The sequence below is a fragment of the Campylobacter sp. RM16190 genome (assembly GCF_012978835.1).
Lineage (GTDB): Bacteria > Campylobacterota > Campylobacteria > Campylobacterales > Campylobacteraceae > Campylobacter_A.
Window position 1 is genome coordinate 1 of the sequence record NZ_LIWS01000002.1, and the last position, 56,566, is coordinate 56,566.

General features: G+C 39.4%; 59 protein-coding genes, 6 tRNA genes and 2 pseudogenes (1 of these 67 cut by a window edge). 29 read left to right on the top strand and 38 right to left on the bottom strand.

Annotation, left to right across the window (positions count from 1 at the left end):
- Positions 1–28: 28 nt before the first annotated feature.
- From CDOM16190_RS01980 to CDOM16190_RS02010, 7 genes are all read right to left on the bottom strand, one after another.
- Positions 29–988, bottom strand: coding sequence for a WYL domain-containing protein (locus tag CDOM16190_RS01980; protein ID WP_170018675.1), 960 nt, complete (start codon positions 986–988; stop codon positions 29–31).
- A gap of 163 nt (positions 989–1,151) precedes the next feature.
- Positions 1,152–1,595, bottom strand: a complete 444-nt coding sequence (locus CDOM16190_RS01985; RefSeq protein ID WP_170018676.1) for a hypothetical protein — start codon at positions 1,593–1,595, stop codon at positions 1,152–1,154.
- A 156-nt stretch (positions 1,596–1,751) separates the two neighbouring features.
- Positions 1,752–1,841, bottom strand: a tRNA-Ser gene (locus CDOM16190_RS01990).
- A gap of 46 nt (positions 1,842–1,887) precedes the next feature.
- Positions 1,888–2,043: a hypothetical protein gene (locus CDOM16190_RS01995; protein ID WP_169975297.1), complete on the bottom strand. Its 156-nt coding sequence runs from the start codon at positions 2,041–2,043 to the stop codon at positions 1,888–1,890.
- Between the two features lie 19 nt (positions 2,044–2,062).
- Positions 2,063–2,136 (bottom strand) — tRNA-Cys (locus CDOM16190_RS02000).
- A gap of 9 nt (positions 2,137–2,145) precedes the next feature.
- Positions 2,146–2,232 (bottom strand) — tRNA-Leu (locus CDOM16190_RS02005).
- A gap of 19 nt (positions 2,233–2,251) precedes the next feature.
- Positions 2,252–2,326, bottom strand: a tRNA-Gly gene (locus CDOM16190_RS02010).
- Between the two features lie 109 nt (positions 2,327–2,435).
- Between CDOM16190_RS02010 and CDOM16190_RS02015 the strand changes: the two genes are divergently transcribed.
- Positions 2,436–2,511, top strand: a tRNA-Ala gene (locus CDOM16190_RS02015).
- Positions 2,512–2,531: 20 nt separating this feature from the next.
- On the opposite strand, the gene CDOM16190_RS02020 is transcribed toward CDOM16190_RS02015, so the two are convergent.
- The 11 genes from CDOM16190_RS02020 to rsmA form a co-directional block, all read right to left on the bottom strand.
- On the bottom strand, positions 2,532–3,149 hold the full coding sequence (locus CDOM16190_RS02020; protein ID WP_170018677.1) for an ABC transporter ATP-binding protein: 618 nt from the start codon (positions 3,147–3,149) through the stop codon (positions 2,532–2,534).
- Entirely contained in the window at positions 3,140–3,652 is a 513-nt protein-coding gene (locus CDOM16190_RS02025; RefSeq protein WP_170018945.1) for an ABC transporter transmembrane domain-containing protein, read from the bottom strand. The genes CDOM16190_RS02020 and CDOM16190_RS02025 overlap by 10 nt, the downstream gene beginning before the upstream one ends.
- Positions 3,624–4,028 (bottom strand): ABC transporter transmembrane domain-containing protein, encoded by a 405-nt coding sequence (locus CDOM16190_RS02030; RefSeq protein WP_170018678.1) that lies wholly within the window; start codon positions 4,026–4,028, stop codon positions 3,624–3,626. Before CDOM16190_RS02030 ends, CDOM16190_RS02025 begins: the two co-directional genes overlap by 29 nt.
- Positions 3,985–4,194, bottom strand: a complete 210-nt coding sequence (locus tag CDOM16190_RS02035) for a hypothetical protein (protein WP_170018679.1) — start codon at positions 4,192–4,194, stop codon at positions 3,985–3,987. Before CDOM16190_RS02035 ends, CDOM16190_RS02030 begins: the two co-directional genes overlap by 44 nt.
- A gap of 125 nt (positions 4,195–4,319) precedes the next feature.
- The gene (locus CDOM16190_RS02040; RefSeq protein WP_170018680.1) at positions 4,320–6,437 is read right to left on the bottom strand and encodes a heavy metal translocating P-type ATPase; all 2,118 of its coding nucleotides are present in this window, start codon (positions 6,435–6,437) and stop codon (positions 4,320–4,322) included.
- A gap of 1 nt (position 6,438) precedes the next feature.
- Positions 6,439–6,816 (bottom strand): ArsR/SmtB family transcription factor, encoded by a 378-nt coding sequence (locus CDOM16190_RS02045; RefSeq protein ID WP_170000989.1) that lies wholly within the window; start codon positions 6,814–6,816, stop codon positions 6,439–6,441.
- Between the two features lie 154 nt (positions 6,817–6,970).
- The gene (locus CDOM16190_RS02050; protein ID WP_170018681.1) at positions 6,971–7,414 is read right to left on the bottom strand and encodes a DUF417 family protein; all 444 of its coding nucleotides are present in this window, start codon (positions 7,412–7,414) and stop codon (positions 6,971–6,973) included.
- Positions 7,415–7,508: 94 nt separating this feature from the next.
- Positions 7,509–8,273 carry a pseudouridine synthase gene (locus CDOM16190_RS02055; RefSeq protein ID WP_170018946.1) on the bottom strand — a complete coding sequence of 255 codons (765 nt, stop codon included), beginning with the start codon at positions 8,271–8,273 and terminating at the stop codon, positions 7,509–7,511.
- A 14-nt stretch (positions 8,274–8,287) separates the two neighbouring features.
- On the bottom strand, positions 8,288–9,250 hold the full coding sequence (locus CDOM16190_RS02060) for a KpsF/GutQ family sugar-phosphate isomerase (protein WP_170018682.1): 963 nt from the start codon (positions 9,248–9,250) through the stop codon (positions 8,288–8,290).
- A gap of 8 nt (positions 9,251–9,258) precedes the next feature.
- On the bottom strand, positions 9,259–11,406 hold the full coding sequence (locus CDOM16190_RS02065) for a ribonuclease J (RefSeq protein WP_170018683.1): 2,148 nt from the start codon (positions 11,404–11,406) through the stop codon (positions 9,259–9,261).
- On the bottom strand, positions 11,363–12,214 hold the full coding sequence (gene rsmA / locus CDOM16190_RS02070; RefSeq protein ID WP_170018684.1) for a 16S rRNA (adenine(1518)-N(6)/adenine(1519)-N(6))-dimethyltransferase RsmA: 852 nt from the start codon (positions 12,212–12,214) through the stop codon (positions 11,363–11,365). The genes CDOM16190_RS02065 and rsmA overlap by 44 nt, the downstream gene beginning before the upstream one ends.
- 195 nt (positions 12,215–12,409) lie before the next feature.
- Between rsmA and CDOM16190_RS02075 the strand changes: the two genes are divergently transcribed.
- From CDOM16190_RS02075 to rlmN, 6 genes are all read left to right on the top strand, one after another.
- A complete protein-coding gene (locus CDOM16190_RS02075; protein WP_170018685.1) occupies positions 12,410–13,243 on the top strand; it encodes an ABC transporter ATP-binding protein in 834 nt (277 codons plus the stop codon).
- Between the two features lie 12 nt (positions 13,244–13,255).
- Positions 13,256–14,851 carry a DUF4857 domain-containing protein gene (locus CDOM16190_RS02080; RefSeq protein ID WP_170018686.1) on the top strand — a complete coding sequence of 532 codons (1,596 nt, stop codon included), beginning with the start codon at positions 13,256–13,258 and terminating at the stop codon, positions 14,849–14,851.
- 180 nt (positions 14,852–15,031) lie between these two features.
- Entirely contained in the window at positions 15,032–15,403 is a 372-nt protein-coding gene (locus CDOM16190_RS10895; protein ID WP_211437388.1) for a cupin domain-containing protein, read from the top strand.
- Between the two features lie 122 nt (positions 15,404–15,525).
- A complete protein-coding gene (gene hisF / locus CDOM16190_RS02090) occupies positions 15,526–16,281 on the top strand; it encodes an imidazole glycerol phosphate synthase subunit HisF (RefSeq protein ID WP_170018687.1) in 756 nt (251 codons plus the stop codon).
- A 76-nt stretch (positions 16,282–16,357) separates the two neighbouring features.
- Complete coding sequence (locus tag CDOM16190_RS02095; protein WP_170018688.1) at positions 16,358–16,924, top strand: phosphorylase family protein; 567 nt, start codon at positions 16,358–16,360, stop codon at positions 16,922–16,924.
- The gene (gene rlmN, locus CDOM16190_RS02100) at positions 16,921–17,982 is read left to right on the top strand and encodes a dual-specificity RNA methyltransferase RlmN (RefSeq protein ID WP_170018689.1); all 1,062 of its coding nucleotides are present in this window, start codon (positions 16,921–16,923) and stop codon (positions 17,980–17,982) included. Before CDOM16190_RS02095 ends, rlmN begins: the two co-directional genes overlap by 4 nt.
- Positions 17,983–18,139: 157 nt before the next feature.
- Here rlmN and CDOM16190_RS02105 read toward each other — a convergent pair whose 3' ends face one another.
- Positions 18,140–19,063 carry a pseudouridine synthase family protein gene (locus tag CDOM16190_RS02105; protein WP_170018690.1) on the bottom strand — a complete coding sequence of 308 codons (924 nt, stop codon included), beginning with the start codon at positions 19,061–19,063 and terminating at the stop codon, positions 18,140–18,142.
- A 55-nt stretch (positions 19,064–19,118) separates the two neighbouring features.
- On the opposite strand from CDOM16190_RS02105, the gene purB reads away from it, so the two are divergent.
- From purB to CDOM16190_RS02125, 4 genes are all read left to right on the top strand, one after another.
- Positions 19,119–20,450 carry an adenylosuccinate lyase gene (purB, locus tag CDOM16190_RS02110; RefSeq protein ID WP_170018691.1) on the top strand — a complete coding sequence of 444 codons (1,332 nt, stop codon included), beginning with the start codon at positions 19,119–19,121 and terminating at the stop codon, positions 20,448–20,450.
- 5 nt (positions 20,451–20,455) lie between these two features.
- A complete protein-coding gene (locus CDOM16190_RS02115) occupies positions 20,456–21,010 on the top strand; it encodes a hypothetical protein (protein ID WP_170018692.1) in 555 nt (184 codons plus the stop codon).
- A gap of 36 nt (positions 21,011–21,046) precedes the next feature.
- Positions 21,047–23,419, top strand: coding sequence for a ribonucleoside-diphosphate reductase subunit alpha (locus tag CDOM16190_RS02120; RefSeq protein ID WP_170018693.1), 2,373 nt, complete (start codon positions 21,047–21,049; stop codon positions 23,417–23,419).
- Between the two features lie 77 nt (positions 23,420–23,496).
- The gene (locus CDOM16190_RS02125; protein ID WP_170018694.1) at positions 23,497–24,447 is read left to right on the top strand and encodes a coiled-coil domain-containing protein; all 951 of its coding nucleotides are present in this window, start codon (positions 23,497–23,499) and stop codon (positions 24,445–24,447) included.
- 243 nt (positions 24,448–24,690) lie between these two features.
- Here the strand turns inward: CDOM16190_RS02125 and aroC are convergent, their stop codons facing one another.
- From aroC to CDOM16190_RS02145, 4 genes are read right to left on the bottom strand one after another with little or no spacing between them, the layout of a single operon-like run.
- Positions 24,691–25,767: a chorismate synthase gene (gene aroC, locus CDOM16190_RS02130; RefSeq protein ID WP_170018695.1), complete on the bottom strand. Its 1,077-nt coding sequence runs from the start codon at positions 25,765–25,767 to the stop codon at positions 24,691–24,693.
- On the bottom strand, positions 25,764–26,441 hold the full coding sequence (gene rnc, locus CDOM16190_RS02135) for a ribonuclease III (RefSeq protein ID WP_170018696.1): 678 nt from the start codon (positions 26,439–26,441) through the stop codon (positions 25,764–25,766). Before rnc ends, aroC begins: the two co-directional genes overlap by 4 nt.
- Positions 26,442–26,443: 2 nt before the next feature.
- Complete coding sequence (rnhA, locus tag CDOM16190_RS02140) at positions 26,444–26,878, bottom strand: ribonuclease HI (protein ID WP_170018697.1); 435 nt, start codon at positions 26,876–26,878, stop codon at positions 26,444–26,446.
- Positions 26,856–27,881 carry a hypothetical protein gene (locus tag CDOM16190_RS02145; RefSeq protein WP_249934091.1) on the bottom strand — a complete coding sequence of 342 codons (1,026 nt, stop codon included), beginning with the start codon at positions 27,879–27,881 and terminating at the stop codon, positions 26,856–26,858. Before CDOM16190_RS02145 ends, rnhA begins: the two co-directional genes overlap by 23 nt.
- 60 nt (positions 27,882–27,941) lie before the next feature.
- Here CDOM16190_RS02145 and dnaG point away from each other — a divergent pair, with 60 nt between their 5' ends.
- The 3 genes from dnaG to CDOM16190_RS10900 are packed head-to-tail and all read left to right on the top strand — an operon-like array spanning position 27,942 to position 31,539.
- A complete protein-coding gene (gene dnaG / locus CDOM16190_RS02150) occupies positions 27,942–29,627 on the top strand; it encodes a DNA primase (protein WP_170018698.1) in 1,686 nt (561 codons plus the stop codon).
- Entirely contained in the window at positions 29,624–30,610 is a 987-nt protein-coding gene (locus CDOM16190_RS02155) for an argininosuccinate synthase domain-containing protein (RefSeq protein WP_170018699.1), read from the top strand. Before dnaG ends, CDOM16190_RS02155 begins: the two co-directional genes overlap by 4 nt.
- Positions 30,595–31,539, top strand: coding sequence for a restriction endonuclease (locus tag CDOM16190_RS10900; protein ID WP_349644371.1), 945 nt, complete (start codon positions 30,595–30,597; stop codon positions 31,537–31,539). The genes CDOM16190_RS02155 and CDOM16190_RS10900 overlap by 16 nt, the downstream gene beginning before the upstream one ends.
- Here CDOM16190_RS10900 and CDOM16190_RS02165 read toward each other — a convergent pair whose 3' ends face one another.
- The 3 genes from CDOM16190_RS02165 to CDOM16190_RS02175 are packed head-to-tail and all read right to left on the bottom strand — an operon-like array spanning position 31,540 to position 33,862.
- Positions 31,540–32,094, bottom strand: coding sequence for a flavin reductase family protein (locus CDOM16190_RS02165; protein WP_170018700.1), 555 nt, complete (start codon positions 32,092–32,094; stop codon positions 31,540–31,542). It abuts the gene before it with no gap.
- A 41-nt stretch (positions 32,095–32,135) separates the two neighbouring features.
- Positions 32,136–33,281 (bottom strand): iron-containing alcohol dehydrogenase, encoded by a 1,146-nt coding sequence (locus tag CDOM16190_RS02170; RefSeq protein WP_170018701.1) that lies wholly within the window; start codon positions 33,279–33,281, stop codon positions 32,136–32,138.
- 26 nt (positions 33,282–33,307) lie between these two features.
- Positions 33,308–33,862, bottom strand: a complete 555-nt coding sequence (locus CDOM16190_RS02175) for a YbaK/EbsC family protein (RefSeq protein WP_170018702.1) — start codon at positions 33,860–33,862, stop codon at positions 33,308–33,310.
- 103 nt (positions 33,863–33,965) lie between these two features.
- On the opposite strand from CDOM16190_RS02175, the gene CDOM16190_RS10660 reads away from it, so the two are divergent.
- The 6 genes and pseudogenes from CDOM16190_RS10660 (at position 33,966) to CDOM16190_RS02200 (ending at position 38,763) form a co-directional block, all read left to right on the top strand.
- Positions 33,966–34,097 carry a DUF2625 domain-containing protein gene (locus tag CDOM16190_RS10660; RefSeq protein ID WP_249934092.1) on the top strand — a complete coding sequence of 44 codons (132 nt, stop codon included), beginning with the start codon at positions 33,966–33,968 and terminating at the stop codon, positions 34,095–34,097.
- 2 nt (positions 34,098–34,099) lie between these two features.
- Positions 34,100–34,635, top strand: a pseudogene (locus tag CDOM16190_RS02180) (DUF2625 family protein).
- A gap of 2 nt (positions 34,636–34,637) precedes the next feature.
- A complete protein-coding gene (ung, locus tag CDOM16190_RS02185) occupies positions 34,638–35,339 on the top strand; it encodes a uracil-DNA glycosylase (protein WP_170018703.1) in 702 nt (233 codons plus the stop codon).
- A gap of 49 nt (positions 35,340–35,388) precedes the next feature.
- Positions 35,389–35,901: a pyridoxamine 5'-phosphate oxidase family protein gene (locus CDOM16190_RS02190; RefSeq protein WP_170018704.1), complete on the top strand. Its 513-nt coding sequence runs from the start codon at positions 35,389–35,391 to the stop codon at positions 35,899–35,901.
- 153 nt (positions 35,902–36,054) lie between these two features.
- The gene (locus CDOM16190_RS02195; RefSeq protein WP_170018705.1) at positions 36,055–38,172 is read left to right on the top strand and encodes a TonB-dependent receptor domain-containing protein; all 2,118 of its coding nucleotides are present in this window, start codon (positions 36,055–36,057) and stop codon (positions 38,170–38,172) included.
- A gap of 117 nt (positions 38,173–38,289) precedes the next feature.
- Positions 38,290–38,763, top strand: coding sequence for a GNAT family N-acetyltransferase (locus CDOM16190_RS02200; RefSeq protein WP_170018706.1), 474 nt, complete (start codon positions 38,290–38,292; stop codon positions 38,761–38,763).
- A gap of 19 nt (positions 38,764–38,782) precedes the next feature.
- Here CDOM16190_RS02200 and CDOM16190_RS10665 read toward each other — a convergent pair whose 3' ends face one another.
- Positions 38,783–39,400, bottom strand: coding sequence for a tellurite resistance TerB family protein (locus CDOM16190_RS10665; RefSeq protein ID WP_170018707.1), 618 nt, complete (start codon positions 39,398–39,400; stop codon positions 38,783–38,785).
- 27 nt (positions 39,401–39,427) lie between these two features.
- Positions 39,428–39,832, bottom strand: a complete 405-nt coding sequence (locus tag CDOM16190_RS02210; protein WP_170018708.1) for a hypothetical protein — start codon at positions 39,830–39,832, stop codon at positions 39,428–39,430.
- Positions 39,833–39,953: 121 nt separating this feature from the next.
- Here CDOM16190_RS02210 and CDOM16190_RS02215 point away from each other — a divergent pair, with 121 nt between their 5' ends.
- Entirely contained in the window at positions 39,954–41,141 is a 1,188-nt protein-coding gene (locus tag CDOM16190_RS02215; RefSeq protein ID WP_170018709.1) for a replication-associated recombination protein A, read from the top strand.
- A 127-nt stretch (positions 41,142–41,268) separates the two neighbouring features.
- Positions 41,269–42,672: an alanine/glycine:cation symporter family protein gene (locus tag CDOM16190_RS02220; RefSeq protein ID WP_211437389.1), complete on the top strand. Its 1,404-nt coding sequence runs from the start codon at positions 41,269–41,271 to the stop codon at positions 42,670–42,672.
- A 28-nt stretch (positions 42,673–42,700) separates the two neighbouring features.
- Here CDOM16190_RS02220 and purM read toward each other — a convergent pair whose 3' ends face one another.
- Positions 42,701–43,684 (bottom strand): phosphoribosylformylglycinamidine cyclo-ligase, encoded by a 984-nt coding sequence (purM, locus tag CDOM16190_RS02225; RefSeq protein WP_170018711.1) that lies wholly within the window; start codon positions 43,682–43,684, stop codon positions 42,701–42,703.
- A gap of 73 nt (positions 43,685–43,757) precedes the next feature.
- Between purM and coaE the strand changes: the two genes are divergently transcribed.
- From coaE to CDOM16190_RS02240, 3 genes are all read left to right on the top strand, one after another.
- Complete coding sequence (coaE, locus tag CDOM16190_RS02230) at positions 43,758–44,369, top strand: dephospho-CoA kinase (RefSeq protein WP_170018712.1); 612 nt, start codon at positions 43,758–43,760, stop codon at positions 44,367–44,369.
- Complete coding sequence (gene dapF / locus CDOM16190_RS02235) at positions 44,350–45,093, top strand: diaminopimelate epimerase (protein ID WP_170018713.1); 744 nt, start codon at positions 44,350–44,352, stop codon at positions 45,091–45,093. Before coaE ends, dapF begins: the two co-directional genes overlap by 20 nt.
- A gap of 95 nt (positions 45,094–45,188) precedes the next feature.
- Complete coding sequence (locus CDOM16190_RS02240) at positions 45,189–45,785, top strand: glucosaminidase domain-containing protein (RefSeq protein ID WP_170018714.1); 597 nt, start codon at positions 45,189–45,191, stop codon at positions 45,783–45,785.
- A 314-nt stretch (positions 45,786–46,099) separates the two neighbouring features.
- Here CDOM16190_RS02240 and rplT read toward each other — a convergent pair whose 3' ends face one another.
- Positions 46,100–46,456 (bottom strand): 50S ribosomal protein L20, encoded by a 357-nt coding sequence (rplT, locus tag CDOM16190_RS02245; RefSeq protein WP_169975410.1) that lies wholly within the window; start codon positions 46,454–46,456, stop codon positions 46,100–46,102.
- Between the two features lie 90 nt (positions 46,457–46,546).
- On the bottom strand, positions 46,547–46,738 hold the full coding sequence (rpmI, locus tag CDOM16190_RS02250; RefSeq protein WP_169975412.1) for a 50S ribosomal protein L35: 192 nt from the start codon (positions 46,736–46,738) through the stop codon (positions 46,547–46,549).
- A gap of 542 nt (positions 46,739–47,280) precedes the next feature.
- Here rpmI and CDOM16190_RS02255 point away from each other — a divergent pair.
- The 4 genes and pseudogenes from CDOM16190_RS02255 to CDOM16190_RS02265 form a co-directional block, all read left to right on the top strand.
- A pseudogene (locus tag CDOM16190_RS02255) lies at positions 47,281–49,290 on the top strand (5-methyltetrahydropteroyltriglutamate--homocysteine S-methyltransferase); the annotation flags it as partial.
- A 13-nt stretch (positions 49,291–49,303) separates the two neighbouring features.
- Entirely contained in the window at positions 49,304–49,957 is a 654-nt protein-coding gene (locus CDOM16190_RS02260; protein WP_249934094.1) for a hypothetical protein, read from the top strand.
- Between the two features lie 19 nt (positions 49,958–49,976).
- A complete protein-coding gene (locus CDOM16190_RS10670; RefSeq protein WP_249934095.1) occupies positions 49,977–50,234 on the top strand; it encodes a hypothetical protein in 258 nt (85 codons plus the stop codon).
- 91 nt (positions 50,235–50,325) lie between these two features.
- Positions 50,326–50,856 carry an isoprenylcysteine carboxyl methyltransferase family protein gene (locus CDOM16190_RS02265; protein WP_170018715.1) on the top strand — a complete coding sequence of 177 codons (531 nt, stop codon included), beginning with the start codon at positions 50,326–50,328 and terminating at the stop codon, positions 50,854–50,856.
- A 98-nt stretch (positions 50,857–50,954) separates the two neighbouring features.
- On the opposite strand, the gene infC is transcribed toward CDOM16190_RS02265, so the two are convergent.
- The 7 genes from infC to CDOM16190_RS02300 form a co-directional block, all read right to left on the bottom strand.
- Positions 50,955–51,470 (bottom strand): translation initiation factor IF-3, encoded by a 516-nt coding sequence (gene infC, locus CDOM16190_RS02270; RefSeq protein ID WP_170018716.1) that lies wholly within the window; start codon positions 51,468–51,470, stop codon positions 50,955–50,957.
- Positions 51,467–53,287, bottom strand: a complete 1,821-nt coding sequence (gene thrS / locus CDOM16190_RS02275; protein ID WP_170018717.1) for a threonine--tRNA ligase — start codon at positions 53,285–53,287, stop codon at positions 51,467–51,469. The genes infC and thrS overlap by 4 nt, the downstream gene beginning before the upstream one ends.
- 471 nt (positions 53,288–53,758) lie before the next feature.
- Positions 53,759–53,834, bottom strand: a tRNA-Val gene (locus CDOM16190_RS02280).
- 238 nt (positions 53,835–54,072) lie between these two features.
- Positions 54,073–54,495, bottom strand: coding sequence for a 2-thiouracil desulfurase family protein (locus CDOM16190_RS02285; protein WP_170018718.1), 423 nt, complete (start codon positions 54,493–54,495; stop codon positions 54,073–54,075).
- Between the two features lie 48 nt (positions 54,496–54,543).
- Positions 54,544–55,317, bottom strand: coding sequence for an ABC transporter ATP-binding protein (locus CDOM16190_RS02290; RefSeq protein WP_211437390.1), 774 nt, complete (start codon positions 55,315–55,317; stop codon positions 54,544–54,546).
- On the bottom strand, positions 55,314–56,354 hold the full coding sequence (locus CDOM16190_RS02295) for a FecCD family ABC transporter permease (protein ID WP_170018719.1): 1,041 nt from the start codon (positions 56,352–56,354) through the stop codon (positions 55,314–55,316). Before CDOM16190_RS02295 ends, CDOM16190_RS02290 begins: the two co-directional genes overlap by 4 nt.
- Positions 56,344–56,566 carry the 3' end of an ABC transporter substrate-binding protein gene (locus CDOM16190_RS02300; protein WP_170018720.1) on the bottom strand. Its footprint extends 932 nt past the window's final position, so 223 of the gene's 1,155 nt are visible here — the last part of the coding sequence; its start codon lies beyond the right edge, outside the window; it ends in the stop codon at positions 56,344–56,346. Before CDOM16190_RS02300 ends, CDOM16190_RS02295 begins: the two co-directional genes overlap by 11 nt.

The window sequence follows — 56,566 nt, forward strand, 5'->3', positions numbered from 1 at the left end:
CCTATGAGTAGTTTTAAACACATTACTCTCATAAAATATTCTTGATTTGATACTCTTTAATGTCCTTTAAAATTTGTTCTCTTAACTCTTTTGGCTCAATAACCTCTATATGTGGAATCCATTTTTTAATAAATGGCATTATCTCTTTAAAATTTGTTATTTCATACGTTGCTATTTTTTCTCCACTTTCTAAATTCTCTATCCTTTGACTATCAAAAAATTTCTTTTTATGTGTAAAATATCTGGCAACTTTTTCAGAAATTTTAAGTTTTACAGTTATGACATTATTTTTTATAAAACTATTGTAGTCGCTAAATGATGTTTGTAAACCGTTCTCTATAAAATTATCAACTTTACTCTTTATATATTGAAACTTGTTTTCTTCCTTAAGATTTTTTATAAAAGATATTCTAAGCATATTAAATTCACCATTGCATAAGCAAGCCAAATAAAAATTCTCATCTATAAAAATTATCTTATATGGCCTAACCGTCTTATTTTCTTTTGCTAATGTATTGTCATAAGCGAGTGTTATCTCTAACTTATTTTTAATACACTCTTCTATTTTTTTCATAATTTCAGTGTCTATATTTTCAAACGGTCTAGTGATAAACCTATAACACTGATTTATCTCTTTCATCTCTTTTCTTATCACTTTTTTGGATTCGTTTTCTAATGTGCTAAAAATTCTATTAATCTCTTTTTTGGGCATTAGACTATAAGTTATGGCTGTCATTGCTAAAGAAGATGGATTAAGTTTTATAAAGTCGCTATGATTGGGCTTATAATAAATTCCTTTTTCATCTTTTCCTTTCGTAAATAATTTTGGAAAAACTGACTCTATAGTATCAAAATACCTAACTATATTTCTTTCGCTCATATTCCAATTCATCTCTTCATTTAATCTTTTTACGTAAATAGTTTGGTTTTCATTTAGTTTTTTAAAAATATAGAGAATATTTTCTGCAGAAAGTATTTTACTAGACATTAAAATTTCCTTTGTCATAATTCTATCATATTATGACATAATATGTCTGTAGAATAGCTATTTTGAATCAACAAATGCATAAAATTTCATATATAAAGACTTTTCAAAAATCAAAATGCATCCGCAACACTACACACTTATAGTGCCTGCCATTTTTAGTATTTTACTTCTTTGTTTCATTTTGTATATATCTAATTGCTATTTCCTTGAAGTTTGGTTCTTTTATGTATAAAGCTTTAGCCTCTTCTTTTTGTTTAGGCTCAATATATATTTGTTCTTTATTTGCTTCTTCAAGTGAATAAAAATTTCTAATAACTCTTTCAAATAGTTCCCTGTATTCAGTTATATAAAGAGTCTTTGTACCTTTGATACTTCTTTGCCTATTACGCATTTGGCTTCTTATTGCCCCATTATGATTATTATTAATTTTACAACCACGCTTTTTGCCTGCTTGACTTTTTAGTTTTATGGCGATAGTTCTGGCTATATTGTCATCCTCTGTAAATAAACAGTATTTAACAGTTATTTTTTGGTCATCTTTTAATGCTGTATCAAAGCAGTAATAGTTTGGTCTATTTTTAATTTTAGTTATGAGTTTAGAATTCATAATGAACTCCTGATCCCAACTCAAGTTTATGTAGCAAAATAGCTGTTTTTATGTAACAATTTTAAATTGTCCAAATTTTTAGGCGAATTTTTTAAATTGTAATAAAAAACAAAGTATTGAAAAATGGAGTATTTATTAAGTTTTTGTAGTAGTATATGGCCGGGAGATAGGGATTCGAACCCCAGGAGGCTTTCACACCTCAACGGTTTTCAAGACCGCCGCTTTCGACCGCTCAGCCATCTCCCGAAAATTAGATTGTAATTATAGCTAATTTTTCTTAAAATCGCTATAGTTATTCAGTTTTTTCCTTGACGTAAGTAGCACCTTCGTTTACTTTTTCTTTTGACCACTCCACTGCATTGTTTGTGTCTTGTTTAACGCCACTCCATGTGTTTGAGCAACCAGCCATCAAAAATACTGCAGATAAAAGAACTAAAAGATAACGCATATTTTCTCCTTATGTCGTTTGGAGGCGACACCCGGATTCGAACCGGGGGTAAAAGCTTTGCAGGCTTCTGCCTTACCACTTGGCCATGTCGCCCTTAGCTTATGGTGCCCGGGACCGGACTTGAACCGGTACAGTAAAAATTACCGAGGGATTTTAAGTCCCTTGCGTCTACCATTCCGCCACCCGGGCATAAATTTTAAAAAATTGATGGAGCGGGAAACGAGATTCGAACTCGCGACCCCAACCTTGGCAAGGTTGTGCTCTACCCCTGAGCTATTCCCGCATTTTAAAAGTGTAATTCTATCCCAACTATGCTTAAAAAAATATTTTATTTTGTTAAAAAAATTAAATTTATTGTAAGTAAAATGTGTATATAATCTCAAAACACTTTTGGGGTTATAGCTCAGCTGGGAGAGCGCTTGAATGGCATTCAAGAGGTCGGCGGTTCGATCCCGCTTAACTCCACCATTTTTAAATTATAATCAACACTAATCTATACACACCACTTTATCTGCTATATTGATCAGTTCTTCGTTATTGCTATGCGTGCAAAATATAATAGCCCAGCCATCTTGTTTAAGCTCTTGTAATAGATCAATTACGATATTTTCATTATCTTTGTCTAGTGCCGAAGTAGCTTTGTCTAAGAATAAAATTTTAGAGTTTTTCATAACGGCTCTTAGAAATGCCACTCTTGATTTCTCTCCGCCTGAGAGTTTATTGCCATCATCTCCTATCGTTTCGTCGATGTTTAAGTGCTTCAAATTTAATTTCTCCAAATAAGCCAAAATGCCGTTTAAATCGCGACTTGAATTTGGATATAAGATATTATTAATAATCGTATCATCATGCAAAAATGTCCTTTGACCGCAATAAGATATAGCCGCTCTTAGCTCTTTATTAGAGTAAGAATTTATGTCTATTCCGTTAATATAAATCATACCATTTGAGACTTTATAAAGCCCCACAAATGCCCTAATGATCGATGTTTTACCGCTTCCGCTACGGCCCTTTATCAGGATCAACTCATTTTTATGGCATTTAAACGAAATTTCTTTTACTAACTCTACTTCATCCAAATAAATTTTTAAATTATTTACCACCACAGGGACATCTTTATATTTTTAAGTGAGCCGGTTTGTGCCTCTTCTTTTATGGTTAAAAATTCTATTATTTTGCCTATCGAAACAAGTGCTTTTTGAATGACTTGCAAATAATTAGAGATGTTTCTAATTGGTTGATAAAATTTGCGTGAATAGTCGGCTATAACAACTATCATACCGACTGCAAGAGCATGATTACTAACTTGATACACGGCATATAAAAGCACTAAGGCGATTCCTATAGTGCTTAAAGTCCCTTCAATAGGCATAAATATAGAAAGGCTTTTGGTTCCTGCTTTTCTATTTTTGTATGACTCATCGGATAGTTTGTTGAAGCGTTCTTGCTCTTTAGCTTCGGCATTAAATGACTTGATAGTTTCATATCCGCTAAGAAGCTGCTCTATACTAACGGTTATTTTAGAATCCGCTTTTTGAGTGTTGGCCGATGTTTGTTTTTGGATCTTAGCTGTCTTGATACTAAAAATATATATAAAAGGCGTTGTGATAAGTTAGGATCAGTAAGACTACAGACTCAATGTATAGCAAAAATCCTACTACGAAAATAAAATCAAAAATATCACTAAAAATCGTATAAAACGGTCTTTCAAAGATGTATTCAAGCCTTTGAGTATCATTCATCAAAGTGTAGATCACATCTCCTTTTGACATCTTAAAGATCTCTTTAAAATCGATATTGGTTAGCTTGATAAACAGCTTTTTTCTAACGTTTATTATGATTTTTTGCGCGATGATAACTACTATATAGCAGAAAAAATTTCTAAATAAAATATATACGATTGATGAAGCAAAAAATAAAACAATGCCCGCAATTGCTAGATTATAGCTGCTTGGCTCTAAATTTGTGGTTTGTGATGAGATCATATATCAAGCCATTATTTGCGCCATTAGATATCGCGCTTATTGCAAAGCCGAAAAATTGAGCCAGAATGACGGCAAAAAACGATGATACGATAGCCATTAAAAAGCATATTATTACGATCGGCTTTGGAATTTCTGCGATTTTAATTATCTCTAGTATGGACTTCAATCTCTTGCCTTGGTTAAATTTAACAAAGCCTTATCTTTAAACAGCTTCTTAAATTTATCTAATTATATTTTAGAGATTTTAGGATGAAAAATCTTAAAGCAAGATATATGAGATAAAATTTTATTTCACCTCATCGCCCTAACGGAATTTAGTATCGCTATAAGCGCCACGCCTACATCGCCAAACACGGCTTCCCACATCGTTGCGTATCCTAAGGCTCCCATTATCATGATGGCGGCTTTTACGCCGAGTGCGAAGATGATGTTTTGCCAAACGATCGCACGTGTTTTTTTGGCGATTTTAAGCGCGGTTGCTATCTTTGAAGGCTCATCGTTCATTATGACGATATCGGCAGCCTCTATCGCCGCATCGCTTCCGACTCCACCCATAGCTACGCCCACGTCGGCTCTTGCAAGCACCGGCGCATCGTTTATGCCATCTCCTACGAACATCACTTTGCCCTGCCCTGCTTTTTGGGCTAAAATTTCTTCTAGTTTTTCGACTTTTTGTGTCGGCAAAAGCTCTGCAAAAACTTGTGTAATGCCAAGTTTATCCGCGACATCTTGTGCGATCTCCTTGCTGTCTCCTGTTAGTATTACGGTGTCTTTTATGCCCTCATTTTTGATCTTTAAAATCGCCTCTTTGGCATCTGTTTTTAACTCATCGGTTATTATAAATTTGCCTGCAAATTCGCCGTTTATAGCCATGTAAACCACTGTACCAAGCTCATTTGAAGCCTCAAATTTAACTCCTTGAAGAGTCATAAATTTGGCATTGCCAGCAATTATATCCTTGCCGTTTATGCTTGCTTTTATGCCCTGCCCTGCTACTTCTTCAAATTTTAAGATATCTAATTCGTTGATTTTGCCTCCCCTGCTCTCGTATTCTTTTATGATAGAATTTGCGATCGGATGAGTAGAGAAAAACTCCGCATGGGCTGCTAGCCTTAGTAGCTCTTCTTTGCTTTTTATTTGTGAATTTTTGCTGCATAGCTTTATTTCGCTTACTTTAAAAACTCCTTTTGTAAGCGTTCCTGTCTTATCAAAAACGACCGTATCAACGCTGTTTAATGCCTCCAGATAGTTTGCGCCCTTGATGAGTATGCAGTGCTTTGAAGCGCCACCGATACCGCCAAAAAACCCAAGCGGGATGGAGACAACTAGCGCGCAGGGGCATGAGATAACTAAAAATACAAGCGCCTTATAGACCCAGGCTGATAGCTCTTCGCTAAAGATAATCGGCGGGATAAATGCAAGCATGAACGCGACGAGAACGACTGCTGGAGTGTAATACCTTGCAAATTTTGTGATGAAATTTTCCGTTTTTGACTTTTTGGAGCTTGCATTTTGCACGAGATCAAGTATCTTTGAGACCGTTGATTCGGCGAAAATTTTGCTTACTTTTATCGTTACTAGCGCGCTTTTGTTTATGTAGCCGCTTAGCGCATTTTCGCCTATACCGATCTCTTTTGGAAGTGATTCTCCTGTAAGAGCCGAGGTGTCAAAAGTAGAAAATCCTTCTATGATCTCTCCGTCAAGCGGCACCTTTTCGCCCGGTTTTACGACGATGAGATCGCCCACTTTAACGCTTTCGGGCGAGACTTTTTGTATCTGTGCACCAAGCTTTAAATTTGCAAAATCAGGTCTTATATCCATAAGTGAGGCGATCGATTTGCGCGATTTGTTTACCGCCATCTCCTGAAAGAGCTCGCCTATCTGATAAAAGAGCATAACGGCAACGGCTTCGGGATACTCTTTGATGGCAAAAGCTCCAAGCGTGGCTATGCCCATGAGGAAATTTTCATCAAACACTCGTCCTTTTACGATGTTTTTAGCAGCACTTGCAAGCACACTCCAGCCGATGATCAAGTAGTTTGCTAAAAATAGCGCAAATTTAAGCGTTTCGCTAGTAGGAGCCGTAAGCGCTATAACAAAGAGCACTCCGCCTATGACAATTTTTGTGATTATATTTTTTACATTGTTATTTTCGTGATCATGCGAAGTGTTTTTTTGTTTATATTGAGTGACGATAACGCCGTCTTCTATGCTGTCGACAAGGGCTTGAATTTCTTTGACAAACTTGTCTGCCTGCAAGCTTTTGCCACTTTTTATAAAAATTTTTTGCCCCAAGAAGTCTAAATTTGCCTCTTTTATATCAGGCATTTTTGCTATCTTTGCCTCGATCTTCGCCGCACAGTTCGCGCAGGTTAGATTTCCAAGCGATAGGGTTATCTCACTACTCATTTTATCTCTCCATGATGTGCGTAAGTCCTTGTTCGATGATGCTTTTTACGTGCTCGTCGTCAAGTGAATAATAAACCACCTTGCCCTGCTTTTTGTGTTTAACCAGTCTTCCTTGCTTAAGCACTCTAAGTTGATGTGAGATGGCCGAGTGGCTCATGCCAAAAAGTGCCGCGATATCGCAGACACACATTTGCGATTTGGATAGTGCGCTTAAAATTTTTATCCTTGTCGTGTCGCCTAAAATTTTAAAAAAATCGCCAAGATCGTATAAGATCTCTTCGCTTTTCAGCTCGTTTCTTACTTTTTCTATCACATCTTGATGTATGATCGTGCTTTCACAAACGGCTTGTAAATCGTTGTTTTGTATATTTTCTTGCATTTTTTGCCTTTATATATGAACAATTATTCATTTGAGCAAGTATATAACTTTAAAAATATTTTGTCAAGTATGAAATTTGCTGAAATTAAAAGCCAAATTTGGTTTATTAACCCGCACGGCTTTTATTTATCGTGCGAGTTTGAAAGTGTAAAATTTAGACTAGCAAGGCTTTGTTGCGAGCTTTTTGTATTCTGATTAGATCGTGTTTTAGGATTATAAAGCCAAGTGCGACCATGAAAATATCTTTTAGTATGAAGCTATCTGGCTTGCCAAGTTGTGGCATAAGGCTAAGTGTGGTAAAACCCGTCATGATAACGATAAGTGAACCCAAAATTCCAGCTTTTGGCTTTTTATATCCAACCGCAAGTGCGATATATCCGATACTTTCAATAACTCCTAGAAAATAGCTTGCTCCGTGAAAGCCGAAAATAGTATAGAGAAAATTTAGCCAAGTGCCCGAGATGATCGGCTTTAAAAGCTCTACTTCAAACTCAAACCATTTGTAGTTGCCAAATAAAAACAGCACTAAGATGAGCGCAAATCTTGCGAATTTGATCTCGAATTCCGAATTTATAAATTTATGAATTAGATTTTGCATTTTTGTCCTATTTTTTAAAATTTGCAAAATTGTAATAAAAGAAGTGTTATGTAGTGTGAAATTTAAGAATTTAGCCGAAGAGGGTCGGCTAAATTTAGTAGCGAATTTTGTTGGTTTTTAAAAAATCCCTTAAGTCTTCGTATTCGCTGTTTTCAAAGTAGCGCCATTTGCCAGGCTTTAGCATACCAAGATCAACTCGACCGAAACTCACTCGCTTCAGATCCATAACTTCAAGATCAAAATATCCAAAAAATCTTCTTAGCTCTCGATTTTTACCCTCGTTTATGATGACTTTTAGCTTTGTGTATCCTCCGCTTGAGCCAAAAATTTTATACGCCAAAAAGGGCTTAAATTCCATTGATTTAATCTCGGTTTTAGCATGCGCGCCTTTGGTTGCGTCTGCAGCGAAAAAGCCCTCTTGCATCGCGGTTATCACATCCTGCCCTACTTCGCCTTTCACTTTTAGATAGTACATTCTTTCTATGTCGCTTTCCATGAGCGCAGTTGCGATTGTAGGTGCGTCAGTTAGCAGCAAAAGCCCTTCGCTCGCATAATCAAGCCTTCCAACGCTTACAAATTTAGCAAAATTTCGCGGCAAGCTATCGTATATCGTCTTTCGTCCGCGATCATCTTTTTTGCTGACCAGCTCGCCTTTTTGTTTATGATAGACGATGACTGTAAAATCCTTTTTAAGCTTTACCAAACGACCGTTTATCTTAACCTTATCTTCATCGCTAACGCTTGTGGCAAGCTCGCTAACAACTCGGTTATTTACGCTAACTTTGCCGTTTTTGATTAGCTCGTCAGCCTCTCGGCGCGAGTAGCTTGTGTTGTGCGAGATAAATTTATTTAGTCTCATTTTTGAATTTTCCATCATAGCCCCAAGCTCGATAAATCGTGTATGTGCAGCACTCCGATCGGTCTTTCGCCCTCGTCAAGCACTACTAAAATTTGGATCTTATACTCTTCAATAAGCCTTAGCGAATCTATCGCTAACATCTCTTTGTTTGTTAGTGTTTTTGGTGTTTTAGTTGCGTAAGTTATCGCTTTTTCGTTGATGTCAAAGCTCTCGCTCATGAGCGCTCTACGCAAGTCCCCGTCGCTTAAAACGGCTTTTAATTTGCCCTCGCTATCAACCAGCAGTACATTGCCAAGCTTGCCGTGAGTCATCGCGTCAATCGCGGTTTTTAAACTAACATTATCTTTTATAATCGGTAAATTTTGCGTTTTCATCACGTCTTTTACTTTGACAAATAACCTTTTGCCAAGGCTTCCGCCCGGGTGGAAATTTGCAAAATCCTCTTGCCTAAATTCTCTTTTTCTCATCAAGCAAACCGCAAGCGCGTCGCCAAGTGCTAAAGTTAGCGTGGTTGATGTTGTCGGAGCGATATTTAGCGGGCAGGCCTCTTTGATGATGTCTAAATTTAAAAGCGCGTCGCTAAATTTGCCAAGGCTACTTTCCTTGCTCTTTGCCATGCCGATTATCTTGATACCAAATCGCTTGATATGCGGCAAAATTCGCACGAGCTCATCGCTCTCGCCGCTAAAGCTTATCGCCAAAACAACGTCATTTTCATCTATCATGCCAAGGTCGCCGTGCATCGCTTCGGTTGGGTGTATAAAAAAGCTTGGCGTGCCCGTGCTTGCAAGCGTGGCAGCTATCTTAGCGCCGATATGACCGCTTTTGCCGACTCCAGTTACGATAACCTTGCCTTTGGCGTTATACATCAAATTTACCGCCTCATCTATCTCGCTTCCAAGCTTGTTAGCCTGACGAATGAGCTCGGTGGCCTCTTCTTTCAGCACCTCGCTTGCTATTTGTATCATATCTTGCATTTTAAACCTTACATCAAATAAATTATCGGAACGATAGTCGGGTATTTTTTCACTTTTCTAAATATATGCTTTCTTATCACTTGGCGCACTTGGCTTTCAAGCATGCGGCTATCTTTAAGAAGCTCTTCTTTTACGTTGCTTAAAAACTGAACGAGCACCTCTTCCATCTCTTTGCTAAACTCCGCGTCTTGTTTGTCTGCAACAAGACCGTAGCTAACTACGCGCGGTTTGTTTATGAGCTTTTGGCTGTGGCGTGAAATTTGAGCGATGATCATGACTACGCCCGCTTCTGCCAAATTTTGACGGTCGATAACGACATCGTCTGAAATTTGCTTGTTGATTTGATTATCTATAAAGACTTTGCCCGTTTTAACGGTTTTTGCTCTTTTCATGTATTTTTGGCAAATTTCAACCTGATCGCCGTCGCTCATAAGATATATGTTTCTTTCGTCCACTCCGCAGCTTATAGCTGTCTCTTTATGCTTTGCGATGTGGTTGTATTCGCCGTGAACAGGAAGGAAGAATTTCGGCTTCGTTAGGCGGATCATGAGCTTTTGCTCCTCTTGTGCAGCGTGTCCGCTTACGTGAATTTCGCTAAAATCTTGATACGCTACGCTTGCGCCTGATTTGATGAGGAAATTTAGCACTGTCGATACGCTTCCTTCATTTCCCGGGATCGCTTTAGAGCTTATTATGATCTGATCGGTCGGTTTGATTTTTATATATTTGTGCTCGTCCGTTGCCATGCGATATAGCGCGCTCATCGTCTCGCCTTGGCTGCCTGTGGTTACGATTAGTACCTCGTTATCTTTAAATTTGCCGACTTCGTTTGCGTCTATGAAAATTTTCTTATCAAGCTTTACGTAGCCTAGCTCCATCGCAGTGTAGAGGTTTCGCTCCATGCTTCTGCCGATGACACAGACCTTGCGGTTGTATTTGAGTCCCCATTCGATAGCTTGATAGACGCGGTGGATGTTTGAGCTAAATGTGCTCATTATCACGCGTCCTTTGGCTTTGGCAAATATCGCGTCAAAGGTCTTTCCTACGCTGCTTTCGCTCTTTGTGATACCCTCTTTGTAGCTGTTTGTGCTATCACTCATCAAGCACAGCACGCCCCTTTCTCCGTAGTATGCGATACGTCCCAAGTCTGTCGGATAGCCGTCAATAGGCGTGTGGTCTATCTTAAAGTCGCCCGTGTGCAAGATCGTGCCGGCTTTTGTCGTGATGGCAAGCGCGGATGAGTCGATAATAGAGTGAGTTATATGTATCCACTCGACTTCAAAATCGCCGATCAGATAAGGCTTGCGCTTTTCAACCGAGCGAAACAGCGATCGCTCTTGCTTTAGTCCGTGCTCTTCAAATTTGTTGTTTATCATTCCAAGTGGAAGCGGTGTAGCGTAGATCGGGAATTTAAACTCTTTGTAAAAATACGGCACCGCACCGATATGATCTTCATGAGCATGAGTTATGATAACGCCTTTTATCTTGTCTTTTATCTTTCGCACGTAGTCAAAGTCAGGTATGAGTATATCAACTCCATGCATACTCTCGCTTGGGAAGCTCATGCCGATATCTACGATTATCGCGCTTGTTTCGGTCTCAAATACCGTCATATTTCCGCCGATCTCGCCAAGTCCGCCAAGCGGAGTCACGCGGATCTTATGCTCGCTTGAATTTAGGTATTTAAGCGGCTCAAGACGAAGCTCATGAGTGGCTTTGTTCGCCTCTATCGCGCTTGCGATGTCTTGTTGCCATTGCTCGTTACCGTTTAGTTTGGCGGGCAAATTTTTTTTCGGTTTTTTACTCTTTTTTGGCTTTTGTGCATCCTCTTTTGAGGCAGGTTTTAAATTTTGTTGAGCGTTTTGCTCTTTTTCTTTTTGTTCACTGTTTTTATCCTGCTTTTTATTTTGAGAATTTGCGTTTTTATGGTGTTTTTTGCTAGCTTTTTGGCTGTTTTGTTTGTTAGTGTTAGTTTGGCTTTTGCTAGATTCATCCTCAAACGGAATAGCAAAAAAATTATCTATGACCTCTTTACTTGCCTTTTGCTCGCCGCTAACTTGAGCACTTACTTCGCCTTCTTTGTTCTTGTTTTTTGGGCGAAATCTTCGCTTTTTATTGCTCTTTCCCTTTGAGACTACAACTTTGTCTTCGTTCATCGTTTACCTTTAGTTTTTTAAATATTTTTAGATAAACATTGGCGTCGATCTCGTGAGGACGTAAATTTTGGCTCAAATTTAGCTCACCGTAAATTTCGGCTAGCAAGCATTTATCGAAATTTGCCGATAAATTTTTGCTAAGCGTCTTTCTCGGTGCGCTAAAAGCGGTTTTTAATAAATTTTTAAATTTTTCATACTCGAATTCGGTATTAAAAACAGCATTTTCGCCTATCAAATTTTTGCTTTTTTGGATCTTTATAACAGATGAGGTTACCTTTGGAGGCGGGTTAAAACACTCGCTTGGCACGTCAAAAAGTAGCTCGCAGCCACCTTGAAGCGATGCTAAAATCGCCAGCGCGCTAAATTCGCTCTCACCGCCTTTGGCGCTAAATTTGACCGCGACCTCTTTTTGTATCATCACAACAAGCCCGCGACATCTCTCATCTTCGATAGCGTTTAAAATCATCTTGGTGGCGACGTAGTAGGGCAAATTTGCCGTTAAAAAGTAGTCTGTCTCACTCAAACCACTTTCGTCCCACCGACTTAACGCATCTACGCAAAAAAGTCTTAATCGTCCGTCTTTGATCTCTTTTGCAAACTTTTTTTCAAGCAGTTCGTAAAGCTCGCTATCTATCTCGTAGCTCGTAACCGAATCTGAAATTTGCAAAATTTTTGACGTCAAATCACCTAAGCCAGGCCCAATTTCTACTATATTTTGCATATCTTTGGGAATCGATTGGATGATTTTGTTCAGCACATTTTGATCGTGTAAAAAATTTTGTCCAAAATGTTTCTTTGCCTTGATCATTTGGCAAATTTATCCAAACTTTGCTTATAAAAAGTTTATTTTGAAAAATAAATATCATTACGGCTTTGTTTTTTATCGAAAATTTGGACGAAATTTTAGCTCTGAATTTTTAGCATATTTATGATAATAACTCTTAAGATTCTCCTTATAAATAATGTAATAGAATTTTCAGTAATATTTTATATAAGGCTTTTTATGAACGCTATTGAAGTAAAGGACGTCACGCATTTTTACGGCAAAAAGCTGATTTACGAAAATTTGAGTTTTAACGTAAAGCATGGTAGCATATTTGGGATTTTGGGCAGAAACGGCGTGGGTAAGAGCACGCTTATAAATATCCTAATGGGCTACATCCGTCCAAAAAGTGGCGAGTGCAGGGTGCTTGGCAAAAATAGCTTCAGTCTTGATAGCGAGGCCAAGCGCGATATCGCCTTACTATTTGAGGGATTTACGAGCTTTGATCATCTAAGTATCGCGCAGTATGAGGAGTTTTTATCCGCGTTTTATCCGCGCTGGGACAGCAAAATTTATAACGATTTAGCAAAGCTTTTAAAATTAAACAAAGACCAAAAACTTAACTCAATGTCTTTTGGGCAAAAGTCTCAGGTTATCCTTGCCTCGCTCTTTGCTCAAGATGCCAAGGTGCTTATCTTTGATGATTATTCTATGGGACTTGATGCAGGATATAGGCGGCTTTTTGGCGATTATCTGAAGGACTATCTTGACGGTAAAGACAAGACCGTAATCGTCACAAGCCACGTGATGAGCGATCTTGAAAATTTGATCGATGAGTTTTTGATTGTCGAGCGAGGAGGGCGAATTTTTCAAAGCAAGATGAGTGAATTTATGCGCGAATTTAAGGTCTATAAACTGCCAAAAGAGCTTGATGTGAGCAAAGAAAATTTTAAAAACATAGATGAGTTTAAACACCATAAAATGGCTTACGGATTTGCTCAGATAGAGGGCTTTAAAGCGCAAAATGCAAGCTTTGAAGATAAGTTTTTGGGCTTTGTGGGCAGATACGAGTAGGGGGAGGGTGAAATGAGGTCGATATTTTTAAAAGAGATTACTAGGCTCGGGCTGTTTTTTGGATTTTTGATTTTGGTTTTGGCTCTGTTTTTTGCTTGGTTTAGCTTTGATCTTAGCTACAAATTCGGAGCCATTCACCCAGAATCAGTCATCTGGTACGGCTATGTGTTTTTTGATAACGAGCCCGAATTTGTAACTTTTGCCGCTATTTCGGCAAGCTTTGTCTGTGTAGCTTTGGCGCAATTTTTGCCGCAACGAAGCCGTATAAAGTGCCTGCTTCATCTGCCTGTGCTAAGCTTTCAAATTTTGATTTGGCACTATATTTTTGCCGCCTTGTTTTTTGTGGTTATTTGGGCTGTTTTTGGGGCTTGGCTTGTGTTTTTAGCAAGCAAATTTTACCCTATCGTCATCACAAAAGAGGTTTTTATAAACTGGTGCTATTTTTGCTTAAGCGCGGCGGTTTTTTACATATTTACAAGCTCGGTTTTGATCGATAAAAGAAGCCTTAGAGCGGCTATCTCAAGCGTGATTTTTGTTGTGGTTTGCTTTGTGGTTGCATTTTACGTTAAGAGCTTTGCCCTACTTCTTGTCTTACTTTTGATCTCTATCTTGCTTGGATTTAATGCATTCATCTCGCATAAAGAAACTTCGATAAATTTAGCCTTTTTGCTAGTGATTTACGCTGGAATTTTAGTAGTGGCTGGAGTAGGCGGATATAAATTTTACGAGCAAAAATTTGCGAATAAATCCGAAAGATACTATATATTTTACTCGCCAAGCCTTAAAGAATTTGTCTTTCAGGAGAATTTGGGCGGGCATTATTTCGCCTACAGAAGCGCTAGCGGCAGAGTTTTTAAAAATGAAACAGAGTATAAAAACGAGCTTGCCTTTAACTACTATATGGATTTAAAGCAGCAGGGCAAAATGCCTGTGAGGATCGGTGATGAGGTATTTGACGAGGCGGATATAAGGCAGGCTAGGATGTCAATGACCTATGCAACAAAGGACGTCGTGCCGCCTAAAATTCCTTTCTATCCGCTATTTAATCCTGATCCGAAAATTTCAGCCATACCTTTTAGTGAAGATATGATTTATTTTGACGCGGATAAATTTCGTGTTTTTCATCATGAAGGCGAAGAAGAGGGCGAATTTAGCCAAATTTTAAATAAAGATGCTAAAAATTTGGGCGTAAAATTTCCGATTCAGGCTGTTTTTGGAAGATTTACTAACCTAAAGCCTTTTGATGCGGGAGTGTTTTTTAAGGATAATTCGGGCGAGTTTTTTAATATCAAAATTTATGATAACAATGTAAGTTTTGAAGCGGTTAAGAGCCTTAAAAATTTTGAGTATCTGCATATAAACGAGAGTAAAAATAGCGAATTTATGGGGCTTGCATTTAATGAAGGCAAGATTTATCTGTTTAGCAAAGAGTATGAGCTAAAAGAGCTTGAAACGACCCAATTTGATCCGGATACAATGCGTCTTAGGGTTAGCTTTGATCCTAAATATTTGCAGGTTAGATTTGATGATGGCAAGGATTATAGAGCCTATGCATTTGATAAAAATAGTTTTGAAAAAATCGATGAAATTCATCTAAAAGCGAAGTAAATTCTTTTCGCCTTGAAAGTGGGCTTGATAGTTATAAATTTTAGCTAAAATTTAAATAGCCAAAATTTTATCCAAGGAGAGATTTATGAAAAATTTAGTCTTGCTCTTTACTTCATTGTGCTAGGATTTGGCTTTTTAAACGCTCATCCGCTCATTCCTCAAACCGACAGAAAAGTTCAGGTGTATAAAAAAGACACTCTTGTGCCTTGGAACCGCGAAAATGCAGGTGGTGGTGTGGGGCCTTTGCTTGGGGATTTTGCCTATAACCGCCATCAGACAGGCGATCAAGACGCTTTTAGAGAGATAGGGTGGCTGATCTTGCCAAAGGGCGCTTCCATAGGGCTTCATAAACATATCGATAACGAAGATGTCTATATCATCATTTCGGGCAAAGGGGTGTTTACCGACTCTCACGGCAAGCAGACCGAAGTGAGTGCAGGTGACGTAACTATCGCTCGTCCCGGACAAAGCCATGCTTTAGCAAACACGGGCGAAGAGCCGCTTGTGTTTATAAATGTGGTTGCAAAAACGCAAATTCCAGATAAAAAATAAAATTTTTAGAGCAAGCTTTTTAAATTCGGCTTGCTCTTATCTGCTTTTTCTTGCTTTGATCTTCTGGCGGTTATTAAGTAAATTTTTGATAAAATCGGCAAAAATCACTTAAAGGGTAAGCCGTGAATAAATTTGCCAAACGCATAATCCCATGCCTTGACGTTAAAGACGGTCGTGTCGTCAAGGGCGTAAATTTCGTGGGTCTTGTAGATGCCGGAGATCCTGTGGAAATAGCCAAAAGATACAACGAAGAGGGTGCCGATGAGCTAACGTTTCTTGACATCACGGCGACTCACTTGGGGCGAGACACCATCGTGGACGTGGTAGAAAAAGTGGCTCGCGAGCTTTTTATCCCGCTAACGGTGGGCGGAGGTATCAAGACTCTTGATGATATTTCACGGCTTTTAAACGTGGGATGCGATAAGATAAGTCTAAACTCGGCAGCCATTCATAATCCGAATTTGATAGACGAAGCCGCGAAGAAATTCGGCTCTCAGTGCGTCGTAATAGCCATTGACGCGAAGAGTTTTGATGACGATTATCACGTCTTTATAAACGGCGGCAGGATAGATACGGGCAAGGACGCTCTTGCTTGGGCGAAAGAGGCTAAAGATCGTGGCGCAGGTGAAATTTTACTAACCACGATGGATAAAGACGGCACTAAAAGCGGTTATGATTTGCGTATTACTAAGCTTTTTAGCAAGCTTGGCATACCTGTAATAGCAAGTGGCGGAGCGGGCAATATGCAGCATTTTAAAGAGGCGTTTTTAGCCGGTGCCGATGCTTGTTTAGCCGCTTCGATTTTTCACTTTAGGGAAGTAGAAATAAAAAAACTTAAAGAGTATCTGCGTGAAAACGGGATTGAAGTTAGGCTGTGATGGCTAAATTTGCTTTTTATAGTTTTAATTTTATGAATTTGAAATTTTCAAGCTTTAGTCTTGAGGGACTTAAAAAATGATAATCTCCGCCGGTCAAAATGAAATTTTTGATTTTGCTTTGCCGATGGGAGTAGGACTTGTCGATATGAGCATAAATTTGACAAAATTTTTATGTGAAAATCAGCGAAATTTGCCTGATCAGATTTTATTTGTAGGTTCGGCAGGCATTTATAAAAATGGAAAAATTTTTGGAATTTATGAGAGTGCGGTTGGTGCAAACATTGAAATTTCAAGCTTGGAAGATAAAAGCTATACTCCATGTAAGAAAGAAATTTCATCAATACAAATTTGTGACAAAAATTTAAATACCAAAGTTTCACATGAAACTATCCGAGTAAATTCTTCAAACTTTATCACAACTGATGTAAATTTGGCATATAGACTCGCTGAGCTTGGCTATGCTTTGGAAAATATGGAATTTTTTGCGGTTTTAAAAGTTGCGACAAAATTTAAAATTCCTGCCAGAGGTATCTTCGTCGCAACAAATTTTTGCAACCAAAATGCACACGAGGACTTTGTAAAAAATCACCAAAAAGCCAAAGAGATACTTATAAATTCACTTAAAGAGAGAAATTTGATATGAAAAATCTGCTTGATTATACACTTGATGAGCTTGAGAGTGAATTTAGCCCCAAATTTCGTGCCAAACAAATTTATGAGTGGATTTATAAGAAAAATGCAAATTCGTTTGACGAGATGTTAAATTTGCCTAAAGCTATGCGAGAGCAGCTTAGAGGAGAGTTTTATTTCGACCCACTTAAATGTGTAAAAGCCGAACAGAGCAGTGACGGTTCTATAAAATATCTTTTTGAACTAAAAGACGGATACCGAATCGAAAGTGTTCTTTTGCCCATGAAAGAGGAGCAAAGCGATGAAGACGGCAAGCTAACACGGCATGCTCGCTATACTATATGTGTTAGTTCGCAGGTTGGCTGTAGAATGGGATGTTCGTTTTGTCTGACCGCTAAAGGCGGACTAACGCGCAATCTAACGCCTGGAGAGATCGTAGGTCAAATTTTGTGGATAAAAAAAGCTAACAATATACCTTATGAGAGGCGAATAAATATCGTTTATATGGGCATGGGTGAACCTCTTGATAATCTTACTAACGTTAGTAAAGCGATAAAAATTCTTATGGAAAATGACGGACTTGCTATAGGCGCAAGACGTCAGACCGTTTCAACCAGCGGGCTTGGTTCACAGATAAAAAAGCTTGGTGAGATGAATTTAGGTGTGTTGTTAGCCATATCGCTCCATGCCGTTACCGACGAGCTTAGAACGAAACTAATGCCTATAAATAAAGCTTACAATATCGAATCGGTTATGCAGGCTGTTAGAGAATTTCCCATCGATATGCGCAAACGGGTTATGTTTGAGTATCTTGTTATCAAGGATATGAATGACAGCATTAAGGATGCCAAAAAGCTTGTCAAGCTACTTCACGGCATCAAAGCAAAAGTAAATTTGATATATTTTAATCCCCACGAAGGAAGTTTGTATAAACGACCAGAGCTTGAGGATATGCTTAAATTTCAAGAGTATCTTAGGGAGCATGGTGTAACTTGCACTATTCGCCAAAGCAAAGGGCTTGATATTTCTGCTGCTTGCGGACAACTCAAAGAGAGAAATGAGAGCATATGACGGCTCTTGATATCGCTCAGATTGTTTTTGTATCTATTGTTGTTGTTTTGGGACTTTCACTTATGATAAAAGTTATGTTTTTTGAAGATAGGGATCAAAAATAATACTAACTTTTAATTTTGTTAGTTAAATTTAACTAACAAAATTTAGCTTTTTACTAAGCTCGGTGAGCAAATTTCTCTTTCGCAAGATTATAAAATTCTCTTTTTGCATCAAATTTTGTCTTGATATCATAAATTTGATCTTCTAACTCAAATGAAATTCTATCTGCATGAAGTAAAAGCCTTGGAGCGCCTGTTAAATTTATGCGCTCGATCCCACTCATATCTTTATCTAAAATTTTGATTATCTGCTCTTTTTGTAATCCGTAAAGCGGTTCACCTAAAATTTTTCGTTCTACGTGAAACAAATGCAAGCGAATTTGGTGTTGCCTTCCCGTAAGCGGAATGGCTCTAATAAAAGTCGCGTCAATATCTTCAAAGTATTCTAGCGGTGAAATTTCAGTGATCGCCTCTTTGCCGTTTTCGCAAATTTGCATTCTCATCTTTACATCGTCGTAATCATTTGCTAGATCCATCTTGGCGTTTATGGTTAAATTTGTAGAAATTTTGCCTGAGACCATCGCGACATAGCTTTTTGCAACTTTTCTATTCTCAAAGAGCTTTTTTAATTGAATTTGCGAAATTTTATCTCGCGCTACTACGATTAACCCGCTCGTCTCGAAATCCAAGCGATGTGCTACACTTGCCTCACGCCCGTATAAGTACCAAATTTCATCGTTTAGTGAGTATTCGCAGTTTCTACCGTTTGGATGGCTTAAAACTCCGCTTGGTTTATCAAAGACGGCAAACTGCTCGCACTCAAATATCGGCTCAAGTCCGCGCGGGTTCGTTTCGTAGTCAATCAGGCAAATTTCACCGTTTAAAACAGCGTTTTTTTCATTCACCACAACACCATCGCAAAGAAGCCTTCCTCTATCTATAAGTCGCTGCGCTTCTCTCATTTTAAAGCCTGAATTTATCAGCACTTCATAAGCTTTTTGAGAATTGGCAATGGTAATAAATTTATTTATATAAGGCAATTTTTACTCGTTTTTGGATAAAATCTATCCTTTATTATAACACAAAGGTGATTTTATGGTAGAGAGATACTCGCGCAAGGAGATGGCTGAAAAATGGAGCATGCAAGCAAAGTATGACGCATGGCTTAAGGTCGAGATCGCTGCGGTTAAAGCATGGAATAAGCTTGGGTTTATCAGTGATGAGGACTGCAAAAAGATAGCAAATAACGCCAAATTTGATATCGCTCGCATCGACGAGATAGAAAAGACGACCAAGCACGACGTGATCGCATTTTTAAAAAGCGTGAGCGAAAGCCTTGGTGAGGAGAGCCGCTTCGTGCATTTTGGTATGACAAGCTCTGATTGTATTGATACTGCCGTTGCTTTGCAGATTAAAGAGAGCCTCGAACTTATCATAAAAGATGTTGAGAATTTGATGAGTGCAATTAAAAGGCGCGCTTATGAGCACAAAGATACTCTTATGGTTGGTCGCAGCCACGGAATTCACGGCGAGCCGATAACTTTTGGGCTTGTACTTGCGATCTGGTATGACGAGATAAACCGCGCTTTAGAGCTTATTAAGAGCGCTAAAAAAGTGATAAGCTATGGCAAAATTTCAGGCGCGATGGGAAATTTTGCGCATGCACCACTTGAGCTTGAAGAGCTAACTTGCGCTGAGCTGGGACTTACTCCTGCGCCTGCGTCAAATCAAGTGATCCAGCGCGACCGCTACGCACATGTGATAAATGCTATAGCTATACTTGCTGCAAGTTGCGAGAAGATAGCTGTAGCAGTTCGCCACTATCAGCGTACGGAAGTTTATGAGTGCGAGGAGTATTTCAGTGCCGGACAAAAAGGCTCAAGTGCGATGCCGCATAAGCGAAATCCGGTTCTAAGCGAAAATATCACAGGTCTTTGCCGTGTGCTTCGCTCGTATGTGACGCCTATGCTTGAAAACGTAGCGCTTTGGCATGAACGCGATATCAGCCATAGCTCGGTCGAAAGATTTGTGCTGCCAGATGCATTTGTAACGGCTGATTTTATGCTGGTTCGCCTTAGTAATTTGATAGAAAATTTGGTTGTTTATCCTGAAAATATGATGAAAAATTTAAACCTTACAGGCGGGCTTGTCTTTTCTCAACGCGTGCTTCTAGAGCTTCCAAAACGTGGAATTTCTCGTGAGGACGCATATAAGATCGTACAAAGAAACGCTATGAAAGTTTGGGCTGATCTACAAGAGGGCAAGCAGGCTATAAACGAAAAGGGCGAGAGCTTATATTTGCAAAATTTACTAAACGATGAGGATCTAAGCAAAGCTCTTAGTAAAAAAGAGATAATAGAGTGCTTTGAGTATAGCTACTACACGAAAAATGTTGATGGAATTTTTAAAAGAGTGTTTAAGGCTTAGTAGATATGGCAAATAAAGAAAAAATTAAATTTATTTTAGAAGATATAAAAAAAGCAAACGAGGTTCTAGAAAGCAAAAATGGTGAAATAGCGTTTAATTTATTTCAAGAGTTATTAGATAGATATCGCAAATACAATATAATGGTTGACGATAGTTTTGGATATGATTTTGATGAGCATGGACTTGTATATAATTTTAGTATGTATCCAAACTTTTTAAAAATTTTAATAAAGAAACTAGAACTCTATATAGCAGAACTTAAAGATGACGACGCAAAAGTAGAAATGCAAAATCAAATACATATAACAAATACAGCAAATGCAAATATCACTCAAGAAATTAGTATTGAGAGTGTGATGAAAAGAATAGATAAAATTTCAGATGAAATTTTTACTAAAAATTTGAAGTATCAATTAAAAGGAATGCTTGGCGAGCTTGAAGATTACAAAGACAATCAAGAGAAAAAATCAAAACTAATGGAAATAGTTAAATGGCTTGGAGATAAAACCGCTGATGCTACAATTGCTTGTTTGCCATATTTGGCTGGTCTTGCACTTTAAAATTTAAAAATAGAAAATTTGGAGAAAGTATACTAAATGAAAGTCATAAAGCGTAACGGAAGAGCGGAAGAGCTTGATATAAGTAAGATCAAGAAATACACAGGTGCCGCAGTTGAGGGGCTAGAAAACGTAAATTTAAGCGAGCTTGAGGTTGATGCGAAGATCCAGTTTCGCGATATGATAACGACCGAAGAGATCCAGCAAACGCTCATCAAAACGGCAGTTGATAAGATCGACATCGACCGTCCGAATTGGACATTTGTCGCGGCTAGATTGTTTCTTTACGACCTGTATCACAAAGTAACGGGCTACAACGGCTACAACCATCTGCGCGAATATTTTGAGAAGGGCGAGAAAGCAGGGCGCATCATCCCGGGTCTTAAGGATAAATACGACCTTGACGACCTAAACAACTACATAAAGCCCGAGCGCGACTTGCAGTTTGCCTATCTTGGTATCAAAACGCTTTATGATCGCTATCTTATCAAAGATAGCAAGGGCAAACCTATCGAGCTTCCGCAGCAGATGTTTATGGCTATCGCGATGTTTCTTGCGCAAAATGAGCTTGATAGCCAAGGCTGGGCGAAAAAATTTTATGATCTTATCAGCAAATTTGAGGTCATGCTTGCAACCCCGACACTTTCAAACGCTCGTACAACTCGCCATCAGCTAAGCAGCTGCTACATCGGCAGCACGCCTGATAATATCGAGGGAATTTTTGACAGCTACAAAGAGATGGCGCTGCTTTCTAAATTTGGTGGCGGTATCGGCTGGGACTGGTGCAAGGTGCGGGCTATGGGCGGAAGTATCGACGGACATAAAAACGCTGCCGGCGGTATAATCCCGTTTTTAAAAGTAACCAACGACATAGCCGTAGCAGTCGATCAGCTAGGCACTAGAAAGGGCGCGATAGCCGTATATATCGAGCCTTGGCATATGGATGTTGGCGATTTCTTGGATCTTCGCAAGAACTCAGGCGAGGAGCGAAGACGTGCGCATGAGCTGTTCCCGTCACTTTGGATAAATGACCTCTTTATGAAGCGCATTAAGGAAAATGGGCGCTGGACTCTCTTTGATCCTGCGCAAGTGGCGGATCTGTGCGATCTATATGGCGAAGAGTTTGAAAAGCGCTACATAGAGTATGAAAACGATGAAAATATCCAGAAAAACACCGTCGTAGCTAAAGAGCTTTGGAAGAAAATTCTAACCAGCTACTTTGAGACGGGCATGCCGTTTTTGTGCTTTAAGGATAATGCAAACAGAGCCAATCCAAACGATCACGACGGACTTATAAGAAGCTCAAATTTATGCACCGAAATTTTCCAAAATACCGAGCCAAATTATTACAAGATCAAAATCACCTTTGAAGACGGCGAAGAGAGAGTATTTCACGAGGAAGATGACGTTACTATCGATAGCGGCATAACCAAAAAAGCTAAAAAGCTAAGTGCGCTTGATAGCCTTGGCAGAAAGCAAATTTTTATCGTTGAAAAAGAGAGCGTCGAGGGCAAAACGGCGGTTTGTAATCTTGCTAGCATAAATTTAAGCAAGATAAACACAAAGGCTGACGTCGAGCGCGTAGTGCCGATAGCTGTTAGAATGCTTGACAATGTTATCGATCTAAATTTCTATCCGCATAAAAAAGTAAAACATACGAACTTATCGTCCCGCTCTATCGGACTTGGCGTGATGGGCGAAGCGCAAATGCTCGCGCTTAAAGGCATCAAATGGGGTAGCTACGACCACCTAGCCTTGATAGACAGCATAATGGAAAATATCAGCTACCAAGCTATCTACTCGAGCTCCAATTTAGCCGTTGAAAAGGGCAAATACCCGACTTTTGAAGGCTCAAAATGGAGCAAGGGAATCTTCCCGATAGATGTAGCAAACGAAAACGCAAAAGCTCTCGTAAATCGCGGAGGGCTTTTTGATGAGGATACTTGCGATTGGGATTGGTTGAGGCAGAAGGTTAAAACCGACGGCATGAGAAACGGCTACTTAATGGCTATCGCGCCGACTAGCTCGATATCCATCCTTGTGGGCACCACGCAGACTATTGAGCCTGTGTACAAACGCAAGTGGTTTGAGCAAAATTTAAGCGGTATGATACCGACTGTCGTGCCTGATCTAAGCCCCGATACGTGGCAATTTTATACGCCTGCATACGAGCTTGATCAAAGAGTCTTGGTAAAAGCCGGTGCTGTGCGCCAAAAATGGATCGACCAAGGCCAAAGCCTAAATATCTTCATGAGCCTAGATAAGGCAAGCGGCGGCTATCTAAATGAAATTTACACGCTTGCATGGGAGCTTGGGCTTAAATCAACCTACTATCTACGCTCTGAAAGCCCTGATAGCAACAAAGTAAATAATGTAGCCGATCGCTCTATCGAGTGCGAGGGGTGTCAGTAGAGAGCTTGTTTTTATAATAATAAAAAGCATGATAAGATACAGTCGGTTTATTTTTTTTAATTTGGAGAAATAAAACTATGAAAGCACAGCTGTCATATTTTATAAAATATATTTGTAGAATTTTAAAAAATAAAGATACTTATTCTATTCTTGGTAATATTGCAACTATTGTTGTTGCAATAACCGCCGTATACGGGTATATTTATACAATCAAGCCAACATTTGAAATCAAAATGTTAGAAAAACAAATAGACATATTAAACGAGAAAGAACAAAATATTACTATTGAAAATCAAAAAATTAGTAAAGAATTATTAAAAAAATCAAATGAACTAAATGCAACCAATATTAGAATAGCGGAACTTAATGGGAAAGAAAATGAGCTTAAAAACACCAACAACAAATTAGTTAAGCAAATAGAAGCATATGAAAAAAATATACAAGATTTAAAAAATAAAGAGTTAGTTTCTATGCAAAATTTAATAGATGCTAAAAAATTGTATATGAACACAACAGTTGAATATATTTCTTATAAAAGCAAGTTATCTGACTTATTCTCTGATAGGAATATCTCTGATATTTTTAAAATAAAAAATATTAACAATATTGAACAAGATTTAAAAAAATCCCTGATTTTGCCAATTGATAGAATAAAACAAGAACTTAATGAGTTGTATAAATATTTAGACAATGCTAAAAGCAATTCAGAAAAAGACAATTATCAAAATATAATAAAAATATATTCATCTAATATGAAAAAATATCAAGAAATTTTGCATATTCAAGAACCTGATTATAAAATATGGAAAGATAGTTTTTTAAAAGCGATAGAAATAAGGCAAAGATTTGTAAATATTTGTAAAAAAGATTACGAAAAAGAATTTATAGAGATGAATATTAAAGATAATAATTGGAATAACGATACTCTAAAATATATGCTAGATAGTGGAAGAATAGCAAAATTAGTAGAAGAAAATAACAATTGTGAAAAGAGTATTAACTTTAATATAGGTCATTATTTTTTTTAGAAAATGGCTAGATAATACAAGTATTATTTCAGACATAGTATTTGATATGATGGATCTTGTATATGGGAAAATAGATATAAAACAATTAAAATCTCGCAAATTATTATCTCCGCCAAGTGAAGCAGATATTGAAAAGTATATTATGAGTATCTATAAAATTAAATAGTTGCATTACTATACAATCTAATTAATATAATAATTCAACAAGTTTTATTTAAAAACTATTATTAATCACCGAATATTTTACAGCTTCTGGTTATATATCTTTTTTAAATTCTCCAAATTCGCACTCAAATTTAAAAGCATAAAATCAGCTATCACAAGCCTTGCCATCGCGGTTGCAACGACGCTTCCACGGATACCGATACACGGATCGTGTCTGCCGCGAAGCTCGCAGATAGCATTTTTGCCGTGGATGTTTTGTGTTTGTTGAGCCAGAAATATCGAAGGAGTCGGCTTAAAATGCGTAGTTATTAAAATTTCAGCTCCAGTGCTCATGCCCCCAAGGATTCCGCCTGCGTGATTTGAGAGAAAGCCCGCTTTATTCATGCAGTCGTTATTCTCGCTTCCTAGCATTGCACTTGCTTTTACGCCCTCGCCGATCTCCACTGCTTTTACTCCGTTTATGCCCATCATCGCAGCGGCAAGTCTTGCATCAAGCCTGTCGTATAACCCTTCTCCAAGCCCGGCAGGAGCGTTTAAAATTCTCGTTATGACGCTAGCTCCCACGCTGTCGTGAGCTTGCTTGACCTTTAAAATTTCATCCATCATCAAATTTTCTTTATCAAGTGCGAAAATTTCAGAATTCTCCGCTGCGTCAAAGTCAAATTTTTGCGCTTTTACGGTTCCTACTCCGCTTACGCCGCTCTCTACTTTCACACCAAATTCATTTAATAAAATTTGAGCAAACGCCCCGCCCGCCACTCGCACGGCAGTTTCTCTTGCAGAGCTTCGCCCGCCGCCTCTGTGGTCGCGAATTGCATATTTTTTAAAGTATGTATAATCAGCATGTCCCGGGCGAAAAATTTCACGCAAATTCTCATAATCTTTTGATTTTTGATTTTCGTTGTAGATGACAAATCCGATCGGCGTGCCTGTGCTAACGCCTTCAAAAATCCCGCTTAAAATTTCGATTTTGTCGCCTTCTTTTCTTGCGGTGGCGAATTTCGACTGTCCCGGCTTTCGCTTATCAAGCTCGCTTTGCAAGAATTCCTCGTCTATCTTAACTCCCGCAGGAAATCCGTCAAGCACGCCGCCGATTGCTGCTCCGTGACTCTCGCCGAAGGTTGTTAAAATAAGCTTTCGTCCGAATGAATTCATGATTTGTCCTTGATCTTTTCTATCGCCGTTTTGGCGGCTAGCTGCTGGGCTTCTTTTTTGCTTTTGCCGATGGCTCGAGAAATTTCAACTTCTTTTAGCAAAAGCGCGATCTCAAATTCCTTCTTGTGATCAGGTCCAAATGAGCGCACGAGCTTGTATTCGGGTGTTACGCCAAGCTTGGCTTGAGTGATTTCTTGCAAAGTCGTTTTATAATCCTTGGTCAAATTTTTAAGATCGATATCAGGATAGCAGATCTCAAAGAGCCTTATGGCTACGCTATTGACCTCCTCAAAGCCGCTTTCTATGTAAATAGCTCCCATAACCGCCTCAAAAGCGTCCGATAGTATCGAAATTTTCTCGCGCCCGCCGTTGTTTTCTTCGGCTGCGGATATAAATATATGCTCGCCTAAATTCAGATAGCTTGCCAAATTTGCAAAGCTTTTTTCATTGACAAGTGCGGCGCGAAGCTTGCTCATATCGCCTTCGTCAGTGTTTTTAAATTTGCGAAATAAGTAATCAGCGATCACCAGATCCATCACTGCATCGCCTAAAAATTCAAGCCGTTCGTTGTTTTTGCCTTTTTTGCAGCTTTTGTGCGTAAGCGCGTTTTTTAGGTTATTTATCTCTTTAAATTTGTATCCCAGCTTTTCTTCGAGTGCTTTTAAATTTTGCATTTTTATAGGTTGCCTTCATCTTTTATCTTAGTTGCCGCCTGCCTTGCCAGCGTGTCGCAACGCTCATTTTGCGGATGTCCGTTGTGAGCCTTGACCCATGTAGCGCGAATGTCGTGAGGTTTTGAAATTTCTAAAAACTCCTGCCACATCGGGACGTTTTTTACGTTTTTAAATGCCTTTTTGACCCAGCCGTCAAGCCACTCGTTTATCGCGTTTGCCACGTATGAGCTATCGGTGTAAAGCTTAACGACGCAAGGCTCTTTTAGAGCTTTTAGCCCTTCGATAACAGCCCTAAGTTCCATTTGATTGTTAGTTGTCATGGCTTCGGCTCCGCTTGCTTCTTTTGTGTGTTTGCCGTATTCTAGGATATATGCCCAACCGCCTGCGCCCGGGTTATTAAGGCACGAGCCGTCGCTAAAAAGGCATACTGTTTTCATTGGATTTTTCCGTGATATGAGGCAAAATTTGAGCGCTTCCTAGCTCGTGACAGATCGGACAGCGGTAAAAATGAAGCGGAAAGGAGTTTTTGCAATTTTTGCAGATGTAATTAAAGCTAAGATCGGCTTTGTTAAAGCCCGCTTTTTTTAAATTCGTCATCACTTCAAGCTCAAATCCAAGCTCTTTTGCCGGCTCGTCGCTTAAATTTTTAGCGTAAAATAGCGATTTATACTCTTCATCGCTTAAATTTACCGCCCGCTCTTGTCTGTAGATGATATCAAAAACGTCTTTTAATGGCGGAAAATCAGGGAAATTTACGATATCCGCTCCTTTTTGCAGCCAGTTTTCAAGCGCCATTCGCCTTGCAAGCGTAAAGCTATCCTTGAGCTTTAAAATTTCAGCCGTTTTTGCCTCTAAGCTCATATCTTTATCTATCAAAATTTTCATGATGTTGATATAGGCTTTTTGAGATTTTACGTCAAGTCCAAGCTCTTCAAGCGCGTCAAGTGCATTTAGTGCCTCGTCATACTCTTTTAGTTTTTCATACACGACGGTTAGAAATTTAAGTGCGGTTTGGTTGCGTGGAGATAGCTTTAACGCCTCTAAAAATATATCTTTAGCCTTTTGTAAAAAGCCCGCCTTGAAAAAAACTTGCCCGAGATCGGTAAATATAGGCTCTTTTTCGCTTTTGTTTTTGGCTTTATTGAGTGCTATCGCATAGATGTTTATCGCCTTTTCGAAGTAGCCGCTTTTAGCAAATGTGTTAGCTAGAAAGCAAAGAGAGGCGCTATCTACTTCAAATTTGACAAGCATCTCTTTATGCTCGCTGCTAAGCCCCTCGGTCTTATCAAATTTCTTTAAAAATTTCTCTAGCTCCTGCTTTTCGTCTTTGTTTCTAAAAACACCCCAAATGTAGCTTAAAACGGCGATCATGAGGATAAGCGAAACAAACACGACAAGCCCGAAAATCGGATCTCTAAACTCTATAAAAAAAATTTCCAATGTAAATTCCAGCCCTAAATTTTAAGCCCATTATAGCAAAGTGATTGTATAATCTCGCTTATGATAGACCCAAAATCCATTGAAAAACTCAAAGAACAAGCCGATATAATCGACATCGTAGGACACTACATCCCGCTTAAGAAATCAGGCTCAAACTACGTCTGCGTTTGTCCGTTTCACGACGATAAAAACCCAAGCATGAGCGTGAGCCCAAGCCGCGGGATATTTCACTGCTTTTCATGCAAGGCGGGCGGAGACGTCATAAAATTCGTGATGGATTACGAGAAGCTTACATATCCGGAAGCTATAGAAAAGATCGCAATGCTTTCAAATTTCACGCTTAATTACGTAAAAAACGAGCGTGAAAATGTGAAAGAAAATAAACACGTCCTTGAAAAAGCAAACGCCTACTATCGCAGTTTGCTTTATAAGACTCCTGCGGCGATAGAGTATCTATACTCGCGTGGTGTTACGGATGCGCTTTGTGAGAAATTTGAGCTTGGGTTTGCACCTGATAGCATTCAGACGATAAGACTGCTTGAAAACGAGCAAATTTTGCCAAACGAAGCGCTTGAATCGGGCATCGTCAAGCAAAACGAAAGCGGAATTTACGCAAGTTTCATTCAGCGTATCACCTTTCCGATCTACACGCACACGGGCAAGCTTGTTGGCTTTGGAGGACGCACACTTTCGGGACATCAGGCCAAATACGTAAATTCGCCTCAGAGTGAAATTTTTGATAAATCAACGCTTTTTTACGGCTACCACTTGGCAAAACGCGATATCCACGCCAAAAATCAAATCATCATCACCGAGGGCTATCTTGACGTGATTATGCTTCATCATGCCGGATTTACCAACGCCGTAGCGGTGCTTGGAACGGCTCTTACGCAAAAGCACTTGCCGCTTTTAAAACGAGGTGAGCTAAGCGTGGTGCTTTGCTTTGACGGTGATAGTGCGGGCATAAACGCAGCGGTTAAATCCGCTCACCTGCTTGCGCAAAACGAGATAGACGGAAGTGTTGTTATCCTTGAAGGCGGAGCCGATCCTGCCGATATGGTCGTGGCAGGCAAGATAAAAGAGCTTGGCGATATGTTTGAAAGCGGAGTTGAGATCGGAGAGTTTTATATAAGAAATTTGGTGGCCAAATTTGACCTAACCCGCCCGATACAAAAGCAAAAGGCTCTTGAAGAGGTGCGTGAATTTACGATGAGTTTAAAGCCGATAATCGCAAATTCTTATGCGCCGCTTGTGGCAAATTTGCTTAAGATAGATATGAATTCCTTTCGTTTAAGTGGCGTTACAAGACAAAATTTTAACTCTCAAGATTTCGTTGCTCAGCAGGAATATCAAACTGCATATCAAGCAAACGGCATGAAAATTCCGCTTCGTTCAAGCGTAGAAATTCAGCTTATTAAGACAATTTTAGAAAATCAGAATTTAAGCGATATGGTTTTAGATTTAGTAAGACGAGAGTATTTTTTGAGATACGTTGATGTATTTGATGCGGTATTGCGAAGATCGGATGAGGATGAGCCTATTTTACGCGAAATTTTGCTATTTAACGTTGATGTTTTACAAGATGAAGCGACAGTACTAAAAGCTATTTATAGGCTTAAAATTGATTATTACAAAGATATGCGGGCTAATTGTTTGGCTTCAAATATGCCTTATGAAAAGAAAGAGATCACTTTAAAAAAAATAAGAAAAGTATTAGAAGATTTGGAGGAAAAATTTAAAAAGTGAAAGCATTAGTTTTATTTAGCGGTGGGCTTGATAGTATGCTTGCTATCAGGCTTTTAAAGGAGCAAGGCGTAGATGTGCTTGCTATTCATATTGATATAGGATTTGGTGCGGGCGAGAGTAAATTTGAGGTGCTTAAAAAGCGTGCAGCGATGGCGGGAGCGGAGTTAAAGATAGTAGATATCAGAAGCGAATATTTGCAAAATGTGCTTTTTAACCCGAAATTTGGATATGGCAAGCATTTTAACCCCTGTATCGATTGTCACGCGTATATGTTTAAGACGGCTCTTAGTATGATGGAGGATGAGGGTGCGAGCTTTATCGCTACGGGCGAGGTTCTTGGACAGCGCCCGATGAGCCAAAGGCGCGATGCGATGGTGCATGTAAAGACTTTAGCTAGAGATGAAGATGATCTTATCTTGCGTCCGATGTCGGCACTTCTTATGAAGCCAACCAAGCCTGAGCGCGAGGGTTGGGTGGATAGAGAGCGTCTGCTTGGACTTAGCGGAAGAGATAGAAAACCTCAGATAGCGCTTGCTAAAAAATTTGGTTTTGTGGATTTTGAAAGCCCTGCGGGTGGGTGCTTGCTCACGGTTGAAGGCTTTGCAAACAAGATAAAAGACTTTTTAAAATTTGATAAGGATATGAGCCTAAAAGATATGCAGCTTCTTAGGATAGGGCGGCATTTGCGGCTTAAAAACGGCTCAAAGATGGTGATCGGGCGTGATGAAAGCGATAATGAAAAGCTGCTCGCACTTGAAAATCCCAAATTTGTGCAGATAAAATTTGATGGTAGTGTCGTGGGCGCGGTTAGTCTTATAAATTTAAATGACGATGAGGAGGATCTTAAATTTGCCGTGAGGCTTGCGCTCGCTTATACAAGAGCGGATAAAGAGCGCGAGTATAGCGCTAAAGTCGGCGAAAGAACTATCATCACAAAGCCATTTGAGGATAAAAGCCCCGCTCAAGAGTGGTTTATAACGTAAAGCAAAGTGGTGCCAAGTCACGAATAGATGAAGCTACCGATACTTGGATTTCTAGCACTAAAAGCGAAGCGGATAGAAAAGAAAATTATGAATTTGTGGCGAAATATTTTAAACTTAGCGATGATGAAAAGGAGCTTAAAATACCAAGCGGCAAAGTGCTTTTATACGTAAGCAGGGCTAGTTGGGCGTTAAGCTATCTTGCTTCTACTATAGAAATTTTAAATTTGTCTAAGAGTAAAAGAGTTGCAGAAAAAATAGGGCGAGGCACTTTTAAGATAACAGAATTTGGTGTAAAAATTTGCTCTGATAAGAACTCTGAGGCTAAATTTAGCTCTTGGTATGACGAGGTTTATAACAAAACCAGAAGTAGCAAGCATAACAAGCCGTTATCCACAAACGAACAAAATTCAAAAGATATAACTCCGATAGAAGCTATAAATAGTGCCAATATAGCGCTTAAAGAGCTTTTAAAGGCTCAAATTTTAGATGAGATAAACGCTAAAAGTCCCAAATTCTTTGAAGACTTGGTAAAAAATCTTTTGGTTAAGATGGGTTACGGCGAAGGCACACTCACAAAAGATGGAGCCGATGGCGGTATAGATGGGATAATAAACGAAGATGAGCTTGGAATTTCTAAAATTTATATTCAGGCTAAGCGCCAGCAAGGAAGCATCACCCGTCCCGAGCTTAATAAATTTGCAGGAGCTATTTTAGATAAGCAGACGAAAAAGGGCGTTTTCATCACTACTTCAAAATTTACTAAAGATGCCGAGCATTATGCGAAAAACTTGCAGGATCACTCTATAGCTCTCATTGACGGCGAGCGACTTGCGGAATTGATGATAAAGTATAAGGTGGGCGTTGAGGTCAGGCAAAATATCGAAATTTGCGAAGTCGATAAGGACTTTTTCGATGAGTTTATGGAGTGATTAAATCTTTACGTTTATCCTTTTGCCAAGCGTGTAAAATTCGCCGCCTGCTACGTAGTGAAGGCTTCTTAACTCCTCCTCGCACTCGTCAAATTTCCATCTGCCTTCTTCAAATACTCTAGTATCGGCCCACGCACCCACAACTTCGCCCATAAACAGATCAAATTCGCTCTGGTTAGTTTTGTTTGTTAGCACTTTACATACTAACCAAGCGAGGCAACCATCAACTAACGGCACGTCAAATTTATCTTGATAAAAGAGCTTTACATCTTGCATTTTAGCGGCATTTTGATGTCTTGAGATTAAGCCCAGCTTCATAACTAAATTTGCTTGTCTTACACACGGAATACTAACGGCAAAATATCCGCTTTTTTCTATAAGTGAGCGAGTAAATGCGCCAGAATCAACCACCACACTTATCTTGTCATAATCCAGCGCGCAAACCCAAGACGCACTTATTGTGTTTTCTATACTTTCAAATTTCGCGCTTATCAGGCAGGTTGGGCCGGTATTTACCAGTCTATACGCCTTTGCAAGCTCTACTTCTTTTATCATTTTTGCTCCTGTTTTGCACTAACACGGCTTGTTAGTTAGCGTTAGTTTGCCAAATTTAAAATTTCCTCTATCGTTTTTCTGGTGTAAATTTTATCCATTCTCCAAGCTATGGCATTTTGCGCGGCGACATCAAGGATCTCTTCTAGCGTGCTTTTATCTATATTTAGCTGTTTAAGGCTAGTTGGCGTGCCTATCTTATCAAACCAAGCTTTAAGCGCTTTTATGCCCTCGTCTGCCGAATTTACGTCAAAGATTTCTCGTCCAAACCGCTCAAACTGCGCCAAATTTTTATCCTTATACCACCTCATCCAAGCCGGCATCACTACCGAAAGCCCCGCTCCGTGCGCACAATCAGTTACCGCGCTCATGGCGTGCTCTATCATGTGATTTGGGAAGTTTATGCCTTTAGTGCCCGCGCGCGTCATGTGATTTAGCGCCATCGTCGCAGCCCAGGCAAATTCGGCTCTCGCGTCGTAATCGCTAGGCTCTTCAAGCAAAATTTCTGTCGTTCTTATTATCGTTTTGATGTTGGCTTCAACTTGCAAATTTATGATTTCAGGATGAATACTTGCCGTGAAATACCCCTCGATGGAGTGTGCGATCACATCGCTTGCGGAGTAGGCTAGATACTCGCTCGTGACGGTTGCTTGAAGCCTTGGGTTGATGACTGAAACCTTTGGGAAAAGCACCTCGCCGCTTATGGAGTATTTTTGTTTGGTCTCTTCTTTTGTCACGATCGCGCCGTTGTTCATCTCGCTTGCAGTCGCAGCCAAAGTCATGATGTCAAAGATCTTAAGTGCTGATTTTGGAGTTTTGCCTGTGAAAAAATCCCACACATCGCCATCATAACAAGCTCCAGCCGCGATAGCCTTAGCCGAATCCAGCACCGAGCCGCCTCCTACAGCTAGCACGCTATCTGCGCCAAATTCTCTTGCGAGCTTGATGGCTTCATTTACTTTGCTTAGCACGGGATTGCTCTTAACTCCGCCAAGTGCGACAAATTCTATCCCCTCTTGCTTAAGGCTTTTTGCCACTACGTCAAATAGCCCCGTGCGCTTTATGCGCTCGCTTCCGTAGAGCAAAAGCGCCTTTTTAGCGCCAAATTCTCTCATATAAGCGCCGATATTTTGCTCTTTGCCTTCGCCAAATTCTATTCTAACAGGGTTATAAAAGCTAAATTGATACATCTTAACTCCTTTGGTAGCTAAATTCTCTAAGCGGTCGCGAAATTTACGAGCCTTGGTTTTACTATTCGCTCGTAGTCTTTAGCGTTTAAGACGATGGAGCGATCAAGCAAACCGGCGTTAAAAGCGATCTCCTCAAATCTCTCAAAAAGCTTGCTATCGACGATGAGCTCTAGCCTATCATGAAAACTAAACGGCGGAACAGAGCCGATAACGCAGTCTGTTAGCTCACTAACTTCAGCAGGACTTGCCAAAGAGGTTTTAGTGCCGTGAAATTCGTGCGTGATAGCCTCCAAATTTGCCTTGTAATCAGCAGGAAGCACGGCTAAAACGTAGTGTTTGGAGCTTTTAAGGAGGCTGTTTGATGAGGTTTGACTCGGGGTTTCGTTTTTATAGGCGGCTAAAATTTTAGGATCTATGCCTTTTATCACGCAAACAAGAGCCTTGGCGCCTTGTCCCATTATCGTGCCGCGAGCTTTGGCAACGGCTTCTGAAGTGTTGGCAGGCTCGTGGTCTATAACCTTAAATTTCGCGTCATTTTGGCTTAGAAGAGTGTTAATCTTATTAAAAATTTGCTCGGACATAAGTTTCCTTTGTGATCTTAAGCTTATGCCAAATTCTAAATTTTGGTTTAGAAATTTTAGCTTAATTTAGTTATGATTTTGAGAAATTTATAGGCGCAAAGAGATGAAAACACTAAAAGAACTTGTGAATTTAGATGAGCCTGGCATGAAGCTCATTAAAGAGTGGTCAAAGGATGCTAAAACAGTTATGAATTTTTGCCGCGTGATGAAAAAAGAGCCGAAAATGAGCTGCTAGCCTTGGAAGTAACTACTCGCTCTCCGATGGGTGCGCTTGTCTACGGTAGCGGCGGAGTTGTTATAAATCACGGCTGGATGAGGATATTTGGCTCGGGCTGTGAAAAGATGAAGCGCGGGATAGTGTCGTTTAACCAAGCGGTGCAAGAAAATTTTAGTGTGCTAAACGCTCCTTATTTGCTTATAGCCGATGATGTACTGGGCGGAAATTTCGCGATAAATGCAGGCGGGCTTGGCAAAGACGCGGGTAAAATTTACTATCTTGCGCAAGATAGCTTAGAGTGGCAAGGCCTTAACTGGGGTATTCTGAGTTTTTAGACTTTGCTTTTAACGGTGATTTGGCGAAATTTTACGAAGGATTTTTCTTTGAAAATTGGCAAGAGGAAGTCGTAAAGATAAGCCTTGATGAAGTTTTTGCTTTTATGCCGTTTTTATGGACGAAAGAGGGCTCTAACATAAACTGTGTTAGCAAACGCGCCGTTAGTGCGGACGAAAATTTTCGCTTCACTCTTGAGTGTATGAAGAATTTAAAGAGGTAAATATGCAGATAGATATCAACAAAGTTCAGATCGAGCAAGGCTGGAAAGAAGCGCTCAAGCAAGAGTTTTTAAGCCCCTATTTTGCGAGTATAAAAGAAAATTTGATCAATGCTTTGCAAGTCGGCAGAGTCTATCCGCCAAATTCGCTTATCTTTAACGCTTTTAACCTAACGCCATTTGATAAGGTTAAGGTGGTGATCCTTGGGCAAGACCCGTATCACGGCGAAAATCAAGCCATGGGGCTTAGCTTTAGCGTGCCAAACGGAGTTAGAGTTCCGCCAAGTTTGGTTAATATCTATAAAGAAATTTATGATGATCTTGGGATCAGCGAGCCAAATTCGGGCGATCTTACATACTGGGCGAAGCAAGGCGTGCTGCTACTGAATGCCACTCTCACAGTTGCGGCGGGACAGGCAAATTCGCATGCAAATTTTGGCTGGCAGGAGTTTACGGACGCTGCCATAAGAGCTGTAAGCGCTCATAAAGAAAACGTCGTTTTTATGCTTTGGGGAAATCCTGCGAAGGCTAAAATTCCGCTAATTGATACGAACAAACACCTTGTGCTAACGGCGGCTCATCCAAGTCCGTTAGCGCGTGGAGCGTACTTTGGCTCGCGTCACTTTTCAAAATGCAACGCCTATCTTGTTAGTAAAGGCGTTAGTGCGATTGATTGGGATTTGAATAATTATAAAATTGAAATTTAAGCATGGGGGGGGGGTAAAATCTCCTTTAAATTTATATTTTAGGAAAAAAATGAGAAGAAAAGATAGAAATTTAGACGAACTAGCCGCACTTGAGATAATCGATAAATGCGAATATGCCGTTATAAGCTGTGTGGATGATGATGGCAGAGTATTTTCTATACCTATCTCGATCGCAAGAGAGGGCATGAGTGTCTATATACACGGCGCGGTTGCGGGCTCTAAAGCTAGGCTTTTTAAAGACGGCAAAGATGTTAAGATGGTGTGCGTGTCGTATAATAAAGTCCCAAAGCATACCGATGCTGAATTTGAGGCGATGAAGGATGATGGAGCTAGGCTTGGAAGCAGGGTTTTTACTACCGAATACAAAAGCGCGATAGCTAAAACCAAGGTTTATCAAGTTACTGATGATGCAAATAAAATCGAGGCTTTAAGGCTACTTTGTAAAAAATACACACCAGAGTACATGAGCGCTTTTGAAACCGCGGCGATGCACGGACTAAAAGCGACTAGCATATATGAGTTTAAGATACAAAGTCTAAGCGCTAAGGCGAAAATTTTATAAATTGTTAAAACAGTAAGTAACCTATCGTTTTGTTGTTATTAAAATAACATTTATAAATGTCTGAAATTTAACATATATCTAAGAAGAAAACTGCTAACATTCAACAAAATTTAATAGCGATTATTAATTTATATATCTAAAAAAGGAAATAAAATGCGTAAATTTAGCAAAATAGCCGCTCTTATGCTTTTAGGGGCTTCTGTTTCAATGCTTCAAGCCGCAGATACGAAGTCTCGCACAAAGCATACGGATACAAACTCTACTGTAGCAACCGCACAGTTAGATATGGTTTCAGTGACTGCAAACAGAAGCGAGACTGATGTAGCGAAGTACGTAGGACAAGTTAGTGTGTTAAATCAAAACAACCTAACAAAAACTCCTTCTTTAATAGAAGCTATAAATGAAACTCCAGGCATAGATATCGGTAAAGATCTTGGAAGGCAAGCAGGGCAGCAATTCGCCATTAGAGGATTTGGTTATCAAAGCGAGGAGAGAGTCATAATAGAACAAGATGGCGTAAAGCGCTCGCCTTCGCTTTATTCAAATATGATTTCAACTTTTCGTGTGGATAACGATCTTTTAAAGCGAGTTGAAGTAGTTAAAGGTGCTTCGTCCGTTCTTCACGGAAGTGGCGCGATAGGCGGTATCGTAAGTATGCAGACAAAGAGTGTAGATGACTTTATCATGGGGAATAAAAATTACGGTGTGATGATAGGGCATCGTCAAGAGAGCAATCATATGAACTCAAACCGCGGTGCACTTGCGTTTAAGCCTGCTAAAAATTTAGGCTTTTTACTTTATGGTAAACATGCAGATCATAGTAATATGAAACTTGCTGACGGCGGAGCAGAAGATGTTAAAGTGGTTTCAGGCGATGAGCGTATAAATACTATGTTCGGTAAGATTGAATGGGATATAACTGATGAGCATGAGCTTGATTTAAGCGTATTTAATTATCATGAAAATTTAATCACAGGCTGGCAGTCATTGTATAGATACGAGGACTCGACTATAGGTAGAATCAAACAGCGCGATTATAATGCTGTGTATAAGTTTACGCCGATAAATAATCCTTGGATAAATTTTTCAGCCCAATACTATAATACAGAAGCATCTTACGACAGAATGTCAGGAGATACTAGCTACGTAAATACTGAAAAGAGATGGGGGTTGAATTTAAAGAATGAGAGCGTATTTAATACCGGTATTTTAGAGCATAGGTTGGTTGTGGGCACAGAGTATCAACACAGACGTGAAGACTCTGCTTATTTATCCAAAGGGGTTTTAAGAGAATCAAATTCTCATCCGAATTCATATAAAGATTACGGACTTTATCTACAAGACGTATTTAATTTAGGAAATTTTGAATTTACCCTTGGTGGTAGATACGATAGATTTGAAAGAGCTGTTACAAAAGATAATCGCCCTAAATATAAAGAGAGCAGATTTTCTCCTAAACTCGGGCTTGCTTATGAGGTATTTGACGGCATAAATTTACTAGCAGGATATGCAGAAACATTTAGAAGCCCGACACCGCATGAGACCTCTTCTCAAGGTCCTATAAACGTGCCTTATTGGTATATACCAAATCCAAATTTAAAACCTGAAATAGCAAAAGAGTTAGAATTCGGATTTTCTGTGGATAAAGAGAATTTATTGAGTGATGACAGGCTGTATTTTAAAGCAACTTACTATACCGGCAAAATCAAAGACATGATCTCTTTGCAGGCTAGACCGGATCTAGGTAATCCTCCTTTTGACCCTAAGTCACCACACAGAAGATATGGAAAATATGATAATATCGATGAGGCTAAAAGAAGTGGATTTGAGGTTGAGGCTAAGTATAATATCTCAAATTTTGGCTTTAATTTGGCATATGATCACATGAAACTTAAAGACAATAAAACAGGCAAAAGGATAGGAGCTTATGCCGATAAGCTAGTGCTTGGTGGAAATTATCTATACTCTCCTTTGGGACTTTCTGCCGGAGTTAGTATGAGACATTATTTTGCTCCAAAACGAGACGAGAAAACATTTGTTTCAAGAGGAAAAACATATGAGTATGTAGATAGTTCATTTACTATAGTAGATTTTAAAGGCAGTTGGGTTCCAAAAAACATTGAAAACAAAATTTTTGGCGAAGGTTTTAAAGTGAATTTTGGCGTGAATAATATATTTAACAAGAAATACATTAACCATTCTCAGACAAAAACTACTACTATGGTAGGTAAGGGCAGAAACTTCTACATAGATTTTGAAAAGAAATTTTAATTAAAAATTTGGAGGCGATTACGTTTGCCTCCAAATTTTTCACTCTTTAAAATATACAGTTTTTACTATAAAGTCGCTTTTGTTATAATGTTTTAAAAAATTTTAGATCGGAATAACATGACGATAAGAAAAGCTACTAAAAACGATGCAAAGATTATAATCGAAATGATAAATGAGCTTGCTTTATATGAGAAGCTTGAAAGCGAAGTTAAAATAGACGAGAGTGTTTTTATATCTCATATTTTTGAAAAAGAGCTTGCTAGCGCGTTAGTTGCCGTTAGTGGAGGTGGCGAGATAGTTGGCTACGCTATATTTTTTCACTCATTTTCTACTTTTTTAGGCAGAGCCGGCATCTATCTTGAAGACTTATACGTAAAAAAGAAGTTTAGAGGACAAGGGATCGGTATGAAATTTATCAAAACCCTTGCCGAAATTTGCGAAGACGAGGGATTTGGACGGCTTGAGTGGGAGTGCCTTGACTGGAATGAGCCAAGTATTAAATTTTACGAGAGCTTAGGGGCTAAAAGGCAGAACGGTTGGCTAAAATTTAGAATGAGCAGAGAAGAGATAGAGAAGATTAGTAAAATTTAGGCTCAAAAAGAGCCTAAATTTAGATATTTTGCTTTGTTTGCTCTATTAGCTCCAATGCATCATTTTCATTAAAATTTATCATTTTTGCGATATTTTTGATAAACATCTTTTCGGTTATGTGGATTTTCTCATCAACACTAGAGAGTGCTATCAAATCAATAATTAACGCCAAAGCTTCCTGTGGATCAGTCTTAAACAAAGCGTAGTTTATATCCATTTTTTCGTTATTTCCAAGATATCCTATCAGCTCCATTTCGTCGCTGCTTGCAAAATTTGATTTGGTTATAAAATTTGCGATGTATTCTTGCTCTTCATCCTCTATTTTGCCATCTATCCTCATTAGGCTTATTAAAATTTTAATCTTCTCTTTTAGTATCTTATCGCCATTTTTGATATCGTTTATAGCACTATCAATCTCGTTTTTGGCATTTTCAAACTCAGCCTTAGCCACTCCAAGCATTTGTATATCTTCATTTGTAGCGACCTCATCACACTCATAAATGATTTCTTTTTCAAAAATTTCCTGTGCCTTTTTACCGATTTTGCTGGTTGAGTATTTAGACCAAGCAGCCATAGCAGCCGCGCCTGCCAGAGGTATCCACTTTGCAGCCATTGACTTTAGCACCTGCTGTGTCACTCTGCCTCCAAGTGTTTTGATTACACTTTACAGAACTTTAAGGCTGGCACTCTTTACGATTACTTTTTGAGCATGAACCGCCACAAGGCCAGAAGCCATATTGCCTACTGCGCCAAATAAAATTTCAAGCATAAGCTCATTGCTGGCTTTTTTGCCATTAGCTCTTGCGATATCAGTTATCATAGCCATTTGATTTCTAATCACACTGATGATCTCAGGGATCGCCGCCGCCATACCCAAGGGACCAGGCACCAAGCCCGTAGCACCTGATATACCGGCATTTATGTTGCTGTATTTTGATATGATATTACCTACCTCATATTTGCTTGGCACTTGATTTTTAGAATAGTATTCATCGCGACTGGCTTGCACTGACTCAAACGCGTCACCGATGCCTTGAGAAATCTTGTTCGAGATCTCTTGAGTTGTCATAAACACTCCTTTAATTTTAAGATATTTGATTTATTTTATCGTTTTTTTTTTTTTGAAATTCTTAAAATTTGTCTGGAAATTTAACTTTTTGTATAATTTACAAAAATATCTAAGGAAAGCCATGTTTGCTTTAAAATTTCGCCCAAAAACTCTTGATGAAATTTGCGGGCAGACCGAGATAGTGGAAGTTTTTAAAAAATTTATTGAAAATGAAAAAATCCCGCACAGTATATTTTACGGACCTGCGGGCTGTGGCAAGACGAGCTTTGCTAGAGCTGTGGCTGGAGCGATGAGTTATGATTTTTACGAATTTGACGGTGGAAATTTAAAGATCGAAGAGTTTCGTAAAATTTTAAAAAACCATGAAAACGCGCTAAATAAGCCGCTTTTTTTTATTGATGAGATTCACCGTCTAAGCAAGACTCAGCAAGAAGCGCTTTTGGTTCCGATGGAAAATTATAATGCCATAATCATCGGAGCAAGCACGGAAAATCCATACTTTACTCTAAGTTCTGGTATTAGAAGCCGCTCGATGCTGTTTGAATTTGCTCCGCTTAAAAGGGCTGATTTTGAAAGATTACTTGTTAGGACTAGAAGTGAGGTTGATTTTGAGATAGATGACGAGGCGCGCGAGTATCTATTTAAAAGCAGTGGCGGAGATGCGCGAGGGCTTTTAAATCTGCTTGAGTTTGCACTGAATTTAAGCCCTAAGATAACTCTTGAAAATTTAAAGATACTTCGGGCTAACGCAGTTAGTGAAGGGGTTAGCGAAGATGACACGCACTACCACTTGGCAAGTGCGTTTATAAAAAGTATGCGAGGAAGTGACGAAAACGCCTCTATATACTACCTTGCAAGGCTTATTGATGCGGGCGAGAGCGCTGACTTTATCGCTAGAAGGATGGCGATATTTGCAAGTGAAGATGTGGGTAACGCTAACCCAAACGCACTAAATTTAGCCACTAACACACTACTAGCTGTTAGTAAAATCGGCTATCCTGAGGCTAGGATAATCCTAAGTCAGTGTGCCATCTATCTAGCCTGCTCGCCAAAGTCAAATTCAAGCTACAAGGCGATAAATTCGGCCTTAAAATACGTAAAAACTGAGGCTCCTTTAAAAATTCCTCCATACCTTATAAACACCGCTCCTGAAGCTAAAGACTATCTTTATCCACATAGTTTTGGCGGTTGGATCGAGCAAAAGTATCTGGCAAAACCGCTTAAATTTTATGAGAGTAAAGGAGTCGGCTTTGAAAAGACACTTGAAGAGTGGCTTGAGAGATTGAAGCATAAAATGAACTCAAAATGAGCATAAATTAATACCAAATGCGACTCCATCATTGATATTTGTATAATATTTACTATTATTTATAAAAATTTAATATATTTTTAAATATACTCATTACCTAAATTAAACTTTAAAAATGGATTTGATAATGGAAATTTTAACAGACATTATAAGCAAACTCAACTCATTTCTTTGGGGGCCTTATTTTTTGATCGCCTTGCTTTGCGGAACGGGGTTTTACTTTACGATTAAGCTTAGGTTTATTCAAATTTTTAAATTTAAAATGGGACTAAAAAATCTTTTTGGCAACTTCTCTTTGCATGGAGATGCGGCAGGCAAAGATGGTATGAGCTCTTTTCAAGCTGTTGCTACAGCTATAGCGGCGCAGGTTGGTACTGGAAATTTAGTTGGTGCTACGACCGCACTTGTAATGGGCGGACCTGGGGCTATATTTTGGATGTGGTGCGCCGCATTTTTGGGCATGGCAACAAATTTTGCCGAAATATGTCTGGCTCAAATTTATAAAACTAAAGACGAAAGCGGACACACTATAGGAGGTCCGGCGTTTTATATATCAAAAGGTCTTGGCGGTAAGGTAGGAAAAATTTTGGCTATGTTCTTTTCTATAGCCATTATCTTAGCCCTTGGATTTATGGGAAATATGGTTCAAGCCAATTCTATATCTGACGGATTTTATGGAGCCTTTGGGATACCAAAATGGGTAAGTGGGCTATTTTTGGCTATTATTTGCGCACTTATTTTTATCGGGGGCATCAAAGCCATAGCTAGAGTTGCCGAAAAGATAGTACCTATAATGGCGATACTGTATGTCGTGATAGGACTTGTAATAATATGTTTTAATATTAGTGAGATTCTAGGAGTAATATCTCTCATCTTTAGAGCGGCTTTTGATCCATCTGCTGCGTGGGGCGGAGCTACCGGAGCTACTATCGCGATGGCTATGAGATACGGTATAGCCAGAGGACTGTTTAGTAATGAGGCAGGCATGGGTTCAACTCCTCATGCGCATGCCGTAGCCAACGTAAAACACCCTATAGATCAAGCAGTTCTAGGCATAATGTCAGTGTTTGTTGATACATTCATTGTGTTAAATATTACAGTTTTTGTTGTGCTTAGTGCAAATGTTATAGAATTTGAAAATGGCAAGGCAGTCATAACCGGAATCGCGCTTGTTCAAGAGGCGTTTTCGTCGCATATTTTAGGTCGTACTGGTGGATACGGCTTTGTGGCTATATGTCTATTTTTCTTTGCATTTACCACTATAATAGGTTGGTATTATTTCGCAGAGATAAACGTCAGATATATGTTTGGTCCTAAATTTGTAAGAATTTCTCAAATTTTTGTAGTTGGATTTGTCTTTGTTGGTAGTGTGCTTAAGATAAATTTAGTCTGGGAGCTTTCGGACTTTTTTAACGGGCTTATGGTTTTGCCTAACCTAATTGCTTTATTGGTTCTTAGCCCTATAGTCGTTAAACTTGTAAAAGACTATGATAATAAAAAAGAGTATGTAAAAGAGGATTATATAAAGTAAATTTTGGTGCAAATTGCACCAAAATTTATTAGACTAGCTCTACGCCCTTGCCTTTAACTATTTCTCCTATTATGTAGCCGTTTGAGTCTGCCAGTACGCTGCTAGCATTTTCTTTGCTAACCACAAGCACCATTCCTACGCCCATATTAAAGGTTCTCATCATCTCCTCTTCATTTACCTTTTGAGCGATGATTTTAAAAATTTCAGGTGTTTTGATCGCTGATTTTTCTATCTTTGCGCCAAGTCCTTCAGGAAATACACGAGGTAAATTTTCAACCAGTCCGCCACCTGTGATATGAGCAAGCGCGTTTATCTTGTCCTTTAGGCGTAAAAAGTCGCTTACATAAATTCTAGTCGGCTCAAGCAATACATCTATAAGCGCTCTGCCTTCAATCTTATCGTCAAATTTTAGTCCGAGCTCACTAACAACTCTGCGCGCCAAAGAAAATCCGTTAGAGTGAAGCCCGCTGCTTGGAAGCGCTATTAGCACGTCGCCTTCTTTTACGAATTTGCTTCTATCTATTTCATCTATCTCCGCCATGCCTACAGCAAAGCCGGCTAGATCGAAGTCCTTACCTTCGTACATCGACGGCATCTCAGCAGTTTCGCCTCCGATAAGTGCACACTGGGCCAGCTTGCAGCCTTCGGCGATGCCTTTTACCACGGTTGCTGCGCTATTTATATCAAGTTTTGCCGTTGCGTAGTAGTCTAGGAAAAAAAGCGGTGTTGCGAAGTTGCAGATGAGATCGTTTACACACATTGCCACGAGATCTTGCCCGACTGTATCAAATTTGTTTGCGTCTATGGCTAGGCGAAGTTTGGTTCCAACTCCATCGGTCGCACCTAAAATGGCTGGATTTTTATACCCGCTTGGCAGCTTTATAGCACCTGAAAATGACCCGATACCGCCTAAGACTAGCGGAGTAAAAGTTGATTTTACGTATGGTTTGATCTTCTCAACAAAGCTGTTTCCGGCGTCTATATCCACTCCGGCGTCTTTGTAGCTTATCATTTTATCCCCTTTTAAAATTTGCCTAATTTTAGCTAAAACTTGCTAAAATCGAATTAAAAACTCAAGGCAAAATTTGATGAAATTTAGCAATGCTTTTGTCGTAACAGGCACAATCGGAAGCGGCAAAAGCACGTTTTTAAACCTTCTTAAGATGCACGGCTTTGAGGTGATCGATGCTGATGATATATCTCACTATGAGCTTGAAGCGTGCAAAGATGAGGTTGTGCGAAAATTTGGCGAGGAAATTTTATATCAAGGCAGGATAGATCGAAAAAAGGTCGGCGCAATCGTGTTTAATGATAAAGAGGCACTTAAATGGCTTGAAAATTTGCTTCATCCAAGGATAGATGCAAAAATTTATGAGCTTTGCAAGAAGCTTGAAGCTAAAAATTTGCCTTATTTTGTAGATATTCCGCTTTATTTTGAAGGGCTTGGCAAGGCTGAATTTAACGAAGTTGTAGTTGTGTATGCACCGATAAAAACCCTTATAGATAGAGTTATGAAGCGAAACAATTTAAACTACGAAGAGACTCAAAATAGAGTAAGTCTTCAAATAGATATAGAAAAGAAGCGCGAAATGGCTGATTTTGTTATAGATAATAGCGGAAATTTAAGAGATTTACAGGCGCAAACCGAGGAATTTTTAAGAAATTTGAAAGGCAGATATGAGAGTATCAAAGTATAACGCAAGCGGCAATGATTTTGTTATATTTCACACTTTTGTTAGCGAGGATCGAAGCAAGTTAGCTAAAAGGCTTTGCGATAGATTTAACGGCATAGGATCTGACGGGCTTATCGTGCTACTTCCTTTTGAAAACGGCGTGAAATGGGAGTTTTATAATAACGACGGAAGCTATGCGGCGATGTGTGGTAACGGCTCTCGTGCAGCGCTTTTATATGCCGTTACTAACAAACTAACTAACGCAAATGATATAACGCTAGCTACGGGTGCAGGAAGTGTTAGCGGTAGCGTAAGCGGCGATATCGTGGAAGTTGAGCTAACAAGCCCGGCTAAGTTAGCGGATAAATTTAGCGAAGAAGGGCGGGAGTGGTACTTTTATGATACGGGCGTGCCGCATCTTGTTAGTTTTTGTGAGAATTTGAGTGAATTTGATCTGAATTTAGCTCGTAAAATGCGTCAAAACCGTAATGCAAACGTAAATTTTGCTAAAGTTGAAGACGGAAATTTGCTCGTTAGAACCTATGAGCGCGGAGTGGAAGATGAGACAAACGCTTGCGGAACAGGCATGGCGGCATGCTTTTATGCAGGAGTTAAAAATTTAGGCTTAAAAGAGCAAATTTCTGTCTTTCCAAAGAGTGGTGAAGAGCTTGGTTTGAGACTTAAGGACGAAAAGATATTTTTTAAAGGCAAGGTAAGACACTGCTTTGATGCGAATTTTATGGAGTAAAATTTTGGCTTGCCTTTCTTCTTGCCGTTAGCCTGCATGCGGGCTTTAGCGATGAGTACTACACACTAAAAGGCAAAGCGAAAAAAGAAGCTTTTGTGGCTCAAATCAGGTTAATTATCGTAAATGTAAATAGTGTTATAGCTTCAAAACGTGCATTTTGCGTAGCTTTTGTCATACAAGCTTGGAGACAGGGTCTGCGTGAGCTTGATGAGAATAATTACAAGCAGCTAGCTAAAATCGCAAGCGAATATAATATCAAGCATATTTTTAACATAAATGAATATCTCGTGCGCATGGGCGAAATTCCCGTTTCGCTAGCGATAGCTCAAGCGGCGATAGAGAGTGGTTGGGGCGAAAGCCGCTTCACGAAAGAGGCAAATAATATCTTTGGGCACTATACTTGGGGCGAAGTAGGGCTTGTGCCGCTTGATAGAGCGCGCGGTAAGCGACACAAGATCAGGATTTTTAGTAGTTTACAAGAGTCTGTCATGATGTATGCGCTAAATTTGAACTCAAACGCAGCATATGAAAATTTTAGGTTGTCCCGCGCGGAATTTGCAAGAAGCGGAAAACTCTTTAGCGGTATTAGTGCCGCTGAGACGATGCAAAACTACTCAGAACTTGGTGAAGAGTACGTAACAATGCTAAAATCGCTTATAAATCAGCTTGATTTGACGAAGTACGATTATTGATTTGGTTTCTGTTTTTAGTGTGGTATTAATACCGAATAAAATAAAAGCGTATTCGCGCTTTAGCCTTTAAAAGATATCTTGGTGGTTAAAAACAATGTCTGTTGTTTTTACGTAGAGGGCGTGTCGGGCGTGGTGTGATTTTATTTGTTTCGCTACATTTGTAAGTTGTAAGTAGAGAGTAATTCAAACCCACTTTGAGCTTTAAGAAAATAGAAAATTTAGCAGTTTTTATCGTATTATTAATATGAATTACAATAATGTGAAAAAGTTGGAGTTAAAAGAATTTCCCGCTCCAATGAGCGAGAAATTTGAAATTATTTTAAAGCAGCCTTTGCTTGTGAAGCAATTTGTGCAAAAGCTTTTGGGTCATTCATAGCCATATCGGCTAAAATTTTTCTATCTAATTCGATATTTGCTTTTTTAAGACCGTTTATAAAGCGTGAATAGCTGATATCATTTAGTCTGCAAGCAGCGTTGATTCTAACTATCCAAAGACGTCTAAAGTCGCGTTTTTTCGCGCGTCTGTCTCTGTAAGCATATACTAAACTTCTTTCTAACTGCTCTTTAGCTTTTCTAAAGTGTTTGCGTCTACCGCTGTAAAAGCCACGAGCTAGCTTCAATACCTTTTTATGGCGTCTTCTTCTAACTACGCCTGTTTTTACTCTTGCCATATTTATCCTTTTTAGAAATTGGCGTTCGCTAAGCGAATCTTGCCCCTAAATTTGGGGGAGTTTGAATGACCTTGTGTCAAAAACTTAAACTTACATGCAAAGCATTGATCTAACGCTTGCAACATTCGTGCTGTCAACGTATTGAGGGCTTCTTAAATCTCTTTTTCTGTTGCGAGATTTTTTAGTTAAAATATGGCTTCTAAATGCTGAGCCTCTTTTAATCTTATTTTTACCCACTTTAAAACGTTTAGCAGCACCACGAACTGACTTCATTTTAGGCATACTAATCCTTTTAAAATTTTTCTTACCCTTAAGATAAGAGATGGATTATATCTAAAATTTCTTTAAAGAATTTAAATTTTGCGTTTTGCTCTTGATTTTTTCCAAAAAAATCTTGTATAATTCGGTCCACAAATTTTAACATAAAGGACTACGAAAATGTCATGTCCCATGCTTAAGGCTCATTAAGGCGGGCATTAGCCTAGCAAATGAAGCTAGAACTTCAACTCAGTTTTTAAACAACTATAAATTTTTATTTATATTGTCTAATCCATTCGTAAGCGCATCTCTGGTTCACTGCAACTGCGTATTTAAGCGCAAAGCAAATCAATTTTTAAAATTTGCGTTTAAACTTTACGGCAACGAATATTACAAATTTCACTTCTCGCTCAGAAAAAGCGGCTCACATCCGCCCATGTGCCTCTAAAACCACAAATTTAACGATATTTACTCATTTTTAACCATTGGCTATTGTTTTTTATAGCTCAAATTTGAGCTATAAATTTTCACGTTGAAATTTAGATTTTAGAAGGAAAAACTATGATAAAAGTTATGTAACAGGCTTTGGAAGAATTGGCGAGCAAAGAGAGCTTAAGAAGGTTTTGGAAAATTTTTGGGCTGGCAAAAGCGACGAAAGCGCTCTTGAAGAAACGGCAAAAATTTTAAGAGCAAGACACTGGAATTATCAGCAGCAGGCTGAAATTTCGGCAATTAGCGTAAATGATTTTTCATTTTACGATTTAGTGCTTGATAATATCATCACTTTTGGTTGTGTGCCGCCTAGATTTAAAAATTTAAGCGGGCTTGAACAGTATTTTGCTTTAGCGCGCGGACACAAAACCAGCGTAGCGCTTGAGATGACAAAATGGTTTAATACCAACTATCACTACATCGTGCCCGAGCTTGATCGAGACACTAAATTTGAGCTAAACGCGAGCAAAATTTTAAACGAATACAAAGAAGCAAAAGCAGAGGGCATAAAAGGCAAGATAAATTTGATAGGTCCGATAACTTTTTTAGCGCTTTCAAAGACGACCGACGGAAGCTGCGCGTTTGAGCATTTTGACGCACTTTTGCGTGAGTATAAAGAGCTACTTAGCGAAATTTCAAAGCTTGATGATGAAATTTTAGTTCAGTTTGACGAGCCAATATTTGTAACTGATAAGGATGAGGAGCTTTTGGGATTTATTACGAAGGCTTACGGTGAGCTTGCAAGTGTGGCGAGCAATGTAAAAATCATATTTGCAACATATTTTGAGCATGCCTTAAAAGCGGTAAACGAAGTAGTAAAAACCAAAATTTACGCCGTTGCGCTTGATTTTGTTCATGCAGAGAAAAACAAAGCCGCACTTGAAATCATTGAAAAGAGCGATCTTGTGCTATTTGCCGGAGTTGTTGACGGGCGAAATATCTGGAAGAGCAATATCGATGAAAAGGTAAAATTTGTTAAGGAAATTTCTGCTGTTTTAAATGGCAAAGATTTTTACATAGGCACTAGCTGCTCCCTTCTTCACGTGCCTTACACGCTAAAATACGAGGAGAAATTGGATCCTCGGATAAAAAGCTGGCTTAGCTTTGCGGTTGAAAAGCTTGACGAGATCAAAATCATAACAAAACTCGCAAACAACGGAGCTTTAAACAGTGATGAGGCTAAAATTTACGCTTTAAACCAAGAGGCAATAAAGACTCGCTCAAGCTCAAATTTGATCCATTCAAGAGATGTAGCAAACCGCGTGGCAAATTTAAGCAAATTTGAACGCGATACGCCTTATGTCCAGCGTATAAAGGTGCAAAAAGAGGCTTTAGGTTATGGCATTTTACCGAGCTACGGCAGTCGTTGTGTGAAGCCGCCGCTTCTGTTTGGCGATGTGAGCCGTCCAAAGCCGATGACGCTTGAGTGGATAACATACGCTCAAAGCAAGACAGATAAGATAGTAAAGGGTATGTTAACGGATCCTGTTACCATACTAAACTGGTCTTTTGTGCGCGATGACAAGCCAAGGAGCGAGATAGCTAGACAACTTGCACTTTGTATATATGATGAAATTTCAGATCTGCAAGATGCGGGCATAAAGATCATTCAAGTGGATGAAGCCGCGTTTAAAGAGGGTTATCTGCTAAGGGCTGAAAATGTCGCGGAATATGAGAAATTTGCGGTTGATTGTTTTAAGCTTTGCGTTAGCTCGGCGAGTGCTAAAACGCAAATTCACACGCATATGTGTTATTCTGAATTTAACGACATTATAAAAACCATAGAAGCGATGGATGCGGATGTGATCTCGATAGAGACGGCTAGAAGCGGCAATGAGCTTCTTAAAATTTTTAAAGAGGTTGGCTACAAACAAGAAGTTGGTCCGGGAATTTATGATATCCACAGCCCGCGTGTGCCTGAAGTGGGCGAGATGGTTGAGCAGATAAAAGCGCTTCTTGAGGTGCTTCCGCGCGAGCAGCTATGGATAAATCCTGATTGTGGGCTTAAAACTCGCAAGTGGGATGAAGTAAGACCAAGTCTTATAAATTTGGTCGAAGCAGTTAAGATCGCTCGAAGTCTGTAAGCTAGGCAGTGCTTTGGGAGCTTTAAATGCTAAAAGAGAAAATTTTAAACAACCAAGCGGGATAGTACTATATGGGCTTACTCCGCCCAAGGCGCACCTTGAGCAGAGCGAAAAAGAGCGCATAGCTAAAATTTGGCGTCAGAGGATAGAAAGTATCGGCGTTGATGGCATAGTGCTTTATGATCTGCAAGATGAGAGTGGTCGAAACGAAAATGAGCGCGTGTTTGAATTTGCCCGGACGATTGAGCCAGAGGAGTATTATGAAAACTACCTAAAAACCGATGTTGAAGCGGTCATTTATAGGGTTGTGGGCAAATATAGCGAAGATGAGCTGGCTCAAATTTTAAGCTCTCAAAGCTCAAAGATAAACGTATTTGTAGGTGCTAGCTCAAAGGGGCAGGAGATAAAGCTAAAGCTTGAAAGAGCCTATAAGATCGTAGCCAAAGAAAAGTCTGAGCTCTTGCTTGGCGGCATTTGTATACCCGAACGACACGCAAAAAATGCAAATGAGCATCTAAAAGTGGCAAACAAAAGCATAAGCGGGTGTAGGTATTTCATAACTCAAGCTGTGTATAACCTTGAAAATGCGAAGAAATTTATCGATGACTATGCGAGTCTTGGCATCAAAAAAAACGCTGATCATTTTTACTTTTACTCCTTGCGGTAGTCTAAAGACGCTTGAGTTTATGAGGTGGCTTGGAATAGGCGTTCCTGAGTATTTTGAAAAGCGATTAAAGGCGAGTGAAGACATCTTGGAGGCTTCTGTAAATTTAAGCTTGGAACTTTTTAATTTCCTATATAAATACGGTCTTGCAAAGGGTGTAAGTATCGGCGCAAATGTGGAGAGTATATCTGCTAGAAAAGTTGAGATAGAGGCTTCTTTAAGGCTTTTAGACGGCATAAAAAAGATAATTAAAAGAGCAAATTTTAGTTACAGAAACTAGCTTTGAGTGGCAAATTTCGCTTTTAGAATTGACATTTTAAGGCCAAATTTGTTATCTTTTGCGCTTTGATTTTATTTTAAGGGTAAAATTTATGGACTATAGTGTTGTTATTATCGTTGCCGTGATATTTATCATAAGGCTCGCATTTCTTAAAGTTTCAAAGCAAAACGAGCAGGCGATACTTGCAAGTGGCGGCAAGGAGTATGGAGTGCAAAACTCAAAAAGACTTACGATCTTGCATATACTTTTTTATTTTTCATGCCTTGTTGAAGCCGTTTTAAGACGAGCCGAGCTTGATACACAAGGGCTTTTGGGGTGCGTGCTTGTGGCGTTTGCTTTAGTGATGTTATATGTGGTTACGCAGCTTCTAAAGGGAATTTGGACGGTTAAGCTTATGATAGCAAACGAGCATAAATTTAACGATCACTGGCTTTTTAGAGTTGTTAAGCATCCAAATTATTTCTTAAATATCGTGCCGGAGCTTATAGGACTTGCCTTGCTTTGTCATGCGCTGTATTCGGCTGTGGTTATCTTGCCGTTTTATGCGTTTGTGCTTTATAATAGGATAGAGGAAGAAGATCGCTTGATAGCCGAAGTCATCATTCCAAATGGTAAAATTTAGTAGATAAATTTAAATTTGCATAAGAATACTGCTTAAAATTTAAGAAGCAAATTTGAAGAGGTCATAAGCCCTAACCAAAGGGCTTATGCAGTATTTGATTAGCCTTTTTTTGGTGTTACAAGCATATTGACATAGCGGCCTTCTATCATCGGCTCTTTGTCTCTATTTCCTATATCTTTTATCATATCCCAAACTTTTTCAAGCATGACGACTCCGGCTTCAGGAGTAGCCATCTCGCGACCTTTTAGAAACACTCTAAATTTCACGTGCTTACCCTCTTCAAGGAACTCAAGCGCATGTTTTACCTTGTAGTTTATGTCATTTTGAGCTATTTTTACCGATAGTTTGATCTCCTTAACATCGATAACTTTTTGCTTTTTCTTAGCCTCTTTTTGCTTTTTTTCTTGTTGGTAACGGAATTTTCCGTAGTCCATGATCTTGCAAACAGGCGGCTTTGCATCAGGCGCGATCAAGACTAGATCAAGCCCTTGTTTTTCAGCGATTTTTAAAGCCTCATCTCTTGAGATAACGCCATAGCTTGTGCCGTCATCACCGACACATCTTACTTCATTCGCTCTTATATCTTCGTTGAGCAATACTTCTTCTTTACTCAAAAATGCACCTCACTCAGTTTCTCCTTTAATAAATTGGTAAATTCGTCTAGTTTCATATCTTTTTGTTCTCTGCTTCTGCGGTCTCTTAGCGCTACTGTGCGGTTTGCCACTTCGTTGTCGCCAAGCACTACGATCATCGGTACGCGTTGTTTTTCAGCGCTTCTGATGCGTTTATTTAGACTTTCGTTTTTGCCCGAAATTTCGCTATCAACGCCTATTTTTCTAAGCTCTTTTGCTATCTCTTTTGCGTAGTCTAAGTGCGCGTCGCTAATTGGCACGACCACAACCTGCGTAGGCGCTACGAAAAATGGCAACTCTCCGCTTGTATGCTCTATCAAAATTCCTATAAATCTCTCAAAGCTTCCAAGTAGTGCGCGGTGAAGCATTACGGGGCGTTGGCGCTCGTTATTGCTGTCGATGTAGCCAAGGTCAAACCTCTCAGGCAGGTTAAAATCAACTTGAATTGTTCCACACTGCCATTTTCGTTTGAGTGCGTCTGTTATCTTGATGTCTATCTTTGGTCCGTAAAACGCTCCGCCGCCTTCGTCGATGCCGTATTTAAATCCGTTTTCATCAAGAGCGTCTTTAAGCGCTTGGGTTGCAACCTCCCAGATAGCGTCATCTCCGATCGCTTTGGCCGGCTTTGTTGAAATTTCCATCTCGTATTCAAAGCCGAAATTTTGCATGATGTTATCGACAAAGCTTAAAATTTCGAGGATATTTTCTTTTATCTGGCTTGGCATGCAAAATATATGCGCATCATCTTGCGTAAATTCGCGAACCCTGAAAAGTCCGTGTAAAACGCCGCTTTTTTCATGGCGATGCACTACGCCGTATTCAAAAAATTTAAGCGGCAGGTCGCGGTAAGAGCGAATTTCGTCTTGATATACTTTGATGTGTCCGACGCAGTTCATCGGTTTTATGCCATATTCTTGCTCATCGATCACCGTAAAATACATATTTTCTTTGTAGTTTACGTAGTGCCCGCTCTTTTTCCAAGCATCGGCTTTTAAAATTTCAGGACCTCGCACAGGCTCATATCCACGCTCTCTGTGCGCTCTGAATAAAATTTGCTCGATCTTGCTTCTTAATCTTCCGCCGTTTGGTAGCCATAGCGGAAGTCCGCCTCCGATCTCATCATCAAATGTAAAGAGCTTCATCTCGGTTCCAAGCTTGCGGTGATCGCGCTTTTTGGCTTCTTCGATGACTCTTATATGTTCTTTTAAACTCTCTTTGTCTGCGTATGCCGTGCCGTAAATTCTGTTTAGCATTTCGCGTGTTTCATCGCCGCCAAGATAAGCTCCTGCTACGCGAGTAAGCTTGAAAAATCTTAAAAATTTAGTATTTGGCACGTGTGGTCCGCGGCAGATATCTTCAAAAATTCCTTGCGAATACATGCTCACAGGTCCGTCAGGAATGCGCTTTAAAACCTCTTGCTTAAGATCATCGTCCTTAAATCTCTCGCTTATCTCTTTTTTTGAAAAACAGGTTTTAACTATATCTTTTTTTGCCTCAACCAGCTCTTTCATCTTAGCTTCGATAGCTTCTAAATCAGCTTCGCCAAGCTTGGTTCCTGCCTCATCGACTCTAAAATCGTAGTAAAATCCATCCTCTATCGCAGGCCCTACGAAAAATTTCGCTTGAGGGTAAATGATTTTAATCGCCTCTGCCATAAGGTGTGCGCAGCTGTGGCGAATGACATTTAGAGCATCTTTTGAATTATCAAAATACACAGGCTCGGCTGAATTTACATTATCTTCGATACTTTGCGTATCAACTATCTCTCCGTTTAGTCTGTATGCGATTATATCGCTCATATCTTTCCTTTTTTACCGAATATTCTTTTAAACAACAAAAGAATGATGCAAGATTTTATCCAAAATGAATTTAAGCTTTACTTAATATTTTGTTTGCCGATGGTTTATCTGCGCCAAAATTTGATGCGTGAATTTGGAATTTTTGAGCTTTTGTAACACACTTGCTTAAGCCTTATAATTATTAATATACTTAATTATACTTTAAGAAATTTGATGTTAGTATTTGTCTTGTAAATGGATCGTGCAATATCTCGTCTTTGCATTGTTTTGATTCATTTTTCTCCCGATTTTTGCGGAAAGGGGTGGTTGCCTTTCCGCAAGCTTAATTTTTAAATTTCAAAATTTATTATCTATATTTAAAAATAATTTTACTTTAATTTTTAGTATTTGAAATATAAAAAATTGGAATTTAAATAACTGTACTATAAATTTAAATCCGGCATTGGTTTATGACTGTATTTTTATAGAAGATGGTGGCCACGAGAGGACTTGAACCTCCGACCACTACCATGTCAAGGTAGTGCTCTACCAGCTGAGCTACGCGACCATCAAATAGGTGTGTATTGTAGCAAGTTAAAGTTAAATTTATTTTAAATTTATTTATCAGAAGTTAAATTTAAATTTCAAAGGCAGATTTATGTTATTAAAATTTATCTTGCTTAGTAATTTTTTGACTGTGCTTGGCGATTTTTTATTTGATTCAACTACCAAAAAGCATTACTGGCTTTAAAATTTAAATAATGTGCTAGATGATTAAATTTATTTCATAATCTAAACTGAAATTTTCATCTAAAATTTTTTATGCCGAGTTGCTTTAGAGCTCTTGCCGTAAAGCCATCGCCTGTTTTAAGAGTTTTGCTAAATGTTCCGTCATATATAAACTTGCTTCCGCAACTTGGGCTTTTGGATTTTAAAACGGCGAATTTGCAGCCATTTTTTAAGGCTAGATCGGCACAAATTTTAGCCCCTTTTAAAAACTGCTCGGTTACGTCCTTGCCGCTTTTTGTAAAGACTTTTTCTCCATTTATCTCAGCTACTTCTCTTGGAGTTGCAAGCCCGCCAAGCTCTTCGGGACAGACGGATAAAATTTCATAGTTCAAGGCAAGATGGTTAAATTTGCGCTCAAGTTCGTCTGTTTGGTTGTTTGAGCCGTTGTATTTGCAGTTTACGCCAAGCAGGCACGCACTTACTAAAATTTTCTCTTTCACTTTAAATTCCTAAATTTAAAGCCAATTGTATCTATTTAGAAGTTAAAATCATAAATTCGGAAATATTATATCGCGCTCTTCAAGGCTTTTAAATTTGCAAGTATCGCCGTAAATTCGCTTTAAAAACTCATTGTTTATGATATCTTTTACCTTGCCTGTGGCGACTACTTCGCCTTTGTCGAACGCCACGACCTCATCGCAAAACCATAATATATGGTTTGGCTCATGCGTGCATATCATGATCGTTTTGCCCTCGCTTGCGATCTTTTGCAGAATTTTCCAAAGCAAAATTTGGTTTTTAAAATCAAGCGCGGATGTGGGCTCATCAAGTAGCATCAAAGGTGTCTCTTGCGCCAAAGCACGCGCGATAAATACAAGCTGGCGCTGCCCGCCGCTAAGTTCGCTCATGCGCTTATCGGCAAGCTCTGATATACCGATAAATTCCATCGCCTCGCGCACTATCTGCTTATCCTTTTTGCTTGGACCAAATATGCTTTTTATGTGAGGAGAGCGCCCCATGAGCACGATATCTTTTGCGTAAAACGGGAAATTTAGCTCCAAATTTTGAGCTACGTAAGCGATATTTTTAGCTAGCCAAGATGAGTCCTTGCGGTTTGAGCTTTGCGAATTGATAAGGATCTCCCCCTCTTTAGGCTCTAAAAAATTCATGCAGCAGTTAAAAAATGTGCTCTTACCGCTTCCGTTTGCTCCAAGCAGTCCGCAGATCGTGCCTCTTTTAACGCTTAAATTTATATTTTTAAGCGCAAAATCCCCATAACTAAACGATAAATTTTTAGCTTCAAGCATATTTGAAAAACTCATTTTAAAAGCTCCTTTGCCTTGCTTCTTAAAAGCACTATCAAAAACGGCGCGCCTACAAGCGAAGTGATGATGCCAACGGGAATTTCAGCCATCGTTATCGTGCGCGCTAAAGTGTCGCAGATAAGCAGATAAATCGCGCCCAAAAGCCCAGCTATCGGTAGCACCCAGCGGTTATCGGGTCCTATTAGAAGTCTTGCCACATGCGGCATGATAAGCCCTATCCAAGCGATTATACCGACATTTGCCACGCAGGTTGCCGTCATAAGCGTGGCTATGACGATAAAGATAAATTTGTATTTTTCGGGATTTATACCGAGGCTTTTTGCTTGATTATCCCCTAAAGAGAGCAAATTTAGCTTCCAAGAAAGCGCGCTTAAAACCGCAAAACACACCGCAACGACTGCTAAAATTTCGCCAAGCGCGTCCCATTTGGAATAGTATAAGCCACCCATCATCCAAAACGTTATCTCGCGAAGTTGCGCATCCTCGCTTACATACTTGATAATAGAAACACCTGCGGAAAATATCGAGCCTACGATCACGCCTGAAAGTATGAGCCCCACCACAGGCACTATGCCGCCGTTTCGCGCTAATGTGTATGATAAAAATACCGCCAAAAGCGAAAACATAAACGCGCTTGCCGTTATGCTTAGGAAAAATCCAGCAAATATGATCCCAAATGCCGCTCCAAGCGCAGCTCCCGAGCTAGCTCCAAGGATAAACGGCTCAACAAGCGGATTTCTAAAACAGGCTTGATACACGGCACCTGCGTTTGATAGTGCAAAGCCGATGATGGCTGCGGTTAAAATTCGAGGCATTCTGATATCAAAAACTACGATCTGATCCATCTTTGTTATGCCCGAAGCCTCCAAATCAAAAAGCTTAAGTCCAAGCACGCCGATTATCTTGCTGACGGAAATTTTATAATCCCCAAGCATGAGTGCCGCGACCATGCAAACGGCAAGTATCGCGACGAGAAATATTAAAAATACATATTTTGATTCAAATTTAGACTTAGCATGCTCGCTAGAAGTCATCTTCCACGGTCCAGTCTAAAATTTGCTCGCTTCTTAGCGCCTTAGCCGTAGCTTCATCTACGCCGTAAACGTCCTTGTAAAATTTAAGCACGAGCTCATGAACCTTTATGTCACTAAATAGCTTTGGATACGCAGCTTTTGCGATGATTAGCATGTCGATAGGGTATTCGACGCGTCTAGCGCAGTTCATCGGCGACCAAGGCATCGCATAT

What these genes read in the sequence shown, in the direction of transcription:
- CDOM16190_RS02295 (WP_170018719.1), bottom strand. Translation starts at nt 56,354, where the DNA reads ATGACTTCTAGCGAGCATGCTAAGTCTAAATTTGAATCAAAATATGTA.
- rlmN (WP_170018689.1), top strand. Translation starts at nt 16,921, where the DNA reads ATGAAAAATCTGCTTGATTATACACTTGATGAGCTTGAGAGTGAATTT.
- dnaG (WP_170018698.1), top strand. Translation starts at nt 27,942, where the DNA reads ATGATAGACCCAAAATCCATTGAAAAACTCAAAGAACAAGCCGATATA.
- CDOM16190_RS02190 (WP_170018704.1), top strand. Translation starts at nt 35,389, where the DNA reads ATGAGAAGAAAAGATAGAAATTTAGACGAACTAGCCGCACTTGAGATA.
- purB (WP_170018691.1), top strand. Translation starts at nt 19,119, where the DNA reads ATGGTAGAGAGATACTCGCGCAAGGAGATGGCTGAAAAATGGAGCATG.
- CDOM16190_RS02045 (WP_170000989.1), bottom strand. Translation starts at nt 6,816, where the DNA reads ATGCAAGAAAATATACAAAACAACGATTTACAAGCCGTTTGTGAAAGC.
- CDOM16190_RS02055 (WP_170018946.1), bottom strand. Translation starts at nt 8,273, where the DNA reads ATGAGACTAAATAAATTTATCTCGCACAACACAAGCTACTCGCGCCGA.
- CDOM16190_RS10670 (WP_249934095.1), top strand. Translation starts at nt 49,977, where the DNA reads ATGAGGTGGCTTGGAATAGGCGTTCCTGAGTATTTTGAAAAGCGATTA.
- CDOM16190_RS02220 (WP_211437389.1), top strand. Translation starts at nt 41,269, where the DNA reads ATGGAAATTTTAACAGACATTATAAGCAAACTCAACTCATTTCTTTGG.
- CDOM16190_RS10660 (WP_249934092.1), top strand. Translation starts at nt 33,966, where the DNA reads ATGAAAACACTAAAAGAACTTGTGAATTTAGATGAGCCTGGCATGAAG.
- CDOM16190_RS02040 (WP_170018680.1), bottom strand. Translation starts at nt 6,437, where the DNA reads ATGAGTAGTGAGATAACCCTATCGCTTGGAAATCTAACCTGCGCGAAC.
- CDOM16190_RS02095 (WP_170018688.1), top strand. Translation starts at nt 16,358, where the DNA reads ATGATAATCTCCGCCGGTCAAAATGAAATTTTTGATTTTGCTTTGCCG.
- CDOM16190_RS02080 (WP_170018686.1), top strand. Translation starts at nt 13,256, where the DNA reads ATGAGGTCGATATTTTTAAAAGAGATTACTAGGCTCGGGCTGTTTTTT.
- aroC (WP_170018695.1), bottom strand. Translation starts at nt 25,767, where the DNA reads ATGAATTCATTCGGACGAAAGCTTATTTTAACAACCTTCGGCGAGAGT.
- CDOM16190_RS02115 (WP_170018692.1), top strand. Translation starts at nt 20,456, where the DNA reads ATGGCAAATAAAGAAAAAATTAAATTTATTTTAGAAGATATAAAAAAA.
- CDOM16190_RS01995 (WP_169975297.1), bottom strand. Translation starts at nt 2,043, where the DNA reads ATGCGTTATCTTTTAGTTCTTTTATCTGCAGTATTTTTGATGGCTGGT.
- CDOM16190_RS02265 (WP_170018715.1), top strand. Translation starts at nt 50,326, where the DNA reads ATGGACTATAGTGTTGTTATTATCGTTGCCGTGATATTTATCATAAGG.
- rplT (WP_169975410.1), bottom strand. Translation starts at nt 46,456, where the DNA reads ATGGCAAGAGTAAAAACAGGCGTAGTTAGAAGAAGACGCCATAAAAAG.
- CDOM16190_RS02210 (WP_170018708.1), bottom strand. Translation starts at nt 39,832, where the DNA reads ATGACAACTCAAGAGATCTCGAACAAGATTTCTCAAGGCATCGGTGAC.
- CDOM16190_RS02200 (WP_170018706.1), top strand. Translation starts at nt 38,290, where the DNA reads ATGACGATAAGAAAAGCTACTAAAAACGATGCAAAGATTATAATCGAA.
- CDOM16190_RS01980 (WP_170018675.1), bottom strand. Translation starts at nt 988, where the DNA reads ATGTCTAGTAAAATACTTTCTGCAGAAAATATTCTCTATATTTTTAAA.
- CDOM16190_RS02075 (WP_170018685.1), top strand. Translation starts at nt 12,410, where the DNA reads ATGAACGCTATTGAAGTAAAGGACGTCACGCATTTTTACGGCAAAAAG.
- rnhA (WP_170018697.1), bottom strand. Translation starts at nt 26,878, where the DNA reads ATGAAAACAGTATGCCTTTTTAGCGACGGCTCGTGCCTTAATAACCCG.
- thrS (WP_170018717.1), bottom strand. Translation starts at nt 53,287, where the DNA reads ATGAGCGATATAATCGCATACAGACTAAACGGAGAGATAGTTGATACG.
- CDOM16190_RS02050 (WP_170018681.1), bottom strand. Translation starts at nt 7,414, where the DNA reads ATGCAAAATCTAATTCATAAATTTATAAATTCGGAATTCGAGATCAAA.
- CDOM16190_RS02195 (WP_170018705.1), top strand. Translation starts at nt 36,055, where the DNA reads ATGCGTAAATTTAGCAAAATAGCCGCTCTTATGCTTTTAGGGGCTTCT.
- CDOM16190_RS02125 (WP_170018694.1), top strand. Translation starts at nt 23,497, where the DNA reads ATGAAAGCACAGCTGTCATATTTTATAAAATATATTTGTAGAATTTTA.
- CDOM16190_RS02165 (WP_170018700.1), bottom strand. Translation starts at nt 32,094, where the DNA reads ATGATAAAAGAAGTAGAGCTTGCAAAGGCGTATAGACTGGTAAATACC.
- CDOM16190_RS02030 (WP_170018678.1), bottom strand. Translation starts at nt 4,028, where the DNA reads ATGATCTCATCACAAACCACAAATTTAGAGCCAAGCAGCTATAATCTA.
- CDOM16190_RS02065 (WP_170018683.1), bottom strand. Translation starts at nt 11,406, where the DNA reads ATGAACGAAGACAAAGTTGTAGTCTCAAAGGGAAAGAGCAATAAAAAG.
- purM (WP_170018711.1), bottom strand. Translation starts at nt 43,684, where the DNA reads ATGATAAGCTACAAAGACGCCGGAGTGGATATAGACGCCGGAAACAGC.
- CDOM16190_RS02290 (WP_211437390.1), bottom strand. Translation starts at nt 55,317, where the DNA reads ATGAGTTTTTCAAATATGCTTGAAGCTAAAAATTTATCGTTTAGTTAT.
- CDOM16190_RS01985 (WP_170018676.1), bottom strand. Translation starts at nt 1,595, where the DNA reads ATGAATTCTAAACTCATAACTAAAATTAAAAATAGACCAAACTATTAC.
- CDOM16190_RS02175 (WP_170018702.1), bottom strand. Translation starts at nt 33,862, where the DNA reads ATGTCCGAGCAAATTTTTAATAAGATTAACACTCTTCTAAGCCAAAAT.
- dapF (WP_170018713.1), top strand. Translation starts at nt 44,350, where the DNA reads ATGAGAGTATCAAAGTATAACGCAAGCGGCAATGATTTTGTTATATTT.
- CDOM16190_RS02170 (WP_170018701.1), bottom strand. Translation starts at nt 33,281, where the DNA reads ATGTATCAATTTAGCTTTTATAACCCTGTTAGAATAGAATTTGGCGAA.
- rnc (WP_170018696.1), bottom strand. Translation starts at nt 26,441, where the DNA reads ATGCAAAATTTAAAAGCACTCGAAGAAAAGCTGGGATACAAATTTAAA.
- CDOM16190_RS02120 (WP_170018693.1), top strand. Translation starts at nt 21,047, where the DNA reads ATGAAAGTCATAAAGCGTAACGGAAGAGCGGAAGAGCTTGATATAAGT.
- CDOM16190_RS02215 (WP_170018709.1), top strand. Translation starts at nt 39,954, where the DNA reads ATGTTTGCTTTAAAATTTCGCCCAAAAACTCTTGATGAAATTTGCGGG.
- CDOM16190_RS02060 (WP_170018682.1), bottom strand. Translation starts at nt 9,250, where the DNA reads ATGCAAGATATGATACAAATAGCAAGCGAGGTGCTGAAAGAAGAGGCC.
- rsmA (WP_170018684.1), bottom strand. Translation starts at nt 12,214, where the DNA reads ATGATCAAGGCAAAGAAACATTTTGGACAAAATTTTTTACACGATCAA.
- rpmI (WP_169975412.1), bottom strand. Translation starts at nt 46,738, where the DNA reads ATGCCTAAAATGAAGTCAGTTCGTGGTGCTGCTAAACGTTTTAAAGTG.
- ung (WP_170018703.1), top strand. Translation starts at nt 34,638, where the DNA reads ATGCAGATAGATATCAACAAAGTTCAGATCGAGCAAGGCTGGAAAGAA.